Origin of the sequence: Psychrobacillus sp. NPDC093180 (assembly GCF_044754065.1) — a bacterium.
Classification (GTDB): Bacteria; Bacillota; Bacilli; order Bacillales_A; family Planococcaceae; genus Psychrobacillus.
On sequence record NZ_JBIVOJ010000015.1, the window covers coordinates 57,672 to 105,017 of the forward strand.

At 37.2% G+C, this 47,346-nt stretch carries 46 protein-coding genes, 1 pseudogene and 4 riboswitches (1 of these 51 cut by a window edge); of the genes and pseudogenes, 27 read left to right on the forward strand and 20 right to left on the reverse strand.

What is annotated here, in order from left to right; translation table 11 throughout:
- On the reverse strand, nt 1-1,064 hold the 5' portion of the coding sequence (locus ACIP9W_RS19215) for a glycoside hydrolase family 18 protein (RefSeq protein WP_483880178.1). Its footprint begins 130 nt before the window's first position; only the first 1,064 of its 1,194 coding nucleotides appear in the window; its start codon is at nt 1,062-1,064; the stop codon falls past the left edge of the window.
- 344 nt (nt 1,065-1,408) lie between these two features.
- Between ACIP9W_RS19215 and phnX the strand changes: the two are divergent.
- Nucleotides 1,409-2,165 (forward strand): annotated as a pseudogene (phnX, locus tag ACIP9W_RS19220) (phosphonoacetaldehyde hydrolase).
- Nucleotides 2,166-2,460: 295 nt separating this feature from the next.
- Here phnX and ACIP9W_RS19225 read toward each other — a convergent pair.
- Nucleotides 2,461-3,861, reverse strand: a complete 1,401-nt coding sequence (locus ACIP9W_RS19225; RefSeq protein WP_400792707.1) for a purine-cytosine permease family protein — start codon at nt 3,859-3,861, stop codon at nt 2,461-2,463.
- A gap of 254 nt (nt 3,862-4,115) precedes the next feature.
- A riboswitch (Lysine riboswitch) is annotated at nt 4,116-4,300 on the forward strand.
- Nucleotides 4,301-4,426: 126 nt separating this feature from the next.
- On the opposite strand from ACIP9W_RS19225, the gene ACIP9W_RS19230 reads away from it, so the two are divergent.
- The 4 genes from ACIP9W_RS19230 (at nt 4,427) to ACIP9W_RS19245 (ending at nt 8,666) form a co-directional block, all read left to right on the forward strand.
- Nucleotides 4,427-5,272, forward strand: coding sequence for a transporter substrate-binding domain-containing protein (locus ACIP9W_RS19230; protein ID WP_400792708.1), 846 nt, complete (start codon nt 4,427-4,429; stop codon nt 5,270-5,272).
- 63 nt (nt 5,273-5,335) lie between these two features.
- Nucleotides 5,336-6,088, forward strand: a complete 753-nt coding sequence (locus ACIP9W_RS19235; protein ID WP_400792710.1) for an amino acid ABC transporter permease — start codon at nt 5,336-5,338, stop codon at nt 6,086-6,088.
- A gap of 15 nt (nt 6,089-6,103) precedes the next feature.
- On the forward strand, nt 6,104-6,838 hold the full coding sequence (locus ACIP9W_RS19240) for an amino acid ABC transporter ATP-binding protein (RefSeq protein ID WP_400792712.1): 735 nt from the start codon (nt 6,104-6,106) through the stop codon (nt 6,836-6,838).
- 661 nt (nt 6,839-7,499) lie between these two features.
- Nucleotides 7,500-8,666, forward strand: coding sequence for a TraB/GumN family protein (locus ACIP9W_RS19245; protein WP_400792713.1), 1,167 nt, complete (start codon nt 7,500-7,502; stop codon nt 8,664-8,666).
- 44 nt (nt 8,667-8,710) lie between these two features.
- Here the strand turns inward: ACIP9W_RS19245 and tatA are convergent, their stop codons facing one another.
- The 6 genes from tatA to mtnW form a co-directional block, all read right to left on the reverse strand.
- Nucleotides 8,711-8,914 (reverse strand): twin-arginine translocase TatA/TatE family subunit, encoded by a 204-nt coding sequence (tatA, locus tag ACIP9W_RS19250; protein WP_282241643.1) that lies wholly within the window; start codon nt 8,912-8,914, stop codon nt 8,711-8,713.
- Nucleotides 8,915-8,940: 26 nt separating this feature from the next.
- The gene (gene tatC, locus ACIP9W_RS19255; RefSeq protein ID WP_282241642.1) at nt 8,941-9,696 is read right to left on the reverse strand and encodes a twin-arginine translocase subunit TatC; all 756 of its coding nucleotides are present in this window, start codon (nt 9,694-9,696) and stop codon (nt 8,941-8,943) included.
- Nucleotides 9,697-10,089: 393 nt separating this feature from the next.
- The gene (locus ACIP9W_RS19260) at nt 10,090-10,623 is read right to left on the reverse strand and encodes a 1,2-dihydroxy-3-keto-5-methylthiopentene dioxygenase (RefSeq protein ID WP_400792715.1); all 534 of its coding nucleotides are present in this window, start codon (nt 10,621-10,623) and stop codon (nt 10,090-10,092) included.
- A gap of 15 nt (nt 10,624-10,638) precedes the next feature.
- Nucleotides 10,639-11,256 carry a methylthioribulose 1-phosphate dehydratase gene (locus ACIP9W_RS19265; protein ID WP_400792717.1) on the reverse strand — a complete coding sequence of 206 codons (618 nt, stop codon included), beginning with the start codon at nt 11,254-11,256 and terminating at the stop codon, nt 10,639-10,641.
- Entirely contained in the window at nt 11,253-11,918 is a 666-nt protein-coding gene (locus ACIP9W_RS19270; RefSeq protein WP_400792718.1) for a 2-hydroxy-3-keto-5-methylthiopentenyl-1-phosphate phosphatase, read from the reverse strand. The genes ACIP9W_RS19265 and ACIP9W_RS19270 overlap by 4 nt, the downstream gene beginning before the upstream one ends.
- Before the next feature lie 5 nt (nt 11,919-11,923).
- Nucleotides 11,924-13,138 carry a 2,3-diketo-5-methylthiopentyl-1-phosphate enolase gene (gene mtnW, locus ACIP9W_RS19275; protein WP_400792720.1) on the reverse strand — a complete coding sequence of 405 codons (1,215 nt, stop codon included), beginning with the start codon at nt 13,136-13,138 and terminating at the stop codon, nt 11,924-11,926.
- Nucleotides 13,139-13,218: 80 nt separating this feature from the next.
- A riboswitch (SAM riboswitch) is annotated at nt 13,219-13,324 on the reverse strand.
- Nucleotides 13,325-13,500: 176 nt separating this feature from the next.
- A riboswitch (SAM riboswitch) is annotated at nt 13,501-13,655 on the forward strand.
- Between the two features lie 74 nt (nt 13,656-13,729).
- On the opposite strand from mtnW, the gene mtnK reads away from it, so the two are divergent.
- From mtnK to ACIP9W_RS19305, 6 genes are all read left to right on the forward strand, one after another.
- On the forward strand, nt 13,730-14,920 hold the full coding sequence (mtnK, locus tag ACIP9W_RS19280) for an S-methyl-5-thioribose kinase (protein WP_400792722.1): 1,191 nt from the start codon (nt 13,730-13,732) through the stop codon (nt 14,918-14,920).
- Nucleotides 14,917-15,972 (forward strand): S-methyl-5-thioribose-1-phosphate isomerase, encoded by a 1,056-nt coding sequence (gene mtnA, locus ACIP9W_RS19285; protein WP_400792724.1) that lies wholly within the window; start codon nt 14,917-14,919, stop codon nt 15,970-15,972. Before mtnK ends, mtnA begins: the two co-directional genes overlap by 4 nt.
- Entirely contained in the window at nt 15,969-17,048 is a 1,080-nt protein-coding gene (locus ACIP9W_RS19290; protein ID WP_400792726.1) for a sugar ABC transporter substrate-binding protein, read from the forward strand. Before mtnA ends, ACIP9W_RS19290 begins: the two co-directional genes overlap by 4 nt.
- A gap of 84 nt (nt 17,049-17,132) precedes the next feature.
- Complete coding sequence (locus ACIP9W_RS19295; protein WP_400792769.1) at nt 17,133-18,617, forward strand: sugar ABC transporter ATP-binding protein; 1,485 nt, start codon at nt 17,133-17,135, stop codon at nt 18,615-18,617.
- Nucleotides 18,592-19,614: an ABC transporter permease gene (locus ACIP9W_RS19300; protein ID WP_400792728.1), complete on the forward strand. Its 1,023-nt coding sequence runs from the start codon at nt 18,592-18,594 to the stop codon at nt 19,612-19,614. Before ACIP9W_RS19295 ends, ACIP9W_RS19300 begins: the two co-directional genes overlap by 26 nt.
- A gap of 236 nt (nt 19,615-19,850) precedes the next feature.
- Nucleotides 19,851-21,050, forward strand: a complete 1,200-nt coding sequence (locus tag ACIP9W_RS19305; RefSeq protein WP_400792730.1) for an MFS transporter — start codon at nt 19,851-19,853, stop codon at nt 21,048-21,050.
- A 238-nt stretch (nt 21,051-21,288) separates the two neighbouring features.
- On the opposite strand, the gene ACIP9W_RS19310 is transcribed toward ACIP9W_RS19305, so the two are convergent.
- The 3 genes from ACIP9W_RS19310 to ACIP9W_RS19320 are packed head-to-tail and all read right to left on the reverse strand — an operon-like array spanning nt 21,289 to nt 23,773.
- Nucleotides 21,289-21,936, reverse strand: coding sequence for a TetR/AcrR family transcriptional regulator (locus ACIP9W_RS19310; RefSeq protein WP_400792732.1), 648 nt, complete (start codon nt 21,934-21,936; stop codon nt 21,289-21,291).
- 12 nt (nt 21,937-21,948) lie between these two features.
- The gene (locus ACIP9W_RS19315; protein ID WP_400792734.1) at nt 21,949-23,055 is read right to left on the reverse strand and encodes an ABC transporter permease; all 1,107 of its coding nucleotides are present in this window, start codon (nt 23,053-23,055) and stop codon (nt 21,949-21,951) included.
- A complete protein-coding gene (locus ACIP9W_RS19320) occupies nt 23,033-23,773 on the reverse strand; it encodes an ABC transporter ATP-binding protein (protein WP_400792736.1) in 741 nt (246 codons plus the stop codon). Before ACIP9W_RS19320 ends, ACIP9W_RS19315 begins: the two co-directional genes overlap by 23 nt.
- A 185-nt stretch (nt 23,774-23,958) precedes the next feature.
- On the opposite strand from ACIP9W_RS19320, the gene ACIP9W_RS19325 reads away from it, so the two are divergent.
- The 7 genes from ACIP9W_RS19325 (at nt 23,959) to ACIP9W_RS19355 (ending at nt 29,315) form a co-directional block, all read left to right on the forward strand.
- The gene (locus tag ACIP9W_RS19325) at nt 23,959-24,954 is read left to right on the forward strand and encodes an ABC transporter substrate-binding protein (protein ID WP_400792738.1); all 996 of its coding nucleotides are present in this window, start codon (nt 23,959-23,961) and stop codon (nt 24,952-24,954) included.
- The gene (locus tag ACIP9W_RS19330) at nt 24,955-25,989 is read left to right on the forward strand and encodes a FecCD family ABC transporter permease (RefSeq protein ID WP_400792740.1); all 1,035 of its coding nucleotides are present in this window, start codon (nt 24,955-24,957) and stop codon (nt 25,987-25,989) included.
- Complete coding sequence (locus tag ACIP9W_RS19335; RefSeq protein ID WP_400792742.1) at nt 25,976-26,761, forward strand: ABC transporter ATP-binding protein; 786 nt, start codon at nt 25,976-25,978, stop codon at nt 26,759-26,761. Before ACIP9W_RS19330 ends, ACIP9W_RS19335 begins: the two co-directional genes overlap by 14 nt.
- Nucleotides 26,758-27,168 carry an ankyrin repeat domain-containing protein gene (locus ACIP9W_RS19340; protein ID WP_400792743.1) on the forward strand — a complete coding sequence of 137 codons (411 nt, stop codon included), beginning with the start codon at nt 26,758-26,760 and terminating at the stop codon, nt 27,166-27,168. Before ACIP9W_RS19335 ends, ACIP9W_RS19340 begins: the two co-directional genes overlap by 4 nt.
- Entirely contained in the window at nt 27,165-27,494 is a 330-nt protein-coding gene (locus ACIP9W_RS19345) for an antibiotic biosynthesis monooxygenase (protein ID WP_400792744.1), read from the forward strand. Before ACIP9W_RS19340 ends, ACIP9W_RS19345 begins: the two co-directional genes overlap by 4 nt.
- A 93-nt stretch (nt 27,495-27,587) precedes the next feature.
- Complete coding sequence (locus ACIP9W_RS19350; protein WP_400792745.1) at nt 27,588-28,670, forward strand: CapA family protein; 1,083 nt, start codon at nt 27,588-27,590, stop codon at nt 28,668-28,670.
- 39 nt (nt 28,671-28,709) lie between these two features.
- Nucleotides 28,710-29,315 (forward strand): class I SAM-dependent methyltransferase, encoded by a 606-nt coding sequence (locus ACIP9W_RS19355; RefSeq protein WP_400792746.1) that lies wholly within the window; start codon nt 28,710-28,712, stop codon nt 29,313-29,315.
- Nucleotides 29,316-29,367: 52 nt separating this feature from the next.
- Here ACIP9W_RS19355 and ACIP9W_RS19360 read toward each other — a convergent pair whose 3' ends face one another.
- From ACIP9W_RS19360 to ACIP9W_RS19385, 6 genes are all read right to left on the reverse strand, one after another.
- Entirely contained in the window at nt 29,368-29,844 is a 477-nt protein-coding gene (locus ACIP9W_RS19360) for an SRPBCC family protein (RefSeq protein ID WP_400792747.1), read from the reverse strand.
- A gap of 24 nt (nt 29,845-29,868) precedes the next feature.
- Entirely contained in the window at nt 29,869-31,794 is a 1,926-nt protein-coding gene (locus ACIP9W_RS19365) for a GTP-binding protein (RefSeq protein ID WP_400792748.1), read from the reverse strand.
- A gap of 99 nt (nt 31,795-31,893) precedes the next feature.
- Entirely contained in the window at nt 31,894-32,784 is an 891-nt protein-coding gene (locus ACIP9W_RS19370) for a metal ABC transporter permease (protein WP_400792749.1), read from the reverse strand.
- Complete coding sequence (locus ACIP9W_RS19375) at nt 32,777-33,670, reverse strand: metal ABC transporter permease (RefSeq protein WP_400792751.1); 894 nt, start codon at nt 33,668-33,670, stop codon at nt 32,777-32,779. The genes ACIP9W_RS19370 and ACIP9W_RS19375 overlap by 8 nt, the downstream gene beginning before the upstream one ends.
- A 16-nt stretch (nt 33,671-33,686) precedes the next feature.
- Nucleotides 33,687-34,436, reverse strand: coding sequence for a metal ABC transporter ATP-binding protein (locus ACIP9W_RS19380; RefSeq protein ID WP_400792752.1), 750 nt, complete (start codon nt 34,434-34,436; stop codon nt 33,687-33,689).
- A 12-nt stretch (nt 34,437-34,448) separates the two neighbouring features.
- Nucleotides 34,449-35,369, reverse strand: a complete 921-nt coding sequence (locus ACIP9W_RS19385; protein ID WP_400792753.1) for a metal ABC transporter solute-binding protein, Zn/Mn family — start codon at nt 35,367-35,369, stop codon at nt 34,449-34,451.
- Nucleotides 35,370-35,615: 246 nt separating this feature from the next.
- On the opposite strand from ACIP9W_RS19385, the gene ACIP9W_RS19390 reads away from it, so the two are divergent.
- On the forward strand, nt 35,616-35,792 hold the full coding sequence (locus ACIP9W_RS19390; RefSeq protein WP_282241618.1) for a hypothetical protein: 177 nt from the start codon (nt 35,616-35,618) through the stop codon (nt 35,790-35,792).
- A gap of 288 nt (nt 35,793-36,080) precedes the next feature.
- On the opposite strand, the gene ACIP9W_RS19395 is transcribed toward ACIP9W_RS19390, so the two are convergent.
- The gene (locus tag ACIP9W_RS19395; protein WP_400792754.1) at nt 36,081-36,308 is read right to left on the reverse strand and encodes a hypothetical protein; all 228 of its coding nucleotides are present in this window, start codon (nt 36,306-36,308) and stop codon (nt 36,081-36,083) included.
- A 269-nt stretch (nt 36,309-36,577) separates the two neighbouring features.
- A riboswitch (cobalamin riboswitch) is annotated at nt 36,578-36,769 on the reverse strand.
- 119 nt (nt 36,770-36,888) lie between these two features.
- On the opposite strand from ACIP9W_RS19395, the gene ACIP9W_RS19400 reads away from it, so the two are divergent.
- Nucleotides 36,889-38,121, forward strand: coding sequence for an MFS transporter (locus tag ACIP9W_RS19400; protein ID WP_400792755.1), 1,233 nt, complete (start codon nt 36,889-36,891; stop codon nt 38,119-38,121).
- A gap of 279 nt (nt 38,122-38,400) precedes the next feature.
- Here the strand turns inward: ACIP9W_RS19400 and ACIP9W_RS19405 are convergent, their stop codons facing one another.
- Entirely contained in the window at nt 38,401-39,327 is a 927-nt protein-coding gene (locus tag ACIP9W_RS19405) for an AraC family transcriptional regulator (RefSeq protein WP_400792757.1), read from the reverse strand.
- Nucleotides 39,328-39,424: 97 nt separating this feature from the next.
- Between ACIP9W_RS19405 and ACIP9W_RS19410 the strand changes: the two genes are divergently transcribed.
- The 4 genes from ACIP9W_RS19410 (at nt 39,425) to scpC (ending at nt 43,718) form a co-directional block, all read left to right on the forward strand.
- Nucleotides 39,425-40,237 carry a serine hydrolase gene (locus ACIP9W_RS19410; RefSeq protein ID WP_400792770.1) on the forward strand — a complete coding sequence of 271 codons (813 nt, stop codon included), beginning with the start codon at nt 39,425-39,427 and terminating at the stop codon, nt 40,235-40,237.
- A gap of 81 nt (nt 40,238-40,318) precedes the next feature.
- Complete coding sequence (locus ACIP9W_RS19415) at nt 40,319-41,272, forward strand: TRM11 family SAM-dependent methyltransferase (RefSeq protein WP_400792758.1); 954 nt, start codon at nt 40,319-40,321, stop codon at nt 41,270-41,272.
- Nucleotides 41,273-41,297: 25 nt separating this feature from the next.
- Nucleotides 41,298-41,942 (forward strand): LytTR family DNA-binding domain-containing protein, encoded by a 645-nt coding sequence (locus ACIP9W_RS19420; RefSeq protein WP_282241609.1) that lies wholly within the window; start codon nt 41,298-41,300, stop codon nt 41,940-41,942.
- Between the two features lie 258 nt (nt 41,943-42,200).
- Nucleotides 42,201-43,718, forward strand: a complete 1,518-nt coding sequence (scpC, locus tag ACIP9W_RS19425; protein ID WP_400792760.1) for a succinyl-CoA:acetate CoA-transferase ScpC — start codon at nt 42,201-42,203, stop codon at nt 43,716-43,718.
- Between the two features lie 182 nt (nt 43,719-43,900).
- Here the strand turns inward: scpC and ACIP9W_RS19430 are convergent, their stop codons facing one another.
- Nucleotides 43,901-44,713 carry a YitT family protein gene (locus ACIP9W_RS19430; RefSeq protein WP_483880179.1) on the reverse strand — a complete coding sequence of 271 codons (813 nt, stop codon included), beginning with the start codon at nt 44,711-44,713 and terminating at the stop codon, nt 43,901-43,903.
- A gap of 238 nt (nt 44,714-44,951) precedes the next feature.
- Here ACIP9W_RS19430 and ACIP9W_RS19435 point away from each other — a divergent pair, with 238 nt between their 5' ends.
- The 3 genes from ACIP9W_RS19435 (at nt 44,952) to ACIP9W_RS19445 (ending at nt 47,135) form a co-directional block, all read left to right on the forward strand.
- Nucleotides 44,952-45,380 carry an Rrf2 family transcriptional regulator gene (locus tag ACIP9W_RS19435; RefSeq protein WP_400792761.1) on the forward strand — a complete coding sequence of 143 codons (429 nt, stop codon included), beginning with the start codon at nt 44,952-44,954 and terminating at the stop codon, nt 45,378-45,380.
- 75 nt (nt 45,381-45,455) lie between these two features.
- On the forward strand, nt 45,456-46,094 hold the full coding sequence (locus ACIP9W_RS19440) for an NAD(P)-dependent oxidoreductase (protein ID WP_400792762.1): 639 nt from the start codon (nt 45,456-45,458) through the stop codon (nt 46,092-46,094).
- 3 nt (nt 46,095-46,097) lie between these two features.
- Nucleotides 46,098-47,135 (forward strand): LLM class flavin-dependent oxidoreductase, encoded by a 1,038-nt coding sequence (locus ACIP9W_RS19445; RefSeq protein WP_400792763.1) that lies wholly within the window; start codon nt 46,098-46,100, stop codon nt 47,133-47,135.
- Nucleotides 47,136-47,346: the final 211 nt, after the last annotated feature.

A 47,346-nucleotide genomic window follows, 5' to 3' on the forward strand; every position in this document is an offset into this window, starting at 1 on the left:
GCTCTGGAATCCTCGTACCACACGATATGTCTTTGCCCATTTATATCCAAATATTGATAAAAGGGTTGCTGATACTCGATGGAATAGGAAATGGGGACTTGCGATATCATAGCAGTTTCAACCGCTTCAGCAACAGAAACTGCCCTAGCACTTACTACATTTCCGTTGTCCATTGTCCAATCATAGCCATAGCGGGGAACACCGAGAATAATTTTATTTCTGTTCATATGTTGAAGGGCAAATTGAATTGTTTTTCTTACTTCAGTTATGGGGGCAACAGGACCAGGTGGGCTACTTGCTTCGTGAAAGTCATAAGCCATAAGAAAAACAAAATCTACTGATGCACCGATTCCGCCGTAATCATATCCTCTTAACCAAGGGATATTATCAGTCGTCTTAGGTGGAACAGCAACAGTTGTGTAATATCCTTCAGGACTTAATCTTGCCCTTAATGTATGCAAAAAGCCGGTATATAGATCCCTTAGTTCTTCAGGTACTTGTTCAAAATCGATATTTACACCTGCAAAGTTCTTGTTCTTAACTAACTGGTATATATTATTGATAGCCCGATTTCTTATTTCCGTTGAACCTAATATTTGTCTAGTAAGCTCTGGGCTAAATCCAGTAGAAGTTAGATTCGTAATAACGGCTAGAGGGGCTACCCTATTTTCTCTTGCAGTTTGTATCATTTGCTGATCGTCTAATATACTTAAGCTTCCGTCTTCTAAAACATGATATTCAAAAATGCCTAAAAAAGTATTAATAGGGGCATATCTTTCTATAAGGCTCGTATTTCTATTGGGCGTTGAAGGTGTAATATAACTTAAATTTTCTGCGCTGTACTTTGTTCTTGGAGGTAAATATAATTGAGTTCCTATCATTAACACATCCGAATGTAATCCATTGTAAAGGCGTATTTTTTCCATAGAAATGAAGCTCATCTGAGAAATTGTATACAATGAATCTCCAGGCTGCACAATGTAGATGTTAGTCGGAATAAGTAAATCCTGGCCAACTACTAGACCGTCTGTTGCTAAATCGTTAATGGCGCGAATACTGTTCATTAAAACTTGGTACTTGTTCGCAATGGAAAATAAAGAATCGCCCGTTTTAACTACATAAATAAATATAAAAACCCCTCATCTCCGCATTAGTCATTCATTTAACCATATGTCATTCCTTTTTTGTTCATAACTAACAACCTGATAGCACCCCAAAATAAAATTGAGTATATTTAGTTCTTCAAAATTAAATTCTATTCTTATATAAAAGAGAGAGTCTATGTCATTTATCCAAGTAAATTATGGAATGTAGATACATTCCCTATCGGAAATATCGGAGTAATCTTTGATAAAGATATACAAGAGTTATGTAATATTATAGAAGAATATATGAAAGAGGTGGCGATATGAGCAAAGTTGAAGGAGTAATATTAGATTGGGCTGGAACAGCGATAGATTTCGGATGTTTTGCACCGGTAAATGTATTTATCAATATATTTAAAAATGCTGGTATTGAAGTGACAATGGAAGAAGCAAGAGAACCAATGGGAATGCTGAAAATCGATCATATTCGAGCGATGTTATCTATGCCTAGAGTAACTCAGTTATGGGAAGAAAAATACGGAAGATTATTTAATGAACAAGATGTAGAAAGCTTATATGCAGAATTTGAATCTGCATTAATGGCTTCATTGTCAGAGTACACATCTCCAATTCCTGGCGTAGTAGCTACCATGGAGTTATTAAAAAATCAAGGATTAAAAATTGGATTCACAACTGGATATACAAATAAGATGATGGACGTCGTTGTATCGAGTGCTTCCCAAAAAGGCTACAATCCCGATTTTTATGTCACACCTGATGATACAAAATCTATAGGAAGACCATATCCGTACAGGCGACACTATTTCAGATATTAAAGAAGGTGTTAATGCCGGCGTTTGGTCTGTTGGTGTCATTGTGGGAAGCTCTGAAATGGGATTAAACTTGGATGAATATAATGCTTTATCAGAATCTAAAAAAGAAATGGCTATTGATAAAACAGCAACCTCTTTTAGAGAAAATGGAGCAGACTTTACGATAGAAACAATGAGTGAACTTCCTAAGTTAATAGATCGTATTAATAATTATATTTCTGTAGGTAAAAGACCTGGATTAAGATAAATGAGAAGAAGGAAAAAGGTGTAGCAAATGCTCTGATAAGAAATAGAGCGTATGCTACACCTTTTTAGCGTAAAGAGGTTATATAAGTTTGGGGCTATTCTTATAGAGGAACTAAATAATGGAAAGCCAATCACATGATCAGCATACTATAAACACAACCTCGAAAAAAGAAGCGTGCATATAGTGTGTAACGAATCAAATACCTTAAAAAGGCCACTTGGAAATCAGTCGATAAAATGAATGGTGGGCTGATCGATTGGTCAATTACTGTTAAAGAAGCAATTAATTCTACCTATTAAGCAATATAATCTTCCTTAGGTATGTCAGTGGCTGTACCTTTGCTATAATACTTACCTTTTGTATAAACTGCTAAAACTACTGTAAGTATAGCTGCTAAAATTGCTGCAAAAAATGCTGCAGTGCTTTGCAAAAATGATCCCATATATCCTAATGCAGCTATCGTTCCTAACGCACTGGAGATTAATAGAGAAACGACGCCAACAGGATTCCATTTATATAAAAACTCGTGTCGAGCTTCATAGTAACCTGGTCCAATTTTCAATAGCTTTTTCACAATCATTGCATCCGTAACTAATATAGCAGCCCAAGCGAGTAAAAAGACTCCTTGGAATGTCATTGCTGTATCTAGATGATCAACAATGCCACCTAGCATTAAGCCGATAGCAACTAATCCTGATACAACTACCCAAAAGCGTCTACCTGGTGTAAATTTAAAAATGTTCTCGAAGAAATTAGCTAGTGATAAGGAACTACTATATATATTGGTAACATTTATACGTAGTTGCGTTAACATGGTAAATAAAACGCCGCCGATGCCTAAAAGCAGAACAATATAAACTCCTGGATTTGGTTCACCTAAACGAACACCAAACCATATACCGAGACCTCCCATTACACCGAAACAGAAAATTTGTGGTATAAACCCAATCATAAAAGAACCAAATTTAATGTCTTTTGGCTTAAGGAATCGTGCATAATCGGAAGAAATTAAGGCTGTTAAACCCATTATCCCATGTTGCATTCCGATACATAGAAGTAAAGCTTGTCCACCCATTTGAACACCTTCTGGCATATAAGTCCAAAAAGCCCCTTCAAAAACGGAAGGTTTGTAAAATGATATAGTAATGGCAGTCACCAAGAAAACAACAAAAATTGGCAATGACCACTTTTGTAATTTATCGAGTTGCTTGACTCCAAACCAATTTAGTGGAATTACAATTAATCCGAAGAAAATGATTAGTGCCCATTCTGGTATGATGGGGAAGAAGGTGTGAACTGCGGAAACTAAAATTAGGCCTTCAAATGCACAGTACATGATGAAGTTTGTTGCATAAATGAATGAGGTTAACGATGCACCTATGTAACCAAAACCTCCACCCCTAGATAATAAGTTGACGTTCATACCGGATTTTGCTGAAAGATATGTGATGAACGTTCCGAGTATACCAGCAACAATTATCGCATATATGGAGGATATGATGGCATTGATGGCTCCGAATTGAAGTGCCATAACGCTTCCCATTTGAAAATAAAAAATGGCCGTTGCTATCCCAAAAGTGATGTTAGTTATACTAAACCAACCCGCTTTTCTCTGATCTCTTGGCACTCTGTCTAATGAATAATCATCTTTCATTTCTTCTGACACTTTGTGATCTGCGACTTGGACAGATCCCATAATATCAACTCCCTTTTTGTATAATTTTATGAATATTAAACTTCCATTTTATTGTAAAAAGATTCGTTCACCAATTCATCCATTTTCCATTATATCAATAAAGGCAATATTTTATCAAATCTAGTGTTTTTAAGGGCATATGAAATATGATTTTTTTGGAAGTTTAAAAAGTCATTATGAATAGCTGGTTGACACATATCTGATGTTGTTGTAGACTATGAAACATAAATTAATTAAATATGACCTCACTTGATAAGTGGGGTAGAGGCGCGATATTTATTAGTCCTTAGCGGAGTTTGAGAAGCAATGATGCTAGGGAGAAGGAAATGTCGCCGAAGTTTGTAAATATTTCTCCGTATTACATGCTGGGTCTGCAGTGAACAACTGCAGGACTGTCCACTTTAAACGTCCCGGTTTATTGTGGTGTGCTATCTCATTTGGGTAAAGTAGAGGATTTAGGGCAACTATACAAATTGCGACCTGAGTTCATCTCAGGTCTTTTTTATAGGTTGTCCTTTTTTATTGTTTTCAAACATAAACTAAAAATAAAAGGGGAGAAATACAAGTGAAAAATAAATTTCTATTACTAACAATGTTCGTATCAATCTTATTACTTTTAGCAGCATGTGGAACGGATAACACAGAAAAAGCAGGTTCAGGCGCGTCAACTCAAGAAAGCGATACATTTACAATCGGTTTAGAAGCTGGATACCCACCATTTAACTGGACACAAATGGACGATTCTAACGGTGGAGTGAAACTTCAAGGCAACTCAGAATATGCAGGTGGATACGATGTAGAAATGGCTAAGAAAATTGCAGAAGGCTTAGGCAAAGAATTGGTCATTGTTAAAACAGAATGGGATGGTTTAGTTCCTGCTTTAACATCAGGTAAAATTGATGCAATAATGGCAGGTATGTCTCCTACAAAGGAACGCAAAGCCACAATCGACTTCTCTGATAACTACTATACATCTAATTTTGTAATGGTTGTAAAAAAAGGTGGACCTTATGAGAATGCTACATCCATTCAAGATTTTAAAGGGGCAAAAGTGACTGGGCAGCTAAACACTTCCCATTACGGTGTGATCGATCAAATTGACGGTGTAAAAAAACAAACTGCTATGGATAATTTTCCAGCAATGCGCGTTGCATTAGAGTCAGGTAAAATCGATGGTTATGTATCCGAGCGCCCTGAAGGAATTAGTGCTTCTTCTGCAAATGAAAACTTTGTAATGGTTGAATTTACAGAAGGATTCAAGGCATCGGAAGAAGAAACGGCAGTTGCAGTAGGGCTTACAAAAGATAGTGAACTAACAGAAAAAATTAATGAGATCTTAGCAAAAATCTCAGAAGAAGAACGTCAAGAAATTATGGATAATGCGATAAAAAATCAACCAGCTGCAGAATAATGACGAAACATATCGGCTGCAATTTTATTGCAGTCGTTTTTTACGCTTAAAAGGAGGAATATGATGAGTTTCGAGTGGGTAGTATCAATCGTTTCCGATAACTGGCCGATGTTCCTTCGGGGAGCAGGAATTACTTTATTAATTTCTATAATCGGTACAATAATCGGTTCAGTTATCGGTTTATTAGCAGGAGTTATACGCACAATTCCGCTGCCTGAAAGAGCAGCAAAACGAATATTACTAAAGGTAGTAAATATAATCCTTTCTGTATATATTGAATTTTTCCGTGGAACACCAATGATTGTACAGGCAATGGTTATTTATTACGGATCCATGCTAGCTTTTAATATTGATATGAATGCCCTAGTGGCAGCTGTTTTCATTGTATCGATAAATACAGGAGCTTATATGGCAGAAATTGTACGTGGTGGAGTCATTTCTATTGAAAAAGGGCAATTCGAAGCTGCTCAAGCAATCGGGATGAATCATATACAAACAATGCTCCATGTAGTTTTACCACAAGTCATTCGTAATATATTACCGGCAACGGGTAACCAATTTATCATTAATATTAAAGATACATCTGTACTAAACGTCATTAGTGTATCGGAGTTATTTTTCCAAACAAAATCGATTGCAGGAAACAACTTCCGTTATTTTGAATCGTTTTTCGTGGCATGTGTGTTGTACTTTGTTATGACCTATACAGTAACACTAATTCTACGTTATTTTGAAAGAAAACTAGATGGACCTGAAAACTACAGCATGATTGGTCAGCCAGCGCAAGTAACTTTAACGAATACAAAAGAAAGCTAAGAAGGAGGAGCAATAATGGAAAAAGTAGTTGATATACAACATTTAAGCAAATCCTTTGGAGCACGTGAAGTACTAAAAGACATTGATTTCTCTGTTAAAAAAGGGGAAGTGGTCAGTATAATCGGTTCTTCTGGATCAGGTAAATCCACGCTTCTTCGTTGTATTAATCTTTTAGAAAAACCAAGTGGCGGTCAAATTATTTATAACGGTGAAAATATTTTAGACGACAAACATGATATACATGCATATCGCACAAAGTTGGGGATGGTTTTCCAACAATTTAACTTGTTTAATAATCATAATGTGTTGAGCAACTGTGTCGTTGGACAAATAAAAGTGCTAAAACGTTCTAAAGAAGAAGCAGAAAAAATAGCGATGAAGTATTTAAAAGTTGTTGGGATGGATCAATACGTAAATGCAAAAGCAAGCCAGCTATCAGGAGGGCAAAAGCAACGTGTGGCAATCGCCCGTGCACTTTCAATGGAACCAGACGTAATGTTATTTGATGAACCAACATCGGCTCTAGATCCTGAGATGGTTGGAGAGGTTCTGAAGGTCATGAAGGAGCTTGCGGAGTCAGGTCTTACGATGTTAATCGTTACACACGAAATGGAGTTCGCAAAAGAAGTTTCAGACCGTGTTGTATTTATGGATAAAGGGGTTATTGCAGAAGAAGGTAGCCCAGAGCAAATTTTCAATAACCCAATTCAAGAACGTACGAGAGAGTTCTTAAAACGTACGTTAAAATAAAACAAAGGACATCCATTTATGTTAAAACGTGAATGGATGTTTTTGCTTTATGCAGTAAGATATTATATTGCTATGAGTTGGCAGTATAGAGGAAACTGTTCGGTAGTCATCGGCGTCTCACTCCAAGTAAACTTGTTTTATGAAAAATGGTTGCTCTCAGGGGTAATTTGGTTGCTTTCAGACTAGACTAGTTGCTCTCAGACAAGAACTGGTTGCTTTCCTCAGCTGTTTGGTTGCTCTTAGCCATTTATTGGATTTACAAACGCTAAATACTATTTATAATTTTGTTTTTAGCAAGTCGTTCATACATAAAAAAGAATTTACCATTGATTTTTGCTGCAGGCGTCGACTCCTGCCAGATGAGGGAGCAAAATGAGACATTCCAAGGACGCCCTAAGCGGAGGGAATGGCTCATCGCTCACCCGGCGGAAAGCGTACGACTGCAGTGAAAATCTAGCGGACAACTTCATCAATTACCTACCTCGTAGTTTTCCTAACCATGAAGTATCTCAATATACAACTATAGAACTACCTAGATTTTTATTAAGTAAATTAATAAAACATAATTGAAATTTCCCCTAATCTACTTCATTATTAATAATAGACAGTCTTTTGTGATGCATTTGTACAAAAGAAATATGCTCAACGAAGGAAGAAACTTGTGAGAGAAGAGAATATTACTCGTATAAATTTAGATGGGAAAGAATTAATATTAATCGGAACCGCGCACGTATCAAGACAAAGTGCAGAACAAGTAAAAGAAGTAATTGAGGCAGAAAAACCAGACTCAGTATGCATAGAGCTAGACGAACAGCGATATCAATCCGTGATGGAAGGAAGCAAATGGAAAGATACAGATATTTTTAAAGTTATCAAAGAAAAGAAAGCTACATTGCTTTTGATGAATTTAGCAATATCTTCTTTCCAAAACCGTTTAGCCAAGCAATTCAAGATAAAACCAGGTCAGGAAATGATTCAAGGGATTGAATCAGCGAAAGAAAATGGAGCAGAGCTAGTGCTTGCAGACCGAAATATTCAAATAACCTTTTCTCGTATTTGGCATAATCTCGGGTTTATGGGAAAAGCAAAACTGCTTAACGGAGTAATCTTTAGTATTTTTAGCAAGGAAACTATTTCGGAGGAAGAACTAGAAAAGATGAAAACGCAAGACACACTAAATGCAGTGCTTGCTGAATTTACTGAGTCTTTTCCAAAGCTAAAAACTCCATTAATTGACGAAAGAGATCAATATCTTGCACAAAAAATTAAAGATGCACCAGGCAAGAAGGTAGTAGCCGTTTTAGGTGCAGCGCATGTTCCTGGTATTACGAAAGAGATTCACAAGGAACATGATTTAGAAAAACTTACAGAAATCCCTCCAAAGTCAATTGTTCCGAAGATTTTAGGTTGGGCAATACCAGCTCTACTCGTTGCTTTAGTTGTGTATACTTTTATAGCAAATCCGACTGCTGGCTTTGATCAAGCGTTAAGCTGGATTCTTTGGACTGGAAGTTTTGCTGCTATTGGGGCTGCGGTTGCACTCGGGCATCCGCTCGCAATCTTATCGGCTTTCATCGTAGCTCCAATCACTACATTACACCCTCTAATAGCGTCTGGCTGGGTTTCAGGTATTGTTCAAGCATATTTCCGTCGTCCGAATGTCGGCGACTTTGAGACACTAGCGGAAGATGTTTTTACGATAAAAGGTTTTTGGAGGAACAAAGTGACTCGAATTTTATTGGTCGTTGTTTTAACAAATCTTGTCGGTTCTATTGGAACTTTTATAGGCGGCGCAGATGTAATTCGCGTATTCTTTAATAATTTATAAAAAAGTAAAAGCCAGCTATTCAAGAGGATAGCTGGCTTTACGTATTAGTTTTTCTTTTTAAGGTCTACTTCTTTGTCATCTAGTTTGAATTCTTCTGTTACATCATCCACGATATCTTTCGTAGAATTTTTAAATTCTTTTAAGGTTTGTCCAACTGCTCTACCTAATTGAGGTAATTTCGAAGGGCCGAATACGATTAAAGCAATGATTAAAATGATGATTAATCCTGGTACACCGATGTTTGGCATTGGATGTTCCTCCTCGTAATAATAGATTAGTTTTCTAAGCTTTCTTCCTCAAGAGCTTGTTTTGCTAGTTGTTTTTTATAAGACCAGCTTGAAACGAGAATACTTATTTCAAATAGTAATAGTAAAGGAACAACGATGATAAAATCAGAAATAAAGTCTGGAGGTGTGATAGAAACTCCAACTACTACTAGTATAAAGTAAGAAACCTTTCTCATCTTTCTTAATCGATCCGGAGTTATGATTCCTAGCTTAGTTAGAAACAAAATAATTACTGGTAATTCAAATACAATACCCACCGGAATGATTAAGTTAAACATAAACGTGAAATATTGCTGCATTCCATAAGTTTCTAATGCACCGATTGAATCGTTAATATTCGACATAAAGTTCAACATAAGCGGGAAAAGGATAAAATAACTAAAACTAATCCCTGCTAAAAACAAAAAGAATGAGACAGGTATAAAGTAAATTGTTCCTTTTGCTTCTTTTTCTAATAGACCAGGCTTTACGAATAGCCAGATTTGATACATGGCAATTGGTAAAGTAATTAATATAGCTAAAATTAGAGCACATTTAACATAGATCATAAGGCCATCTGTATAACCAAATACGTTCCATTCAACATGTGCAGCTGTCGGTTGTTGTTTTATAAAAGTTAATGTCTTAGGTGCAAGCCAAAACCCTAGTGCAAGTGAAAGGATAAATGTTGTTGCTACAATGATAAGTCTTTTGCGTAATTCAGTTAAATGTTCGACAAGTGTCAATTCTGGTTCATGTGTCATTTGGTTTTACCACCCCATCTTCTCAAACAAAGTGAAGTTTGCTTATGTTTTAGTATAATTCATTCAATCAAAATAGATACTCTAGTGAGTAGTATAGACTCACGTCATCTTCACATTATACTCTTTCCAATGGATTTGTAAATAAAAGTACTCCTTGTTTACCTAATAAACAATTAGAAGCACGAATTAAACTAAGTGAATTAAATACATTATACAACTTGATTGTAAAAGTATAAAATTATTAGAACCATATAGTATAGTTTAATGAGGGCTAATCCAGTAACTTCTGCATTTTTTCCTAATAATTCGCTGACTCTTATTATTGTACCCCAGTTTAATAATGGATAAAAAAACTCCTAAATTGCTGTTACTGCAATTTAGGAGTCTTTTCATTTAGCTTTGTGCAACTTCATCCTGGTAAACTGGTACCCAGCCTTCCGTTGTCACGAAAATTCGAACTGCAACTACTTTACGGTCTTCTGCAAGTGTGAAGTAATGTGTAATATTTTCAGGAACAGAAATTAGATCCCCAGGTGATAAATGAACTTCAAAGAAACGTTCATCCTTCCCTTGGATGATAAACACTCCATGACCACTTACAATATAACGAACTTCATCGTCTGTATGAATATGTTTGCGTTCAAAGTTTTTCAGTAGCTCATCTAAGTTAGGGTTAGAATCGGATAAGGAAATGATATCGGATGCTTGGTAGCCTCGACGTGCCGAAATATCATCAATTTCTGCTTGAAAAGCTTGTAGAATATCCTCTTTTTCTGCATCACTAAGATCAAATTTCTCACGAAGATGCACAGGTAGCTTTTCAATATCCCAGTGTTCATAAACAACTTCTTGGCTTTCTAAAAATGCCGCAACCTCGTTTTGCGCTTCAATTGTTTCATTTGTTCCTTGAATTTTAATAATAGCCATTTCAATCTTCCTCTCTTATTTTGATTTTATTTTAAGTAATGCTACTTGATACTGAAATAAAAACTCACAAGCTTCTAATAGTTTCTTTGCTTCAAAACCGTCTTTACCCCAAACGGTAATGCCATGATTTCGGATTAATACAGCTCCTTTATCTGCATGGATATGGGAACTAAATTCTTCCGCTAGGCTTGGAATATGCACATGGTTTGGGATTATAGGGATAGAAAGTAATGCATCCTCTTCCCATAAACCAAACGCTTTAATAAGCTCCTGACCTTGAAAATCTATTTTGCCATCGTCACCGTATATCTCTGAAATTACATTATTTGCTACTGTATGAATATGAAGACTACAGCCAGCTGAGGTTTTGTTGTATATAGCACAATGCAGTAATGTTTCTGCAGATGGTTTTAAATCAGTTTCTTCCACAGGATCAGCACTCGCATTTACGAGTAAGAAGTCTTCGATGGTCCGTTTCTTTTTATCTTTCCCACTAGCTGTTACTAAAAAGTGTAGGGGCTGGTCGCTCACTTTTATCGCTAGGTTTCCGCTAGTGCCCATGAACCAGTCTCTTGCCGCTAGTTCGTCTTTAATGTCTGCTAACTCTTTCCATTTGCTTTGGAGTGCGATCATATTTCTACCCCTAACTTTGCATCTATTATGTTAATGACGTCATGAAAGCTTTCAAACGGCTCAAATGGAATATGAAGTTCTTCGCATTTTTTAATAAGGAAATCTCGTGCAATGACGATGTCCGCTAATTTTGCAGCTTCTAAATCGGTGATAGAATCTCCAATTACAATGCTTAATGCATCAGTGTCTTGCAGTTTGCGAATAATGGATGGCTTGCAACAACCACAGCCCTGGTTGGTACATTGATCATCGCAACCATATGGGAATTTAATCTGTATTACATCCTCTGAAAAATCCGATTCGTTACAGTAAACATCGGAAAATGGCCCGAATGACTCCAGCATCGGATTCACAAAAAAGTCAATTCCACCACTCACAATATAAAGTGGGATATTATGTTGTTTTGTATAAGAAACGAATTCAGCAAAGCCTTTGCGTATTTGTGCATGTTCAAGTAAATATGAAACAATTTGATCTTTCAATGAAGTAGGTAGTAGTGCAAACATTTGAGCTACTCCTTCACGGATCGATTGTTTCTGTGCCAAAATATTCTCTTTGATCGGTAAATATTCAGGGGGAGCAAATTTTTTCATAATCGAGATGATATTATCTTGAGTTGTGATAGTACCATCAAAATCGCAAAAGATGACTAATTTTTTCATTGTGTTTACCCCCATAATTCGATTGCTGATTTGAGTTCAACATGCTGCTTTGCTGCTTCTGTAAGTGGAATTCCTGCAAGCACCGCTTCCACCGCTTGTCTGAAGGCACGCCCTCCGCCAATTGCACCAGCAGGATGTCCATGTACCCCGCCCCCAGCATTAATAATGCTATCAACTCCAAAGTCCTGCATTAATAGAGGTACTAAGCTTGGATGTATGCCAGCAGAAGGAACTGGGAAAGTTCGTTTTACAGCACTTGCTTTCGTTAATTCTTCACCTAGAGAAAGAGCTGCATTTTTCTCAAGTGCAACACTTCCGTACGGAGAAGGAAATAACGAAAAATCTGCTCCCGCATACCGTGTTAATTTGCCAAGTAAAAGGGATGTTGCCACACCATAAAATGGAGAAGAAGTGAATGCCCCGCTATATGCGGGATGTGACATTAATGGTAGTTGGATATCATCGTCTTCAGCTAGTTCTTGAAGTACATCCAGTCCGTATGCATGGACATTTAGTAGTAAAGCATCTGCACCGAGTTCTTTCGCCATTTTAGCCTTTTCTCGTAAACCAGACGTTCGTCCTGATAAATTCACCGCATAAAGTGTACGATGTCCAGTTTCTTCATACACTTGACGCAATACTTCCTTGGCAGTTGTAATTCGTTTTTCAAAAGGGGTTAATGGATTGTCGAAAAGAATCTCATCGTCTTTTACTAAATCTACCCCTCCAAGTGCTTGATGTCGAAGCTGTTCTGCTAAATAATCGATGTCCCTTCCAATGACTCCTTTGAAAATGCTCATGATGAGTGGTCGATTATGTACATTTAATACGTTTCTTATTTGCTCAATACCAAACCTCGGTCCTGGAAAATTTGCTAATAGCTCTGGAGAAAATTCTAAGTCTAATAGTTTCACTTCACCGTCTAATGATAATTTGCCAAAAACAGTTGTTAGTATGGCAGGTAAATCTGGTGAAAAGTTGACACTAGGATATTCTATCTTTATCTCTGCTTTTATTTGATCTAATTTGGTTGGGTGTTGTATATTTTCATATTCCTTAATCGAAACAACATTCCCTTTATGCTGTTTTAATTGTTCTTGTTCCAGTAAAGGTAAATCGGTCCATGAACCAATTGTTAGACCTAAAGCGATGCCTTCTGCTTTTTTTTCGAATGATCCAGGCTTTCCGTATAATTGATAAACAGAAGTTACTCCACTCATAATTTCAATCTCCTTTAATATAAATTGCCCAATAATATAAAAAACCTCTTCAAACAAGAAGAGGTTAAGTAGTTAACAACTTCTTATTTCTCAGTCAACTGACTGCAAGAATTAGCACCGTGTTCAATTACTGAATCGGTTGCCGGGTATCATAGGGCTCGTCCCTCCACCTGCTCTAAATAAGAAAAATTATTCAATTAAAATTACGTTATATTGTCAAATTAATAATGATTATTTCATGCAACGGGTATTATGTCAATACAGTATTTAGATTTTTTATAAAATTTAAAAAGGTAATTGACAATTCTTTTTTGAGTATGCTAGGATTCTAATCAAATAACATTACGTGAAAAATAATAGCACTCTTATCAAGAGCAGGCAGAGGGTAATGGCCCGATGAAGCCCAGCAACCGACCGTAATACCGTTGTGAGACGGGGCGCTTTTTGCGCCGAGATGAAGATCTCTTAAGGCACGGTGCTAATTCCATCAGAAAGGAAACTTTCTGAAAGATAAGAGGCGAGAAGTCTCTTATTCTACGCCTCTTTCTTTGGAAAGAGGTTTTTTATTTTGTAAAAGGAAGGTAGAGAAAAATGACAATTGCCACGAAGAAACAATATGAATCTTTAACAGAAGAGCAGGCTATCATATACGCAAAAAATTTGAACCTTTTTTCGGATGATGCGCAACTTACTTGTAGTGAAATTGGCGATGGTAATCTGAATTATGTTTTTCACATTAAGGACTTGAGAAGCGGGAAGGGTATCATTTTAAAACAAGCATTACCCTATGCAAAGGTAGTTGGTGAAAGCTGGCCACTAACATTGAAGCGTGCGCTAATTGAAGCAACTGCTCTTAAAAAACACGGGGAATTTGCAGCAGGACTAGTACCAGAAGTATACGCAATTGATGAAGAATTGGCGATTACCGTGATGGAGGACTTATCCCGTCTCACTATTGCAAGGGAAGGATTGATCGGCCTTGAGTCCTATCCAAAGTTAGCGACCGATATTGGGAAATATCTTGCGCAAACCTTATTCCATACGTCTGATTTTGCATTGCATCCATTTGAAAAAAAGAAACTAGTTTCAGAGTTTTCCAATCCAGAGCTATGTAAAATTACAGAGGATTTAATTTTTACAGATCCATTTTTTGACCATGAAACAAATGATTTTGAACCTTCCTTGCGAGCAGAGGTGGAAGCCATTTGGAATAATGAACTTCTAAAATTAGAAGTGGCAAAATTAAAGAAAAGCTTTTTAACAGAAGCAGAGGCTTTACTGCACGGAGATTTGCATACAGGAAGTATTTTTGCGAGTGAAACGGAAACGAAAGTAATTGATCCGGAATTCGCTTTTTATGGGCCAATTGGATTTGACGTGGGCTTATTTTTAGCCAATTTAATTGTTCAAACGATTACAAGAGAAGGAGAGCAGCGAGATGTAATCCTCCGCCATATTGAACAAACATGGGAAGTATTTTCTGCTGATTTTTCGGAACTTTGGGAAAACAAGGCGGTGGAATCATATAAAGATACAAAAGGATTTAAAGCTTATGTATTGAATAAGATTTTCCGAGATACTCTTGGTTTTGCTGGTTGTGAGTTAATTAGGAGAACGATTGGCTTAGCCCATGTAAAAGACTTGGACGGAATTGTAGAGGATGAAAAAAGAATTCTGTCTAAGAAACAAGCATTACGCATCGGAGAACTTCTCTTATTGAAACGCGAAAGTATAAGTTCTATCCAAGCGGTAATTGTTTTACTTGAGGAGTTGCAAAAATGACTATTCCGTTATCGATCAAATGGAACAATAATAAACTTGAAATATTGAATCAACAAAAGTTACCGCTTGAAGTAGTGTATGAAACTCTAGAAACACTGGAAGATGTATATGATGCCATCTTAACTTTAAAAGTTCGAGGAGCTCCAGCAATTGGTATTACCGCTACCTATGGATTAGCAGCAGCAGCACAGTTTTACGAAACCAATTCATTGGAGGAATTCTATCAATTACTAAGTAAAGATGCACTATATTTAGCTGGATCTAGACCAACAGCTGTCAATTTAGTGTGGGCTTTGGAGCGCCTACGTGGTTCAGTGGAGCAGGCGGAAACTGTACAAGAAGCGAAGAGACAATTATTAGAGGAAGCAGATAGCATATACAAAGAAGATGAGGAATCCTGCCGTGCTATTGGTGAATATGCATTATCTTTACTTGAAGATTTTACAAAAGTCATGACTATTTGTAATGCAGGCACGATTGCAACTGCAAAATATGGAACTGCACTAGCACCTTTCCATCTAGGTGCTGAAAAAGGAAAGCAGTTTCAAGTATATGCTTGTGAAACGAGACCTGTTTTTCAAGGAGCACGACTTACTGTATGGGAGCTTCAACAATCTGGAGTCGATGTCACTTTGATTACGGATAGTATGGCCGCTCATACGACAGGAGCAAAAGGAATCGAAGCGATTATCGTTGGGGCAGACCGAATTGCTGTAAATGGCGATACGGCCAATAAAATTGGGACACTCAACTTGGCTTTATTGGCAGCGGCATATCAAATTCCATTTTATGTGGCGGCACCTTCTTCTACTTTTGATTTGTCCATCGCAAATGGAGAAACGATACAAATAGAAGAACGGCCTTCGGAGGAGATTACACATATCGCTGGCAAACAAGTAGCGCCAGATAATACAAAAGTATATAATCCGGCCTTTGATGTGACACCGGCGCATTTAATAACGGCGATTATTACGGAAAAAGGAATCATTTATCCGGAATACAGTAACAACATTATTGCATTAATCGGTACAAAAAAAGGAGAAAAATCATGAAAACAAAAATAGCTTCGTTAATATCGGTACTATTGATCATTGGCATTCTATTAACGGGATGTCAGCCCAAAAGCAATGCAAAAGAAGAAACGTCAAGGCCTAGCTCGGAGAAAGTTTCAGAAAATCCTTTGGCTGGAAAGAAAATCGCACTGATTTTACAACAAAATCTTGGGACCTTTTCTGCGCAATATATTGAAGGTGTAAAGGAACAAGTGGAGAACTTTGGAGGAACCGTTACTGTATTCAACTCAGAAGGGGACTTAGCAAAAATGGCATCGAATTTAGATGCAGCGGTAAATCAAGGCATGGACGGAATCTTAATAGACCATGGAACAAAAGAAGCATTAAACCAAGGTGTTCAGAATGCCGTAGACAAAGGGATCCCAGTAGTAGCATTTGACGCTGGTGTGGACGTAGAAGGAATTACTGTGCTAGAGCAAGGCGATCAAAAAATGGCGGAAATGACCTTACAGAAATTATCGGAAGATGCGAATGGTGAAGCCAATATCGTGAAAATTTGGGTTGCTGGTTTTGCACCGATGGAAAGAAGACAAGTTGCTTACGAACAGTTTTTATCAGAAAATCCAGGAATTAAAGAAATTGCTACATTTGGAGCAGCAACACAAAATACAGCACTAGATACACAATCACAGATGGAAGCAATATTAAAACAATATCCAAACGAAGGGGATATCACAGCAGTTTGGGCAGCTTGGGATGAATTTGCAAAAGGTGCAGTTCGAGCGATTGAACAGGCAGGCAGAACTGATATTAAAGTGTATAGCATAGATATGAGCGATGAGGATCTGCAGATGATTCAAAAGGAAAATAGTCCTTGGGTTGCTTCCGCAGCTGTTGATCCAATGGATATAGGGCGTATTCAAGTACGTTATTTATATCAAAAGATTAATGGTGAAAATCCAGAAGCGAACGTTGTACTAGAACCAGTGTTTGTCGATGCATCTAAACTTCCAGAAGAAACGGTGACGACTAATAGCTTACATGAGTTTATCGAGGACTGGGGTGCAAGCGAACAAGGGTATACGGATGCACTAAAAGAGTTGGAAAATCAATAAACTCAACTACTAGCAGCTGTCCTGAAAAATAGGGCAGCTGTTTTTATAGAAAGGAGCATGTTTGTGGCTAACCCTTTTCTGTCGATGAATTCAATACGTAAGTCATTTGGAAAAGTGACAGCATTAGAGGATGCAAAGTTTCACCTAGAAAAAGGGGAAGTGCATGCATTGCTAGGTGTAAACGGTGCTGGAAAAAGCACACTGATGAAAATTTTGTCGGGAGTGTATGAGCAAGATGAAGGTGAAATTTTGATAGATGGTAAGCGTGTTAATCTACGGTCACCAAAAGCGGCAAAAGAAAATGGGATTTACTGTGTTTACCAGGAAGTAGACACCGCAATTGTACCTGAATTATCTGTTGCCGAAAATATTATGCTCGATACCATTGCAACGAATAATAACTTGTTTATCTCTACATCGAAACTCTACAAAGAGGCGAGCGTTGCATTAAAGCAATTACAGGCAGAGAATATTCCAGTCCAACAGCCAGCATTTAAACTCACGTTGGCAGAAAAACAACTTGTTTTAATCGCAAGGGCACTTGTTAGTTCGGCAAAAATTATTATTTTTGATGAACCGACCGCTCCTTTATCGCTCCACGAATCCACTAAGCTATTTTCTGTTATTCATCAATTGAAAGCACAGGGAGTCGGTTGCATATTTATTTCGCATCGACTTCCAGAAGTATTTGAGATTAGTGACAGAATAACTGTTATGCGCGATGGAAAACTGGTAGACGTTTTTCAAACTGCAGATGCAACCGCAGAGAAAATTATTGAAGCAATGCTCGGTACTTCCTATCACCAAGAGCCGTATAGTAGAAATTACGCTTTAGGAGAAACGTTACTAGACGTAAAAGAATTATCAGATGGCCAAAAATTAAAGGATCTTTCCTTTACTGTCGCAGAAGGAGAGATTGTTGGTATTGTTGGTCTGGTAGGTGCAGGGAAGACCGAATTAGCAAAAGCATTATTTGGCTTAGAATCACTTCAAAGAGGAAGTGTGGAACTTTTAGGTAAGAAGTTAAAAGCAACACATCCTAGAGATGCCATTGACGCAGGGATGGCCCTTATTCCCGAAGAACGTAGAAAAGAGGGATTATTCGTCCATGAATCCTTGCAAACAAATGCTTCTTTTCCTAATTTACGAAAGTTTTCTAATCTATTATTTATGAATAATAGATTAGAAAAAAGTTTTGCAAAGGATATTATTAAACGATTACAGATTAAAACAGATGATACGGAAACGCCGCTGGTTCATTTAAGTGGAGGAAATCAGCAAAAAGTAGTAATCGGTAAGTGGACTTCGCGAGATTCCATTCTGTACTTATTTGATGAACCGACAAAAGGTGTCGATATAGGAGCAAAAACAGACATTTTTAAGCTAATTCGGGAACTAGCAGAGAGTGGAAAGGGCTGTCTTTACTTTTCTAGCGAAATTCAAGAAGCATTAGGTATTGCCGATCGTATTTTAGTCATGTATAACGGTCAAATCGTGAAGGAATTTTCACGGGGAGATGCGACCCAGGAAAGGATTTTGTTGTATGCAAGCGGTGGGAAAGAAGAATAAATTAAAAGAAAATGGAATTCAATTTTTATTCAAATATGGTGCTATTGCGTTATTAATCATTATTATTTTGTATTTTAGTTCGATTAGTGAAGCATTTTTAACTTACGCTAACTTTACGGATATATTGCGTTCAATCTCTATTGTTACGTTACTTGCATTAGGGGTCACCTTTACATTAGTAGTAGGCGGATTTGATCTGTCGGTTGGTTCCACCATGTCCTTGTCAACAGTCATAACAGCTTCTTTAATGGTATGGTATGAGATGCCGCTTTGGCTTGTTATTATTTTACCGATTTTAGTAGGAGTATTAGTAGGTGTACTTAATAGCTTTCTAATTGTAGTATTAGGGATTCCAGATTTGCTTGCGACATTAAGTATGATGTATATCGTCGCGGGTTTTCATCGTACCTATACGGAAGGTTATTCTATTTACAACAATATGCCGCTTACTGCTGGTGGTACTGCTCCGGGTCAGTTGTCGGAAGCATTTCTTTGGATTGGTCAAGGAAGAATGCTTGGTTTACCGGTTCCTGTATGGATCATGCTAGGAATGGTGTTAATCGCTTATGTAGTACTCCATCATACTCGTTGGGGACGGGTTTTATATATGACAGGGGGAAATGCAGAAGCTGCTACGTTGTCTGGAGTGAATACGCGTAAAGTGAAGTTTGCAGCATATGTGATTTCTGGTGTATTTGCTTCTATGGCAGGCATACTGTTCACTGCACGTGTTGGTTCGGGTCAAATTGATGCGGGGGCTCCGATGTTAATGGAAGCGGTGGCGGCTGTTTTTGTAGGTTACTCCGTACTTGGAGCAGGGAAGCCAAATGCTATCGGGACATTCTTTGGAGCAGCAGTGATCGGAATATTATTAAATGGCTTAACGATCATGAATTTGCCGTATTATGCATTTGATATTATCAAAGGTGCCGTGTTAGTGTCAGCACTTGCTGTGACGTATGTTTATGCGAAAAAAAGATTCAGCCAAACAGGATAAAGTGAAACTTCAATCAGTGGGGGGTTCTTCCCCCCGCAGATTGTTAGTTAAACCAATCGGGCTTTTACGGGCAGTTGATCTCCCACTTATCTTTTCGCTTTTCTTACATTTTGAAGTGGGCGTCTTACTGCCCGTTAATGCGGGATAAATTTTGTGTCTCGAAGTACTTGTTTTCTTTTCATACGAGTATATAATTCTAGCATATCCTATATTATTTTTCGGAATGGATGGAATGTATGAGAACGTATAATGAGAAGATCAGTATTTATCATGGAATGGCTTCTACTACAGCACTTAACTTTTCCAATAACTTTTTCCCAATTTTTGCGATCACGATACTGGGTGCAACTAATTATCAAGTTGGATTAATCAGTTCGTTGCCTCCATTGATCGCCTTGTTAATGACTATTCCAGCAGCAGTGTTATTAAATCGAGCCAATGCACAAAAGAAGCTAGTGGCTATGTCTGTGCTTCTCGCAAGGTTAATGTTCTTATTCATTGTATTTGTGGTATATTTACCTTCTTTTTCCCTTCAAGCATGGGCATTTTTAGCGATTATTGCTTTTATTAGTATTCCGAATACAGTCGCTAATGTTGGCTGGCAAACGCTTATTAGCGGGATGATCGAGGAAACTAGAAGAGGACAGTTTTTCAGTGATCGTAATCGTTTGTTGACGATGGTTGGACTTGTGACAACTTTACTAATTGGTATTTTAATGAGGGATGCTTCAGAGAGTATTGTTGCTTATCAGCTACTATTTGCTATTGCTTTCCTCTTTGGATTGCTAGAGGTGTTCTTCTTATTAAAGCATGAAGAAGATGTCGTGAAAGTAGATAATGATCAACCGAAAAAGAAATCGATGGATTGGAGTATATTTAAGCATACTCATTACGTTTGGTTTTTAGCAGCCGCGCTCTTTTTTAACTTTGCTTGGCAAATGGCTTGGGGACTTTTTAATATATATAATGTTCGAATAGCTGGTGCAACTATTTTTTGGATTAGCATGTTTTCTGTTGGTAGTATGCTTATGCAAATACTCACATTTCCACTTTGGAAAAAATGGGCTGATAAGTATTCCAATATGCATGTATTTATATGGGCAGCACTTGGAATGGCAACAACTCCTTTTTTAGTTACGTTATCTACAAACCTGTATTATTTAACGCTGATTCAGACGTCGTCAGGTTTCTTTCTATCAGGTACAGTATTGATTTTATTTAATTTACTATTAGAGAAATCTCCCGAGCAATCTCGTACGTATTGCATAACAACGTACAATGTCTTACTGGCGTTTGTAGCATTTGTTGCACCACAGGTTGGTATTTGGTTATTAGATCTCTTTGGTATGGACGTGGCTATGTATATCAGCTCCATACTTCGGTTTTTAAGTGCTTTTGGATTTTTATATGTGTATATTAAACAAAGAAAAAAGTAAAAAAAAGCGCAGGTTTTATGCGCTTTTTTATTTTGTATGTGAGATTGGTCAAGCGGTTCTTAGGAAAGTGTCCACCGCCATAAATCCCAAATGCAGTATCAAGGAAGAATTCTTAGTAAATAGCAAAAGGCAACCAAATAGCAGTTGAGATCGACCAGTTCTAGTCTAAGAGCAACTAAATGATCCACTAAATTACTCACGCAAATGTTTTATTACGATTGAGTTTTTAAAAATAGATTTAGTCTTTTTTTGCTAGGCCATGCATGATAAATTGAACGGTTCGCTCCGTTTCCAGTTCATCATCCCATTCGCTTTCTGGGAACAAAATATATCGAGAAATTAAAAAGCCGAATATACTCGAAATGGCAAGCCTAGCAGCACTTAATGTTGGCATTTCAATCAGTTGACCTTTATCTTGATACTCTTTAATAACTTGCAAAATACGATCAAACGTCTTTCGGGCAACTTGTTCTATAAACTGTTCCCTTAGTTCTGGTTGGAATGGTATTTCCTGTATCACTATTTTAATAACGGGAAGCATCTTTTTAATAATTTCACTTCGATTTTTAATCGCTGCTCTTAAAAAATCTTCCACGTTTTCATAGGGACGATCAAGTACTTTGTGAAAATCGTTTACTATGAATGGACCAATGAGCTTTGTCATAAGGGGAGCGACGATAGAAACAAGCAGCTCTTTTTTTGTTTTATAATGTCTAAAAATAGTTCCTTCTGCTACTCCTGCTTTTTTCGCAATCTCATTAGTAGACGTTGCCGCATATCCTTTTTCAGAAAATGATTCTATTGCAGCAATGATAATCTTTTTTTGCTTATCAGTTAATTTTTCTTCTTCAAATAGTTGTTGTAACAATACTTCATCTTCGGACATTGGTTGCTCCCTTCAAATTTTTCGGTATTTCTTTAAGGCGACTATATTTAATACAATAAATACAAGAGCGAATCCTAATAATACAAATAGCTCGTTTTTAATATCATTTAATCCAAAGCCTTTATACATCACATCTACTAACGCATTTCCACCATAGTACATAGGCATAAATTTGGCAACGATTTGCATCCACTCAGGCATTCCCTCAAACGGTAGTATTCCTGCAAAAAAGACTTGGGGAACAATTGCTATCGGTATGAACTGCATCATTTGAAATTCTGAATTTGCAAATGCAGACAATAAAATACCAAGCAATAATGCAACAAGTGCTAGTGCTAGATTAATCAGAATAACATTCCAAAGAGACCCAACAAGCATAATATCTAAAACCTTAGTAGCGTAAAAAACAACGATTATTGTTTGAATGATAGCAAATAAACCATACCCGATTAAATACCCAAACACAATATCTTTTCTTTGAATAGGTGTTGCCATCAAACGGTCCAGAGTACCAGTCGTACGTTCTCGTAATAATCCAATTCCGGAAATGAGGAAGACAAAAAAGAATACAAAGAAGCCTACTAAAATGGGACTTAACTGATCAAAAAAAGTTGTTTCACTGTTTCCGTAAACATAAGATGTGCTGGTTTCTGGCATTGTTAACTGAATTAAATTTATTGGTGTATTTGGGAGTTGCTGTCCGATATCCTCTGCGAATTGTGCTAAATTAGTTGCTTGTTCTTTTGCGATTATAGTAGAAATTGCTTGCATTACTTTAGTTTGTAATAGTTTTGCTTTTGAGGGATCGTCATTTGTAAGGGTAAGATTTAATTGATCTCCCTCCATTTGTAGCACACCATCTAAATCTTTCTCTTTAATAAGTTGATTTGGATTTTTTAGTTGATCGAATGGAATGACCTTTAATTCTTTTTCTTTTAGCTCATCTATTAAGCTTTCTTCCACTCCATTTACCCCTAATCTTGGAGTATTTGGATCAGAGGATATTAAAAAATGCAGTAAAGTTAAAATGACTAATGGTGCGACCATCATTAAAGCAAGTGTTCGTTTGTCACGTACCATTTGGATGCAAACACGTTTAACTAATGCGATTGTTCTCATCCTTTTCACCTCCTGCTTTTAAAAATACTTCTTCTAGACTGTTAATGTTGTAATGGCTTTTTAAAGCAGCAGGAGAACCATTCGATATTATTTCTCCATCTCTTACCATCGCAAGCTGATCACATTTTTCCGCTTCGTCCATCACATGTGTTGTGATTAATATTGTTTTTCCTTCACTTTTCAAACGAACAATCTCCGCCCAAATAGACTTTCTAAGTTCTGGATCAATACCGACTGTCGGCTCATCAAGTATTAAAATTTGAGGATCGTGTATTAATGCAATAGCTAGCGATAATCTTCGCTTCATACCACCTGAATAATTTTGTACCTTTTTTGATAGATGCGAAGTTAATGCTACTAAATTTGCTGCGTAGGCAATTCGTTCTTGTTGTACATCTTTTCTTAATTTATAAAGAGAAGCGAAAAATGCAAGGTTTTCTTGACCGGTCAAATCATTGTATAAAGCATCTGCTTGTGCCATATATCCAATGCTTTGTAATAGTTTCAAATTAGGAATCTGTGTATTTAGTACTTGAACTTGGCCAGTGGAAGGTTGGTCCATCCCTACAATAAGTTTTACTAATGTTGTTTTACCCGAGCCAGAAGGACCGATTAAACCAAAAATTTGTCCGGCATCTACTTTAATATTAATGTTGTTTAAAACGTTCTTTTTGCCGAAGCTTTTACTTACTTGTATTAACTCAATGGTTGAAGTCATTTATAATACCTCCTTTTAATAAAATGAGTGATTACTCACTTATATAATATACTTATGAAAATACTAGTCAATACTTTTCTTGAAAGAAATTAGTAAATTTAAAATATTTTATTGACAATGAGAATCATTCTCTATAGAATTCAATTTGTGAGAATGATTCTCATTATTAATTAGGAGGTAAGGAAATGAAGAATTTGTCTTTAATAATTATCGCAGTATTACTGCTCATTTTAGCTGGATGTGGAGCAGTGGAGGAGAAAGCGGTTGGGAAAGAAAGTGCGGCCACGGTAGAAAGTGACACGAAGAAATCAAGTGAAGAAAAAGTCGAAAATGCAGAAGATAATAAGTCATTTGAGGTAGTAGATGCAACAGGTCAAAGTATCGCGTTTGATAAAACTCCAGAATCGTTTGCAGCGTTAAGTTCTGGGGATCTAGATATATTAATGGCCTTAGGAGCACCTGTGACTGGTCGCCCGTCAGCCAGTGGGGAAGTAGACGATAGTATAAAAGATATTGTTGAAATAGGTAACCCGCATCAACCAAACTTTGAAAAAATTGCTGAAGTGCATCCTACTGTTTTAGTAGCAGCACCAAGTTTTCAGCAACATGCTGCAAATATAGAAAAACAAGGAACAAAAGTTGTATATACAAAAGCAAATTCAATAGAAGATATTCAAACTACGATTACGTTATTTGGAACCTTGTTGGGCAAGGAAGAAGAGGCAAAAAAATTAAATGCAACGATTACTGAAAAAGCAGAAAGTATTGCAAAGATGGAAGGCAACGCAGTTAAAACACTCTTAGTTTACAGTGCTCCTGGTACATATTTAGCTGCACTTCCTAACTCACTTACTGGTGATTTACTTGAGAAAGCAGGCGGAGAAAATATTGCATCTGATTTTCCTGCAGAAGAAAGCTATCCTCAATATGCAAGTTTGAGTGTCGAAAAGATTATCGAACGAAATCCGCAAGTCGTCATGCTCATCACTCATGGTGATCCAGAAGCAGTTAAGGCAGCATTTGAAGAAGAAATGACTAAAAATGCTGCTTGGAAAAATCTTGACGCTGTGAAAAATGGAAATGTCATTGTACTGCCTTCCCATTTGTTTGGCACAAACCCCGGTACAAGAATAATAGATGCGCTTAAAGTGATGCAAGAAAGTTTAGCTTCGGTTAAGTAAATGACAACTTTAAAAGTAGAGGCGTTGAAAAAGAGTCATCCGTTCGCAAAGAAACGAACCATTATCATCGTTTCAAGTAGTGTAATGCTTATGGTTGCTTGTATTGCGAGCCTAATGATCGGACAAGTTTCTTTTTCTTTAAGTGATTTGTGGAACGGAATTTTTCATACAGAAGAATCACTGGCGAGGAGAATTGTATGGGACTTACGTTTCCCAAGAGTATTGATTGGAATGATTGTAGGTATGTGTCTTGCAACATCAGGTGCCATTTTACAAGGTGTTATGAGGAATCCTTTAGCTGATCCGGGAATTATTGGAGTGTCCTCCGGGGCGGGGCTCACTGCAACAACTATTATGATTGTATATCCTGCTTATATTTTATTGTTGCCTCTTGCAGCATTTCTTGGGGCGTTTATCACGGCGCTGATTATTTATGTTTTATCTTGGAAGGGTGGAACATCACCGATTCGTATTATTTTAGTTGGTGTTGCGATTAATGCAGTTATTGGTGCGATGATGAGTGGTCTTATGCTCATTTATAGCGATCGTGTACAGTCCGTGCTTCCTTGGCTTGCTGGAGGGATTATGGGCGTTGGTTGGGTTCAATTTGAAATGATTGTCTACTATGCCATAGGTGCTCTTGTGCTTGCTGTATTTGCTATTAAGCATATTCGCATTTTACGACTTGGCGATGAAGTGGCGAAATTACTTGGTCATAATGTAGAAAGAAGTAGATTTTTTCTAATCATTCTAAGTACATTGCTGGCAGGAATTGCAGTAAGTGTTTCTGGTTTAATTGGTTTTGTTGGTCTTGTAGTTCCTCATATATTTAGAATCATGCTTGGTGGTGATTATCGTTATTTATTGCCAACATCGGCGTTGGGCGGAGGTTTACTAGTTGTAGTAGCAGATACTATCGCTCGTAGTGCTTTTAATCCGATAGAATTGCCCGTTGGAATATTATTATCATTTTTAGGAGGACCATTCTTCCTATACTTGATACAGAGACGGAGGGAGTCTTTTGCTTCAAACTAAAGAGATGTCATTTGAACATTCACCTTCTTTTCAGCTAGATACGATTGATATTCATATTAAAGAAGGAGAAATCGTAAGCTTAATCGGTCCGAATGGGTCTGGAAAGTCTACTTTACTGCGTCTCATAACACATCTAATTCAACCAAAGAGTGGTGAAGTTATATTAGACGGCACACAAATGGAAAGGATGAAAAGGCAGGAAATCGCAAAAAAACTTGCGATGTTACCACAGATGCAAGATCATCAACTAGATTTAACTGTAAGAGAGCTTGTTGAATTTGGAAGATATCCCCACAGAAAAGCATATAGTTCGCTTACGAAGGAAGACGAAGAGATTATCGAGTGGGCTATTACTGTGACGAGATTAAATAGCTATGAGTATCGAATGCTTCAATCTCTTTCTGGTGGAGAAAGGCAGAGAGCTTGGATTGCAATGGCTATTGCTCAGCGACCGAAAATTTTATTGTTAGATGAACCGACAACATACTTGGATATATCTCATCAATTAGAAGTGATGGAACTTGTAAAAGAGTTGAACGAACGGTTTAATGTGACAGTTGTGATGGTCTTGCATGATATCAACCAAGCCGCTCGTTATAGCGATCGGTTAGTAGTATTAAAGAATGGAAAAATTCAATATGATGGGATTCCCCAATGCGTATTATGCAGAGAGATGTTCCATACGATTTTTGAAATTGATGCAAATATTTATAAAGAAAATGGGAAGACATTTTTTACTCCTATCAAATTACGAAAGGAAGAGTATGTATGAAACGAGCACCTTTAAATATTGAATTAGTAAGAATGTTCATCGTGGCGGCCCATGGAAACTTGGAGGAAGTGAAAAGGCTAGTAATAGAGGAACCTGCTCTTGTAAATTCGACAATAAACTGGAGTGCAGATGATTGGGAAAGCGGGTTAGGTGCAGCTGCACATACAGGGAGCCGTGACATTGCCGAATTACTTCTTGAAAAGGGAGCAAGGATGGATATATTTACAGCGGCTATGTTAGGGGAGTTAAATATTGTACAAGCAATGTTGGAGCGATATCCGTCAATGATCCATGCACAAGGAGCACATGGAATCCCCCTTATTCGATATGCCGAAAAGGGAGGAGAATTAGCTTTACCAGTATATGAGTATTTAAAGTCTTTAACATCTGAGGAGGCAGTATTATGAAAATGATGACAGCAGTAAATACGATTCAAATTAAAAAAGGAAAAGTAGATGATATAATCGCACGTTTTGCAGTTCCAAAATCAGTCCATACATTTGAAGGCTTTGTTTTGATGGAAGTGTTAAAAAAAGAAAACAGTCCAGAATATGATGAAATAAAGGTTTGTACAACGTGGGAAGATAGAAGTTATTTCGATAAGTGGCTAGAAAGTAGAGCAGCACAAAAAGCACATGGACAAAAGAATGAACAAAAGCCTGAAGAAAGTCCAATTCTTGGTTCAGAATTGACTACATTTGAAGTGACCATTCAACACAAACCAGCGAAATAAATTTTTACATAGAAAGATCTTTAAGTCGATGTATAATGTCTTAAAGGTCTTTTTTATATACTCTTTATTAAACAAGTAAGTGATTATAAGGAAGTGTTCTATATAAAAATATTATTTTCTCTATTAGTTTTACTAGTTTCTGTATTGCTTTATTTTAACTTGCAAATAACAAAACCTACTAGCGAAGTGTTCCACGGGAAACAATTTTCGACATTTCATATCGATTATCGGGAAGATACGATAACGATCGGGATGATTGGCGATATTTTGCTGCATCGTCCATTATACAATTATGAAAGTTTTTTATCCTCTTTAGAGCCGGTCAGAGAAGAGCTAGAATCATTAGATATTTTAATAGCTAATCAAGAGTCTATCCCAGCCGGTAGCGAATTTGGTTTGTCGGGATATCCGAATTTTTCTAGTCCTTCGCATATAATTAGAGATCTAAAAGAAGTTGGAGTAGATCTAATATCGATGGCAAATAATCATACACTTGACCAAGAAGAGGCAGGTGTACGAGCTGCGATCAAATATATGAAAACAGTTGAGATGCCTTACATTGGTGCGTATGAGTCTTTTGAAGATTTACAAACGGATCGTATCATACAAGCAGATAATATTGACTTTGGATTTCTCAGTTATACTTACGGGACGAATGGTCATGAAACACCTAGTGGAAAGGATTATTTAGTTAACCGTATCGATGAAGAGCGAATCAAAGAGGATATACTCGCTTTAAAGCGAAAAGTAGATTTTGTTGTAGTCAGCATACATTGGGGGACAGAGTATGAATTGGAACCTAATGGGGAACAAAAAAGACTTGCAAATATGATTGCAGATGCAGGAGCAGATATTATTTTCGGACATCATCCACATGTGATTCAGCCATATGAATTGATCACAACAAGTAGTGGCCACAGAGCGCATGTGTTTTATTCACTTGGAAACTTCTTTTCTGCACAAAAAACAAAGAACACAAATGTCGGTGGAATTGCCAAATTAGAAATATTAAAGAAGACTATTAATGGTAAACAAGTGTTAAGTATAGAGACTCCTTCTTTTGTATCAACAGCTGTATTAAGAGGGGAGCCGTTTACAGTGCAACCGCTTGTTCAAGTGGAAAACCAGAGTGGCCATACCGATAAGTGGGTGCAACAACATATATTTAGAGAATGATCTAGGGGTAATGAGATTGAGAGAGTGGAGGGATTAACTTTGAAAGAACAAGATCATGATCGTTTATTGCGGATAAAAACAGAAGGAGTACGCGAGTGGCAACACCAATCCGCACATTACAATCGCTACGAAGCAACTCCTTATATGGCACTTGAGGCGTTGTTTGATGAGTATGTATGTACTACTTCCGATAAATTTGTAGATTTTGGTTGTGGGAAAGGACGTTTCCCATTTTACATTCATCATCACCTGCATGTGTCTGTGACAGGAGTGGAGATGAATGGACAGCTTTATCAAGAGGCTTTAGAAAACTTAACTAAATACATGGAACGAGCAAAGCCTTCCAGGGCATCTATTCGGTTTGAGCATATTTTTGCAGAAGGGTATGATATCGAACCAAATGATAATCGATTTTATTTCTTTAACCCATTTTCCATTCAAATACTTCAAAAAGTCATTAGTAATATCTTATTGTCGGTAGAACAACATCCTCGTTCGATAGATGTTATTTTATACTATCCTACTTCAGAATATATACAATTTCTCGAGGAGCAGACTGCTTTTGTGTTGTTGAAAGAAGTGAGAGTACCAGAGTTGTATGAACAAAATAACAATGAACGATTTGTGATATTTAGATATGAATAGATGAAAGCACCCTACAATAACTACTGCTTGTAGAGTGCTTGTATATATTATTTCATTTCATTACTTTTTGAACGAGTTCCTCGTATTTCACATACCAAGCTTGCCACTCATCTTTTCTATCTATTGTTCGATCATCTAGAATTGCTTCAATTACATCAAGGCATACATGCCATCCTGCAAGGTCTTTTATTGTTTGCTCTGTAAAGGACGTGATAGTTTCGATAAAGGTTAATTGGCAACCATCCGAACTAGAAGATAATTCAAATCTAGCGATGTCTTTATCCCATTCAAAAGCTAGTACTTTGAAAGGCTCATAATCTACAATTTGCATATCTATGAAAGTGCCATCCTGCATATCAAACTTGATAAGTCCATCTTTGCGTAAATCAACAACTTGAAGTTCTGTAAACCATTGTTGCAGTTTGTCATTCTCTGTCAACATCGACCAAACTTCTTCTACAGAATGTTGGAGATGTCGTTCGAAATATGCCGTATAGATATCCTTTTCTTTTTGAATCGTTGCAATCATTTAAATCCTCCTTAGCAAGTAGTATTATAGGCAGTGCATTGCTTCTTCCGCTTCATCCCAAGGAACTTTATAGCCTTTTCCTCTAGCGCAGAAAATAGAAGTGGATGTGTATTCAGGATCTGCTTCTTTATTGTAGCCGATTTTTTCAATTACTTCCTCTTTATTGTGACAATGATCATATCCACCAAATAGTAGGCTTAGCGTTCCTTTGCCATGTGTGAAGGAAGCAAACGATGTACTGTAGTTCATAAAGGTTGCAACGGGTACTTGTCCTTTTATAATTACTTTGTCACCCACGTTTTCTGGCGTATCAAAAGTTCCATGTGCTTGTTGGATATCAGATAAAACCCTTCCTATAAGGTCCATATCTACTTTAATTTTGAAATCATAGAAAGGTTCTAAAAGTACATTTTCTGCTTTTTCTAACCCTTGTCTTAATGCTCGATATGTTGCTTCTCGAAAATCTCCGCCATGTGTATGCTCATTATGGCCTCGACCTGTGAGTAGTGTTATTTTGACGTCGGTAAGAGCAGACCCTGTCAGTATCCCGTGATGGTCACGTTCTGTTAGATGATGCAACACTAAGTTTTGGTTACCGATCGATAAATCATTTGCATGGCATACATTGTCCAAAGAAATGCCACTGCCACGTTCTGCAGGTTCGATTAATAAATGTACTTCTGCATAATGCTTTAATGGCTCAAAATGACCGTAACCTTTAACTGGTGTAGCAATTGTCTCTTTATATAAAATTCTAGGCTCACTAAAAGAGACGTTAATTTGGAAGCGTTCCAGTACAATTTGTTGAAGCACTTCTAGCTGAATAACACCCATCACATGTACATGTATTTCCTGAAAATGCTCATCCCAATAAACGCTTAACGAGGGATCCTCTGCATCTAACAATTTAAAGCATTGTAATACTTCTTTGACGTGAATAGAAGCATCAAAATTCACTTTTGATTTTAAAGTAGGAATCATATCGAAGGTCGTTTTGTCATTAGTGGCGCCAATTCCGTCGCCGATAGAGGCATTTGATAGCCCGGTTACTGCCACTAGCTCGCCCGCCACCGCTTGTTCCACCGTTTTGAATTTATTTCCGCTATATATGCGAAGTTGTGTAATTTTTTCCGCTAATTCCTCGTACCGCACTTCATCTCTTACTTTTAGCTTACCGCTTAGTAACTTAAGGAATGTAACTCTATTTCCACTTTCGTCATGACGAATTTTGTATACCTGTGCGGAGAACGTTTCTTGCTGATTATAAGTGGACTCTGTTAATAAATCCAATTTCTCTAAAAATTCGATAATGCCAATATCTTTTAATGCAGAGCCGCTTGCACATGGAAAAATTTTGTTTTCTTGAATCATGCGCCGACAAGTTTGAATCCACAACTCTTCGTCATAACCACTCTCCATATATGTTTCCAGTAATCCTTCATCTCGTTCTGCTAAAAATTCGATAAAATTTTCATTTAAAAAATTCGTTATATCACACACATCTTCTGACAAGTTAGCTCGAATTTCGTCTAAAATGCTCGCTGCATTGGTTCCTTCATAATCGGTTTTATTGATGAAGAAAAAAGTGGGTATCTGATGTTTTCGTAGTAGCTGCCATACGGTTTCGGTATGTCCTTCTACGCCATCTACCGCACTAATAATAATGATAGCAAAGTCCATCACTTGAATAGCTCGTTCCATTTCTGGGGAAAAATCGACGTGACCAGGTGTATCTATGACATAATAAGTGGAATCGTTATAGGAGAAGATTCCTTGATCCGCAAAAATCGTGATTCCTCTATTTTTTTCGATTGAATGGCTATCGAGAAAAGAGTCTTGATGATCGACCCGTCCTCTTTGTCGAATTGTCTTTGTATGATAAAGTAGTTGCTCAGAAAAAGTCGTTTTCCCGGCGTCTACATGAGCTAGTATCCCAATGGTTTTATACATGAAGTCACCTCTGTTCATTTGTAGTGAATGACTTTATTATAGCAAAGCTTTCATCTCAAAAGAAAAGCCACCTTGTATGACAAGGTGACTTATAATGTATTAAGATTCTACATGAACTTCTGTATCTTTTATTTTCATACGTTTGAACAATTTCCATATCCAACCGTCATGTGGCTTGAATAAAAACACGAGCATAAATAGTACACCTATCATTGCTGCCATCATGCCTGCAATAGAGGTATTCCATAGTTTTGCTAAATAATATCCTGTGATTGCAGCCATAACTCCAAATGCCATACTCCAAACAATCATTCCCACCACACTTTTACTCATCAGGTAAGCGGTAGCAGCAGGGCCAATAAGCATCGCCACAACAAGAACTGCCCCTACGCTATCAAAAGCAGCAACAGTTGTTAAAGAAACGAGTGTCATATAAGAATAATGCATAGCAACTATTGGCAAACCGATAGAAAGCGCAAAAACCGGGTCGAAAGTAGAGAGCTTCATCTCTTTGTAAAAGATAACTAGAAATAATATATTAAACAAAAGGACGATTAACAACATCCAAACAGCTTTTGGCATGGAAAACCCTAAAATCTCCCATGAATCCCAAGGAACAAAAGCAATTTCACCCATTAGCACATGCTCTACATCTAAGTGGACATTCCCTGCAAATAAAGTGATAAATAACACCCCTAGTGCAAATAAGGAAGTAAACACAACTCCGATAGCAGCATCTTCTTGTAAGCCACCTGACTGGAGCAATTGCACAAGAAAGGTAGTAAGTAGTCCAGCGATAGCAGCACCAATGAGCATCCAAAATCCACTTAATGATTGTGTAACCATAAATGCAACAACAATTCCAAATAACACGGTATGACTAATAGCATCTGCAATCATAGCCGTTTTGCGCAGAATTAAAAATACACCAGTTAATCCACAAGTAATGCCAACTAATGATCCAGTCAAGAGCACCCAGAACTCATTCATGGTTTACTGCCTCCTTTACTACATTTCTTTGCTTAAATGCTTTTTTCTTTAATGATTTGGCGATGAACCCTCGCGTTGGTGCGAAAAAATAGGATATGACAAAGAGACTAGCAGCACATAATACAATAATTGGTCCAGTTGAAAGTCCTGTACGAACGGAGCTAATAATCGTACCTAATGCCCCGGAAAGAGCACCGAAGAAAGCACTAGTAACAAGAATAACTCCAAGGTGATTGGACCAAAATCTAGCGGCAGCGGCAGGTATAATGAGCATAGCTGCCATCAATATAACACCAACTGCCTGTATTCCAGTTACAATCGTAAGTACAGTAAGAGCTGTCAATAAAACGCGTAATCGTTCGACTGGTAATCCGATGCCTCTTGCAAATACCGAGTCAAAAATCATTAACTTCCATTCTTTAAAAAATAGCAAACACATTAATATGATTAACAAAGCGCTACTTGATAGCCAAACTAGATCGCTTTTCGCCATGGTAGCAGCTTTTCCGAAGATAAAATCATTCAATCCACTTTGATTTCCTGTGCCGCTTTGATTGACAATGGTAAGGAGAACGATTCCAATACCGAAAAATACGGATAAAACAAATCCGATTGCTGCATCTGCTTTTAGTTTTGAGTTTCCGACAATCCACTGGATCATATAGACAGCAAGTGCAGAAGTAATGGCTGCACCTAACATTAAAATGGGTAAATCCTTTTGCTGAGTAACTAAATACGCTATCGCAATTCCAGGGAGAGCAGCGTGGGCAGCTGCATCTCCTACTAAGCTTTGTTTTTGAAGAAAGGCAAAGGTTCCATTTAAACCTGCAGCTATACCTAGCAAAATAGCCCCTATAAGAACCCAAAGCAAGTTTCCGGTTAGCATTATTCCCTCACCTCTCTCAATTGAACGTCTTGTTCGATTTCGTTTGATCCATAAAAAATAATTTTCCGCCATATGCTTCTTGCAGATTGTCTTCTGTAAATGTTTGCTCTGTTGGCCCTGCTGCAGTAATCGTTTGATTCAACAAAATCATCCAATCAAAATAGTCAGCTGCTGTTTGTAAATCATGGTGAACAACAAAAACAGATTTTCCTTTTGCTTTTAAGTCTTTTAAAATAGCAATAATTGTACGCTCTGTTGCTGCATCCACACCAACAAATGGTTCATCCATAAAATAGACTTCCGCTTCTTGCGCTAGGGCGCGCGCCAAAAATACTCGCTGCTGTTGACCTCCAGATAATTGACCAATTGATCGATCAGCAAAAGCTTCCATACCAACATTTTTTAAACACTCCATGGCGATTTGTTTATCTTTTGCTGAAGGTTTTTTTATCATGCCGATATGTCCGTAACGTCCCATCAGAACAACATCTAAAGCATTTGTAGGAAAGTCCCAATCGACTGCATTTCGCTGTGGAACATAGCCGACTGTATGTTCTTTTGGGTTAAGGGGGCGTTCTAAAATATGAACAGCCCCTGTTTTATTTGGTAATTGGTTCAGTATTGCTTTGATTAGTGTAGATTTACCAGCTCCATTTGGTCCGATAATGCCCGTTAGATGACCTACTGGAATAGTTAAATTCACATTTTGTAATACAACTTTTTCTTCATAAGCAACCGACAAGTTTGTTACTTGTAAAGCGTCCATGTTGCTTCCCTCCTATTTAAGTGAATCGACAATTGTGTTGACGTTATGTTTGTACATACCAATATAAGTTCCTTCTTCTGTTCCTTCCGCACCCATGGCATCAGAGTAAAGCTCCCCACCAATTTGAATCGTATGTCCTTTTTCTTTTGCACCTTCTATAACAGCCTTCATTGCTTTGTCAGAAACACTGGATTCTATGAAAACAGCTTTAATATTGTTATCTACTAGAAAATCTACGATATTTTGAACATCTTTTAAGCCATACTCAGAATCTGTACTTAATCCTTGTAAACCACGAACTTCCATACCATGGCTTTTTCCAAAGTAGTTAAATGCATCATGTGCTGTTACAAGCACTCGTTGTTTTTTGGGAATTTCACTAATCCGTTGATCTGTCCAATCAGACAAATCGGATAATTTTTTAAAAAATGCTTCTTCATTTTTTGCAAATTCTTCTTTACTGTTTGGAAGTTCTTCCGAAAGTGTTTTGGTCAGTTCTTTTGTCGCTATTTCCCATACGTTAATATCAAACCAAATATGTGGATCTGACAGTTCAGGATGTGCTTCATCCTTTAGTATTTGATCTTGTGGGACTATGTCACCAATCCCGACAACCGTTTTTTCTTTCTTCATTTTCTCGAAAATGTCGCTCATTTTGCCTTCTAGTTCTAGACCGTTGTAAAAAATGATGTCGGCCTTTTCTAAGGTTTGTAAGTCCCCTTGTGTCGCTTTGTACAGGTGAGGATCTACACCAGGTCCCATTAATGATTTTATTTCTACTTGGTCGCCGGCAATTTCTTTAACTGCATCCGCAATTTGCCCGGTTGTTGTAACAACTAAAGGCTTCGTCTCTTTTCCAATATCCCCACTAGCATTGTTGCTACACCCCACTAACAAAATCGCCGTAATGAATAAAAACAAGATTTTTTTCATTTTAATTCCTCCCTTTTCCTATGCTCTACTTTATTTCCCTTAGGAAACTTTTAGAATAAAAAAAATCACCTTTTTCTTAAGTGCCATTAAATTTCCCTTAGGAAACATTTGTTCACAAGGATAACACTTCATTTTTGTTTTGTCAAAGTAATGTATGTAAATTTTTTAATAATGGTGATTATAAGAAAAAACTTTTCTTAGTGTTATACTTTAATGACAAATTGAATGGAAAGGAGTTGATAGCTCATGCAATACTCGAAGTCTAAAATGGAGCAACTAGTAAAACATAGTGCAGAGCTTTCCAAACGTTTGAAAGAAGTAATGAAAGAGCACGACTTAGAAAAAAGTTTCGCTTTAAAAGCGCTATATCATTCAGAAGTAAAAGACGGCGGAAGATACCAGAGAGATTATCAAGATTTATAATTGGTAAAGGGGAAGAGGTATGAAGGCAAGAACCCTTTTTGTATATAATAAGTGGTTCTATTCTAATTGAGAACTATCTTGTTAATAAACAAGAAGAGGTGACAGATTTAGAAAAAGATCTTCCTTCACTCAAAGTTCAGGTGAATACAACAAGTTATCTTGTTTGTAGTAGATATGGATGCCCAGCTTCAAAGGTGACACTATTAGTGGAGTCAAAACAAATAGATAAATAATTAATTGTAGAGCGTGCCAGTCATTTGTTGATTCGGCACGCTTTTTTTCTACTTATTACTCTTCAATCTTTCCAAAAACTTCATCTTTTGTTTGGTCGAATGCTTTTTGCAAATTGCGTTTGTACAATTCTTTATCTTTTCCATCCAAATTTGGCGAACTTCTTATTTCTTCTTCGTAGTATCTTAAAATAGCGGTAAGTGATATTGATTCATTTGCGACACTATTCGTCATTAATGTACGTTTAATACCATCTACGTAATAATCTTTTGTTCCAACTGGCATGTTCCAACTTCCTTTCCATCGTAAACATAAAAAGCATCTTCCCTTAGTTGTTACAAAGGAAGATGCTAATTCAAGTGAATGAATATGGTTGATCGTTGTCGTGACGAATAATGCGTAAAGAAAAGAAAATGCCTATAAACGGCATAGTGAAATAAAAGGAGACGATTCCTCCAATGCTTCTTTCCAATTACGTTTTTTCGTACGGCAGCAATTTCAAGCTGTTGCTTGTTCATAGCTGCACTTAACACCTCCTATTCCGCGTAGGTTTTGGTGTGTACTTGAAATAGGCAGGTCTCCTGGCTTATGATCATGGCGTTCCTTTCCCTTCCCATTAATATTTAACAGTGGATGTGAAAGAATTGCTCCCATTTACAGTTGCGGGACAGCGTTGGTTTTTCACCGAACTTCCCTTTTAAGCTATTTTACAAAAGGTAAATAGCACCTAAATCTACACGTTATTCAGTTGTTCTTTTACTATAACATAGATGAAGCAAAAGAATTTTTATTTGCGAAAAATCGCAAATTTGGACAAGAAAATGATATTCTCCCTTCTTATAATCAATTGGAGGGAGGGATAAAAATGACTATATGGAAGACAAAAAATCCGTATCAAGTTTATATTTATACTTGTTTTTTATCACAGTTGTTTTTTACATTTATTTTCACTGTAAGTTTGTTATATCAAGTGAAAATTGTGATGCTAGATCCATTGCAACTTGTTCTAGTAGGGACTGTTTTGGAACTATCTGTTTTTTTATTTGAAATTCCAACTGGAGTAATTTCCGATGTAAAAAGCCGGAAGCTCTCCATTATTATTGGGTACTTTTTAATAGGGATTGGCTTTTTAATCGAGGGATTATTCCCATTTTTTATGGCTGTGCTTTTAGCGCAAGTTGCATGGGGGATTGGTTATACATTTACTAGTGGCTCCTTACAAGCTTGGATTGCAGACGAAGTAGGGGAAGAGCAAGCTTCCTTAGCATTTATAAAAGGAGCAAAGGCTGGTAATCTTGGGCAAGTCATAGCAATACCTCTAAGTATATTAACGGGTCTTTATATGATTAATCTACCAATCGTTATTGGTGGACTTTGTATGGTTGGATTGGCAGTGTATTTAATTCTATTTATGAAGGAAGAAAATTTTAATCCGTTGAGTAAGGCGGAGAGAACAACTACCTGGGAAAACATGAAGGGGAATATGAGGAAAATTATTTTTTACTCTAAAACTAGTTTTATCATCAGAATGCTTTTCCTTATTGCTTTATTCATTGGGTTTTATAGTGAAGGATTCGATCGTTTATGGATGTCTCACTTTTTGGACGTATCTAATTTAGGAGCACTAACGGATGAAAAGTTAGTTTTATTAACTGGTGGTATTCAATTTATAATTGTCCTAATTTCTTTTGCGTTACTGCATCTCATGAATAGAATCTCTCTCCATCAGAGTCTAAAACATATTTATATTGTTCTTTTTACATGTAGCTTATTTATTATTGCTTCGTTAATTGGCTATGCATTGTCAACGTATATGATAGGCTTATTAGTATTTTATATAATTATCCAAATAACAAGGAAAGTTATGTATCCATTAGAGGATATCTGGTTGAATAAAATTATTCCAGACTCATCTACACGTGCAACGTTTTTTTCTGTAAAAGGACAAGTAGATGCTATCGGTCAAATTGGTGGAGGTCCTGTAATTGGTTATGTTGCGACAAATTTCACGATAAAAACAGCAATTATTGTTAGTGCGGTTTTATTAACTCCAGTTCTATTTTTGTATAATATCGTTTTAAAAAAGCATCAGTCTTAATACTGATGCTTTAGTTATGTAACTCGGTACTTAATCTGTTATACCATTCCGAAGAAATTTCTACATTAGAGAGGGGAATATAAGTCGCATATTGTATTTCTTTATTAAATCCAATAAATTTATAAAGCCTCACTCTGCCGAGTGAGGCTCCTATTCGGACAAGCAGCATTGTCAAATAGTTATGAGAAAAACGAAGGGAGATCTTTTCAGATGCTTAATCTGTTTCTCCGTATATATTTACCCCTCAGGAATAAGGGTAAACTGGTAATATCTGTGGGATTAAGCTCGGTCTATTTCTCTTTTCTTAATCGGCAAGTAGATTTCCATAAATATTTTTTCGTATATCCAGTCATGGCAATGTTCATCGTAATATTCAAAGTCATAGACGCTTTCATCGACCTCATAATGAGACGTTGGTAACCAATCTTCCAAAATATATTGCCAAGTTCCTTTGATAGAATGGACGAATTGCCCTACTTCGACGAGTGGGGTTCTAAAAACCGCGTATGTGGCTGCTGGGATTTTCAACTTTGTCAGTTCTTTAGGGAGATGGTTGTCTTGGTCATAATTCACTGCAAATAAATAAGTAAAGCTGTCTTTCAATTCAGTTCCACTTATATTAATACAATACTCCCCATGTTTTTTAGGAGACAATAGATTGTATAGCGTGCTTTCGATTGCTTCATCAACTGAAATCCTTTGTTCCCAAAAAGCAGGTGCATCCCTTGTGTAAGAAACCTTTTCCAAGTGACTCTCAAATGTCTTCCCTGCAATATCAAAAGCTTCTTTGTGAATAATTTTTGGTTGCATCACTATTCCGCCAGTCTGTTTTTGACGAAGACTGAGTAAATCTAATTTTTGTGGTAAGGAGATTGGACAGTGAAGCTTATATAAACTTGGAGGACTTCCAAAACACTTTTTAAACGCTTTTGTAAAACCGGAATGCGTTTCAAATCCATAATCTAGTGCTATTTGAATAATTCTTTTGCCTTGGACTAACTCGTACAAAGCGAATTGAAGCTTTCTTTTCTGTACATAGTTCATAACGGTATACCCAATATGTTTATCAAAGATTCTATAAAAATGATAGGGAGAATAGCCTACTAGATTAGCTAGTTCCTCTGCATTAATCTCCTCGTTAATATGTTCATCAATGTAATCGATTACTTGTTGTAGTAATAATAACTGTTGTATAGCAATTGCCACCTTTTTTAATTTATCTATTATTCATAATATATCTTATTATTCCATTATAATAGAATGTAATTTCATGATTTTATATAAAGGGGGAGAAAAGGTGCGAATGTTGATAGACAAAATTAACCAGTTAATAGAACAGTCAAAGGGGATATGGGGGATTGTTATAGAGGATTTGGATGGAGGCGAGAGGTGGAAATTAAACGGGGATGAGCTTTTTTATGCAGCAAGTGTTATAAAAGTACCTATTATGGTAGCGGTTTTCTCAGCTGTTGAACGTGGTGAAATATCATTAACAGATGAAATTATCCTAAAAGAAGATGACTTTGTAGGAGGTTCAGGGGTTATTCAACATTTAACTCCCGGCACAGCCCTTTCTATTTGCGACATTGTAATGCTAATGATTATTCAAAGCGATAACACAGCGACGAATATATTAATAGATTTAGTAGGAGTAGAACCTATTGTACAGACAATGAAAGAAGCAGGTATGGAAAAGAGTACTTTTTATAACAAGTTAATGATGAATAATCCGAGACCAAAAGGCTACAATCAAATTACAGCCAATGATATTGGAAAACTATTAAAGCTGATGTCTACAGGTAAGCTAGTAAGTGAAGAGGCTAGTAAACAGATGATTGCTATCATGAAAAAGCAACAAATAAAAGATTGCTTACCTGAAAAACTACCTTCCCCATATTCTAACTTTAATAATGGGATGACGCCTTGGGAACTTGCCCATAAAACAGGTTGGATACCTGGAACTCGTCATGACGTAGGTATTTTTTATATCGGACAAAGAAAGCTAATCGCAACTGTTTTATCGAAGGAAGAAGATGACCTAGTTTCCAAGCAAGTTCTAGCTCAAATAGGAGAAGAAATATATACTTATTTACAGGATAGCTCCCTAAACGTATAAAGTAAGCAAAACAACCGATTTCTTTCAAAAGAGGAATCGGTTGTTGCATGTTATAATAGACATATTATTGGAGGGAATACATTGACGAATTTTAGCCGACAACCGGCATTCATTTATACATTTGCATATAACGATGCAGAACGCTCCCTATGTCATTTAGAGATGCGCTCTTTTTTTGGAGCAGATACAGAAGCCAAAATCATAAAAAGCAATGTGAAGATAGATCCTAGTAGGAGCCCATTTATAAAAGGAAGAGTGGAAGTTTTAGCAGAGGAAGACACGGTGGAAGAGATCATTGCACAAGCACCCATGTTTGGCAATGAAGAACAGACAAACAAAGTGATGTTCCTCAAAATTAATGATCGACAAGGGAAAGATAAAGTTGAAAATAACGAGCGCCTTCAAATAGAACGAGCAATCGGCAGTGAAATGCAAGGAGAATTCGACTTACATAACCCAGCCCAACTTTATGCGGTAGTTCCATACGGTGGCCGCTGGTACTTTGGGTTATATACGAAAAGTGAGCCTATTTGGTTTAAGCATATGAAAAAACCAAGAGAGTATTCAACTGCACTTAGCACAAGAGTGGCTCGCGCAGTAGCAAATATCGCAGTTCCACGTCCTGAAGGGATTCGAGCAATCGATCCTTGCTGCGGAATTGGAACAGTGCTTGTCGAAGCTTTATCTATGGGAATAAACATAGTCGGAAGGGATATTAATCCACTTGTTTGCGTAGGTTCTAGAGAAAATATTGCACACTTTGGTTTAACAGGGGATGTAAGGAAAAGTGCTATTGAGGACATCACCGAAGCATATGATGTTGCCATTATTGATTTGCCGTATAATTTGTATACGCATGCATCATGGGACGAACAATTTACGATATTGAAGCACGCTAGAAGAATAGCCAAAAAGGTTGTTATTGTTACAATTGAGTCTATGGATGAGCGATTAGAATCGATTGGATTCCAAATAATCGATCGTTGTATTACAAAGAAGCAGCAGTTTTCACGTGAAATAGTTGTTTGCGAGTAATTTGGAACGAAAGGAGAGCACAGGAATGAAGGATCTATCCATTGGTGGACTTTTAGACGTAATAGGAGAATTATTTTCGGATGAAATATCTATTGCAGTATCCGATAAAGAAAAGTATATCTATTATCGACCAAGTAAACGAATAGATTTGAAAATTACTTCTGGTGATCCTGTGGTAGAGGGAACACTTGCTTATAAAGCGATGAGCGGAAAGCAAAAAGTGTCAGAGTTTATCGACCGAGAAGTGTTCGGGGTTCCTTATCACGGGATGGCTGTACCTTTTCAGCATAAAGGAGAGCTAGAAGGTTGTGTACTAGCTATTTATCCTGCATTTACGGAAGGGAAGTCTGTCGTAACGATCAAAACACAGGATGGCTGGATTCCAATTTCGTTTTCAGATGTTATCTATTTAGAAGCAAGAGATCGAAAAACACATATAGTGACGAAGACATTTTCAGGAACCCACACAAGTTCACTACATGACTTCGAATATAGGCTTCCCAGACAATCCTTCATACGCTGTCATCGTTCATTTATCGTGAATGTTCATCATATAAAAGAAATTTATCCAGACACACATTCTACGTTTATTCTAGTGATGGAAAATGGGGAAAAAGTATCCGTTAGTCAGTCATACTCTAGTTATTTTCGAAAGTTATTAGGATTTTGACGATCCATAGAGGTGGAGTCTTCTGCTGAATGATGATAAAAAGGCTTGTATAAGGGGAAACCATCCTTTTATTCAAGCCTTTTTTAGAGGATTATTTTATTAAAATAATAGTTTGAAATTATACGTCAAGAAATTTGCTGGTTTAATCATAAAATTCTCTGCTTTAATCGATCAATAAGCTTCTTTATCTACTTTTATCGAAATTGTGACAATATACGATAAAATAAGATACATGTATCTTACGAGGAGGTTTAATTGATGGAAAAGAATCTTGAGCGTATAAAAGATAGCAGCTTGCACGATCTTGTCGTAAAAGCGGAGAATGCTGCATCGTGGATTAGAGACGGTATGACATTAGGTTTAAGTGGATTTACAAGGGCGGGTGACGCGAAAGCGGTTCCATTTGCATTAGTCGAGCGAGCAAAGAAAGAAAAATTCAAAGTAAATATTTTTACAGGGGCTTCTTTAGGTTCTGATTTAGATAAAGTATTATCGGAAGCGGGTATTATTAATAAACGCCTGCCTTTCCAAGCAGATGCAACGATGCGTAAAAATATCAATGCCGGCAATCATTTATTTGTTGACCAACATCTGTCCCATACAGCAGAAATGATACGTAATAGAGTCTTACCACAAATTGACTTCGCTATAGTGGAAGCGGTTTCAATAACGGCAGATGGTATGATTATTCCTACTACATCTATTGGTAACAATTTAACTTTTGTAACACACGCTAAAAATATTATTGTAGAAATTAATCTAGACCAATCGGAACAATTAGAAGGATTGCATGACTTATATGAGCCGGCTGAACAAGGACAAAGACTTCCGATTCCATTAACAAAAGCAGATGATCGAATCGGTACAGTTGGAATGCCTGTTGATACGGATAAAATTCGTGGTATCGTTTTTACTAAATGCACAGATTCACCATCACCGATTGTTCCACCGGATCACGAGACAAAAGAAATGGCACAGCATTTAATCTCTTTCTTACGGGAAGAAGTAAAATCAGGAAGACTTACTAATAAACTTGCTCCACTTCAAGCAGGTATTGGTTCGGTAGCGAATGCAGTGTTACACGGACTCATTGATTCCGAATTTGAAGATTTACAAGTATACTCGGAAGTGCTACAAGACTCTGTGTTCGAGTTAATCGATGCAGGAAAAGTCAATTTTGCATCTGCTTGCTCCATCACACTTTCAGAAGAAATGATGAAGCAAGTATATGGAAACTTGGAGAATTATCGAGATAAGTTAGTTCTACGTCCACAGGAAATTACAAATCATCCTGAAATTATTCGTCGACTCGGATTGATCTCAATCAACACAGCGCTTGAGTTTGATATTTACGGAAACGTTAACTCAACGCATGTTTCTGGAACAAAAATGATGAATGGTATTGGTGGTTCAGGGGATTTCGCTCGAAATGCAAAACTTGCCATTTTCGTTACGAAGTCTATAGCAAAAGGCGGAAACATTACAAGTATTGTACCTTTCGTCGCACATGTAGACCACACCGAGCATGATGTGGATGTGGTTGTGACTGAGCAGGGCTATGCAGATCTTCGCGGATTGGCTCCAAGAGAACGTGCAGAACTGATTATTAATAATTGCGTACATCCAATGTACAAAGCACAATTACGTGATTACTATGAAGAAGCTTTAACAAGAGGCGGACAAACTCCACATGTACTTGAAAAAGCATTCTCATTCCATACGAATCTAGCGAAAAATGGCACAATGCTTGATGAAAAAGTAAAATCTTATGTTTAATGGAAAAACCGATCTCATTTATGTGGAGATCGGTTTTTGTATGGAGGGAATGTTCCTTTTCATGTGTTCTAAATCTAAATATTGTACTTAGATTTCTTAAATACGGCAGATGCGAGGGCTAGTAATTACCTAATGCGTCGCAGTATCCCTCACTATGCAAAATAATAAAAGGGTAATTTTTGTTAGTGAATATCCTTTTTCTTAAATCTTCCGCCACGAACTTCGGCGATATTACCGATTGCTAAAAATGCATGATCATCAATTTCTTCTACTATCGACTTTAGTTTTGCTTCTTCAATTCTGGTAACAACTGTGAAAATGACTTTTTTATTGTCCCCCGTATAGGCACCTTCTCCGTGTAAGTAGGTTACTCCACGACCAAGTCGATCCATGATTGCATCTCCAATGTCCTCTATCTGATCGCTAATAATATAAATAGATTTGGATTCATCTAATCCTTGAATGACAATATCAATTGTTTTGAATGCGATGAAATAAGCTAAAAATGAATACATCGCCTGTTCCCAAGTAAATACGAAGCCCGCCACACTGAAAATAACTAAGTTAATAATCATAATAATTTCACCAACAGAAAATGGTAGGGCTTTATTGAATAAAATAGCTAGAATTTCGGAACCATCTAAGGAACCGCCATTTCGAATAACAAGACCGACGCCCATTCCTAAAATGATTCCTCCGAACACAGTGGAGAGCAATAAATCTTTCGTAAAGGGATCTATATTATGTAAATAGGATGTACAAATAGATAATACTGAAATACCAAATAAGGTGGATAATGCGAAGGTTTTCCCTATTTGTTTATAGCCAAGGAAAAAGAATGGGATGTTGAGGATAAAGATAAAAATACCTAAACGGACACCAGTAAGGTGTGAAAGGATAATTGAGACCCCAACTACTCCCCCGTCTAATATTTGATTTGGTACTAAAAATAACTCCAATCCAACTGCCATTAGAATAGCACCAATAGCAATCATTAATGTCCGTGCAAAGATGACTTTTTTAGGAGCATTTCTATGGGGAATTTTTTCAACCTTTAGTTCTGCAGATACGTCACTCAATTTAATCTCCTCTTTTCTATAAGCTTTCTTTTTATTTTATAGAAGTTTTTGGGATAATAGAAGGGGAAGATATTACGTTGTGTAAGGAAACAGCATTTAATTTGACAGAAACAACAGATGTAATTATGATGGTTACATCGGAAGGTGGAAAGATATGAAGATTAGTAGTCGATTTACAGTCGCTGTTCATATACTATCTCTCGTAACGTTAGATCGAAATATCGTTTGTACTTCTGAGTGGATTGCAGAGAGCGTTAATACAAATCCAGTGGTAATTAGAAGAGTGATGGGTAAGCTAAAAAAAGCAGGACTTATAGAGATCCGACGTGGGCTAGGAGGAGCTACGCTTCAAAAGCCTTTACATGATATAACCCTTTTAGATGTATATCATGCGGTAGAAGTGGTAGAAGAAGGAGAACTTTTTCAAATGCATGAGAATCCCAATCCCAATTGTCCAGTCGGTGCTAATATTCAAGGAGTATTGGAACTAATACTGTTCCGTGCGCAAGATGCAATGGAGGCAGTTTTAAAGGAAGTTACGATGGAAGAGTTAGTTCAAGTGTTAAGCAAAAAAATTGGATAATTTCTATTCAATTTTTTTACTATAGTTGTAACGGTTAAAGTTACAACCAAATAAAATTTTATTGGAGGAAAAAACATGAAAATAGGTATAATTGGGGCAACAGGAAAAGCAGGAAGTCATATATTAGAAGAAGCAAAAGTTAGAGGGCATGAAGTAACAGCAATTGTTAGAGATGCTACGAAACTGAATACGAAAGACGTTCAAGTTTTAGAAAAAAGCATATTTGACCTTACGTCAGAGGATGTAAAACAGTTTGACGTTGTCGTAAATGCTTTTGGTGCTCCGCTTGGTGAAGAGCAAGCCCATGTAGATGCTGGCCATGCTTTAATCGAGGCGATTAAAGGAACTGATACAAGGGCAATTGTTGTAGGTGGCGCAGGAAGTTTATATGTGGATGAAGCGCAAACAATCCGTGTAATCGATACACCTGATTTTCCTGACATTTTCAAACCTACAGCAACAGGTCAAGGAAGAAACTTAAAAGAATTACAAGAAACAGCTGATATTAAATGGACATTTGTTAGTCCTGCTGGCCACTTTGACCCAGAAGGTAAAAGAACGGGTTCTTATCAATTAGGAAAAGATAATCTAATTTTAAACTCAAAAGGCGAAAGCTATATCAGTTATGCAGATTACGCAATCGCCATTGTAGATGAAATTGAAAATGCCAAGCATGTTAATGAACGTTTTTCAGTTGTTTCAGAAGCGGAGTAGATAATGGAAATTGGTATATATACATTTGGGGACCTAGGTCCAAATCCGCACACTGGAGAAACAATTAGTGCGAAACAGCGTTTAAAAGAAGTGATTGAATTGGGGAAAATGGCTGACGAGGCAGGTCTTGATATTTTTGGTGTTGGCGAACACCATCGGTTGGATTATGCTATTTCGTCTCCTGCAATTGTCCTTGCTGCGGTTGCACAAGCTACAAAACATATTAAACTAACGAGTGCAACAAGTGTTATAAGCACCCTAGATCCAGTTCGTTTATTTGAAGATTTTGCAACTTTAGACGTGATTTCCGAAGGACGTGCTGAGATCATAGCAGGTAGGGGAGCATTTATAGAGTCCTTTCCCCTTTTTGGATATGAACTGGATGATTATGATACATTGTTTGAAGAAAATATAAAATTACTGCAACAGTTAAATACAGAGGAAATCGTGACTTGGCAAGGTACATTTCGTTCTAACCTGGAGAACGCAATGATTTCTCCACGACCAATTCAAGAAAAGCTGCCACTTTGGGTTGGAGTAGGAGGGACTGCTAAGAGTGCAATCAGAGCTGGTAGACTCGGAACAGGATTGGCAATGGCTATATTAGGAGGACCGCTAACACATTTTAAATCCTTAGTAGATTTATATATACAAGCGGGTATGGAAGAGGGACATAAACGAGAAGACTTACCGATTGCAGTAAACGCACATACCTATATAGCAAAAGAAAGCCAACAGGCAAAAGACGAGTTTTATCCTTATTACGCTAATTATTGGTCTTATGTGAATAAGCAAAGAGGAATGGCAACAAGAATAACTCGTTCTGATTTTGAGCAAGTAGCAAGTCCAGAAACGGCCCTTTTTGTGGGAAGTCCACAGCAAATCGTTGAAAAAATACTTCGCCAGCATGAAGCATTCGGACACGACCGCTTTATCGCACAAATAGATATCGGTGGTCAATCATTTAGTGAGGTTGCAAAAGGAATCGAACTACTTGCAACAGAAGTTGCCCCGGTAGTGCGGAGAGAAACAAGTAAATAATTATGAGGAAAACGGCTGAGATGTATGGTATCTCAGCCGTTTTCCTCTTTAGAAAATTATAATACGGTAAGTGAGTGCCCCTTTCTAAACAGCGTAAACCATTTCACCATTTAGGAAAACTGCGAAGTAGTTAGTTGATGAAGTTGTCCGCTAGATTTTCACTGCAGTCGTACGCTTTCCGCCGGGTGAGCGATGAGCCATTCCCTCCGCT

What these genes read in the sequence shown, in the direction of transcription:
- ACIP9W_RS19225 (WP_400792707.1), bottom strand. Translation starts at nt 3,861, where the DNA reads ATGGGATCTGTCCAAGTCGCAGATCACAAAGTGTCAGAAGAAATGAAA.
- ACIP9W_RS19235 (WP_400792710.1), top strand. Translation starts at nt 5,336, where the DNA reads ATGAGTTTCGAGTGGGTAGTATCAATCGTTTCCGATAACTGGCCGATG.
- ACIP9W_RS19240 (WP_400792712.1), top strand. Translation starts at nt 6,104, where the DNA reads ATGGAAAAAGTAGTTGATATACAACATTTAAGCAAATCCTTTGGAGCA.
- tatA (WP_282241643.1), bottom strand. Translation starts at nt 8,914, where the DNA reads ATGCCAAACATCGGTGTACCAGGATTAATCATCATTTTAATCATTGCT.
- tatC (WP_282241642.1), bottom strand. Translation starts at nt 9,696, where the DNA reads ATGACACATGAACCAGAATTGACACTTGTCGAACATTTAACTGAATTA.
- ACIP9W_RS19260 (WP_400792715.1), bottom strand. Translation starts at nt 10,623, where the DNA reads ATGGCTATTATTAAAATTCAAGGAACAAATGAAACAATTGAAGCGCAA.
- ACIP9W_RS19265 (WP_400792717.1), bottom strand. Translation starts at nt 11,256, where the DNA reads ATGATCGCACTCCAAAGCAAATGGAAAGAGTTAGCAGACATTAAAGAC.
- ACIP9W_RS19270 (WP_400792718.1), bottom strand. Translation starts at nt 11,918, where the DNA reads ATGAAAAAATTAGTCATCTTTTGCGATTTTGATGGTACTATCACAACT.
- mtnW (WP_400792720.1), bottom strand. Translation starts at nt 13,138, where the DNA reads ATGAGTGGAGTAACTTCTGTTTATCAATTATACGGAAAGCCTGGATCA.
- mtnK (WP_400792722.1), top strand. Translation starts at nt 13,730, where the DNA reads ATGACAATTGCCACGAAGAAACAATATGAATCTTTAACAGAAGAGCAG.
- mtnA (WP_400792724.1), top strand. Translation starts at nt 14,917, where the DNA reads ATGACTATTCCGTTATCGATCAAATGGAACAATAATAAACTTGAAATA.
- ACIP9W_RS19290 (WP_400792726.1), top strand. Translation starts at nt 15,969, where the DNA reads ATGAAAACAAAAATAGCTTCGTTAATATCGGTACTATTGATCATTGGC.
- ACIP9W_RS19295 (WP_400792769.1), top strand. Translation starts at nt 17,133, where the DNA reads ATGAATTCAATACGTAAGTCATTTGGAAAAGTGACAGCATTAGAGGAT.
- ACIP9W_RS19300 (WP_400792728.1), top strand. Translation starts at nt 18,592, where the DNA reads ATGCAAGCGGTGGGAAAGAAGAATAAATTAAAAGAAAATGGAATTCAA.
- ACIP9W_RS19305 (WP_400792730.1), top strand. Translation starts at nt 19,851, where the DNA reads ATGAGAACGTATAATGAGAAGATCAGTATTTATCATGGAATGGCTTCT.
- ACIP9W_RS19310 (WP_400792732.1), bottom strand. Translation starts at nt 21,936, where the DNA reads ATGTCCGAAGATGAAGTATTGTTACAACAACTATTTGAAGAAGAAAAA.
- ACIP9W_RS19315 (WP_400792734.1), bottom strand. Translation starts at nt 23,055, where the DNA reads ATGAGAACAATCGCATTAGTTAAACGTGTTTGCATCCAAATGGTACGT.
- ACIP9W_RS19320 (WP_400792736.1), bottom strand. Translation starts at nt 23,773, where the DNA reads ATGACTTCAACCATTGAGTTAATACAAGTAAGTAAAAGCTTCGGCAAA.
- ACIP9W_RS19325 (WP_400792738.1), top strand. Translation starts at nt 23,959, where the DNA reads ATGAAGAATTTGTCTTTAATAATTATCGCAGTATTACTGCTCATTTTA.
- ACIP9W_RS19330 (WP_400792740.1), top strand. Translation starts at nt 24,955, where the DNA reads ATGACAACTTTAAAAGTAGAGGCGTTGAAAAAGAGTCATCCGTTCGCA.
- ACIP9W_RS19340 (WP_400792743.1), top strand. Translation starts at nt 26,758, where the DNA reads ATGAAACGAGCACCTTTAAATATTGAATTAGTAAGAATGTTCATCGTG.
- ACIP9W_RS19345 (WP_400792744.1), top strand. Translation starts at nt 27,165, where the DNA reads ATGAAAATGATGACAGCAGTAAATACGATTCAAATTAAAAAAGGAAAA.
- ACIP9W_RS19360 (WP_400792747.1), bottom strand. Translation starts at nt 29,844, where the DNA reads ATGATTGCAACGATTCAAAAAGAAAAGGATATCTATACGGCATATTTC.
- ACIP9W_RS19365 (WP_400792748.1), bottom strand. Translation starts at nt 31,794, where the DNA reads ATGTATAAAACCATTGGGATACTAGCTCATGTAGACGCCGGGAAAACG.
- ACIP9W_RS19370 (WP_400792749.1), bottom strand. Translation starts at nt 32,784, where the DNA reads ATGAATGAGTTCTGGGTGCTCTTGACTGGATCATTAGTTGGCATTACT.
- ACIP9W_RS19375 (WP_400792751.1), bottom strand. Translation starts at nt 33,670, where the DNA reads ATGCTAACCGGAAACTTGCTTTGGGTTCTTATAGGGGCTATTTTGCTA.
- ACIP9W_RS19380 (WP_400792752.1), bottom strand. Translation starts at nt 34,436, where the DNA reads ATGGACGCTTTACAAGTAACAAACTTGTCGGTTGCTTATGAAGAAAAA.
- ACIP9W_RS19385 (WP_400792753.1), bottom strand. Translation starts at nt 35,369, where the DNA reads ATGAAAAAAATCTTGTTTTTATTCATTACGGCGATTTTGTTAGTGGGG.
- ACIP9W_RS19390 (WP_282241618.1), top strand. Translation starts at nt 35,616, where the DNA reads ATGCAATACTCGAAGTCTAAAATGGAGCAACTAGTAAAACATAGTGCA.
- ACIP9W_RS19395 (WP_400792754.1), bottom strand. Translation starts at nt 36,308, where the DNA reads ATGCCAGTTGGAACAAAAGATTATTACGTAGATGGTATTAAACGTACA.
- ACIP9W_RS19400 (WP_400792755.1), top strand. Translation starts at nt 36,889, where the DNA reads ATGACTATATGGAAGACAAAAAATCCGTATCAAGTTTATATTTATACT.
- ACIP9W_RS19410 (WP_400792770.1), top strand. Translation starts at nt 39,425, where the DNA reads ATGTTGATAGACAAAATTAACCAGTTAATAGAACAGTCAAAGGGGATA.
- ACIP9W_RS19420 (WP_282241609.1), top strand. Translation starts at nt 41,298, where the DNA reads ATGAAGGATCTATCCATTGGTGGACTTTTAGACGTAATAGGAGAATTA.
- scpC (WP_400792760.1), top strand. Translation starts at nt 42,201, where the DNA reads ATGGAAAAGAATCTTGAGCGTATAAAAGATAGCAGCTTGCACGATCTT.
- ACIP9W_RS19430 (WP_483880179.1), bottom strand. Translation starts at nt 44,713, where the DNA reads ATGATTGCTATTGGTGCTATTCTAATGGCAGTTGGATTGGAGTTATTT.
- ACIP9W_RS19435 (WP_400792761.1), top strand. Translation starts at nt 44,952, where the DNA reads ATGAAGATTAGTAGTCGATTTACAGTCGCTGTTCATATACTATCTCTC.
- ACIP9W_RS19440 (WP_400792762.1), top strand. Translation starts at nt 45,456, where the DNA reads ATGAAAATAGGTATAATTGGGGCAACAGGAAAAGCAGGAAGTCATATA.
- ACIP9W_RS19445 (WP_400792763.1), top strand. Translation starts at nt 46,098, where the DNA reads ATGGAAATTGGTATATATACATTTGGGGACCTAGGTCCAAATCCGCAC.